Below are 56,818 nucleotides of genomic sequence, written 5' to 3' on the forward strand. Positions count from 1 at the left end.
CACCACCCGCTGGAACAACTCCCACAACTCGTCCGGCACCAGACGCTCCACGATCGTCATGCGAGCAGCCTACAAGCCCAAATGAGATGACTTCTCAGACCGGAAGGGTGGCGCGCAGGCGCTTCCTGTCGGGTTTGCCCACCGGGGTGAGCGGGATCTCGGGCACCACGTGCAGGGCCTCCGGGGCGTAGATCCGGCCCTTGCGGGCGGTGACGAAGGCGCTGACCTCCGCCAGCTCCGGGTGCCGTCCGGCGGCGGGGACGACCGCGGCGTGGACGTGTTCGGCCTGCTGGGCGTCGCGGACGCCGAAGACGGCGCACTGGGCGATGGACGGGTGGGTGACGAGCAGGTCCTCCAGTTCGGAGGGGTAGACGTGCCCGCCGACCACGATGATCTTGTCGGAGAGGCGGTCGGCCAGGTAGAGGTAGCCGTCCTGGTCGAGGTAGCCGATGTCGCCGGTGTTCAGCCAGCCGTCGCGCAGCACCTCGGCGGTGAGGTCCGGCCGCTTCCAGTACCCCGCCATCAGGGTGCGCGAGCGGACGTGGATCCCGCCCTGCTCACCGGTCGGCAGCTCGGCGCCGTCGGCGGAGCGGATCACCACCTCGACGCCCGGCACCGGGCGGCCGACGGAGATCTGACCGCCGTGCCCGACCCGGTCGTGCTCCTGCGGGCCGAGCACCGCGATGTTCTGCGCCTCCGACATCCCGTAGCCGCTCGCCAGGATCGGCCCGAACACCTTGAGCGCCTCCCTGATCCGGCTCGGCGAGGAGGCGCAGCCGCCGTACAGGACGCGCTGCAGGCTGGACAGGTCGGTACCGGCGATCGCCGGGTGGTCCAGCAGCCGGTAGAGCAGCGGCGGCAGGACCCACAAGTCGGTGATGCGCTCGCGCTCGACCGCGGCCAGCACCTCGCCGGGGTCGAAGGAGCGGTGGATGAACACCCTTCCGCCGTGGTGCAGGGTCAGGTCGGAGAGCACGCCGGCGAAGTGGGCGAGGGAGGTGGCCGCGAGGAGGCGGGGCTCGTCGCCGTCCGGGCCGAAGGGGACGTCGAAGGCCCTGCGGTAGGAGCCGTGCAGGCTGAGGATGCCCTTCGGGACGCCGGTGGTGCCTCCGGTGTGGCGGATGCCGAGGTGGTCGTCCGGGCCGATCCGTACGGCCGGCGGCTCGGCGCGGTGGCGGGCGGAGGCGGCGATCACGTCCTCGCCGATCACGGCCGTGGCGGTCGCGGCCCCGGCGGTCGGCTCGGAAGCGGTCGCGGTCGCGGCCCGGGCGGTCGGCGCCGGTCCCGGGCCCAGGGTGAGGACGGTCGGCACGTCGACGAGGGCGAGCAACTCGGGCGCGTCCGCGTACCGTTCGGCGTCCACGAGGAGGACGGTGGTGTCGACGCTGCTGACGATCCGGGCGAGGACCGGCACGCTCATGCCGTCGTACAGGTTGACCGTCCGGGCGCCCGCGATGCCGACCGCGTACCGGGCGCTGAGCGCCTCGGGGGTGTTGCCGGTGAGGAGCGAGACGGTGACGCCCCGGGTGACGCCCCGGGCGACCAGTTCCTGCGCGAGGCGGTAGGTGGCGGCGGCGAACTCGCCGGCGGTGATCGTGACGCCGTCGGCGGTGGTGACGGCCGGCCGGTCGGGGTCGCGGGAGAGGGAGCGGAGGATCAGGGCGGGGGCGCTGATGAACTCCGCGTCGTTCATGGCCACTTCTTCTTTGTAGTTTGCAACCATGTCGACAGGCTAACCCCATCTCCCGAGCGGCGCCGCCATGTTCGGGTCAGAGCGACACGGGTGGCCGGCCGGCACGGGTGGGCCGGCCGGACTGGCCGGGCCGCGCCCGGTGACGCACCGGCCGGGCCCGGCCCGGTCTCAGTGCTCGTTCTTGATGACGAAGAAGGAACCACGGATGGTCCCGGCGAGCTTCGACTTCTGGCGCGCGAACTTGAACCGGGAGGCGAGCTCCTCCGGGACCTCCATCCCGTCCGAGAGCTTGAACCCGACCGCGCGCTTCCCGCCGTCGTCGAGGGTGTACATCACGTTGACCGACAGGCCGCTCTCGTAGAAGACGTAGGCCATCCGGATGCCCGCGACCTCGAACCCGGTGGCCTCCAGGGGCGTGGACGCGATGACGATCTCGCGCTCCTCCCGGAGGATCCGGTGCACCCACTCGACGACGTCCGCGGCCTCGGCCGCGGGCTCCACCGTGAAGACGTGGTCGTACTTGGTCTTGAAGTAGCGGGCCTCGTTCGCCCGCAGACCGGCGAGAGCCTCCGCGACGGGCGACGACTCCAGACCGACGGTCGACACGGTGGTGAAATCCACGGCGTAGGTCATGGCGGATCCCTTCTCTTGGGCGTGGACGGACGACGGGGCCTCCGGCCGTGCGCCGGACACGGAGGCCGGGGTCGCGCCCCCGCCGCGGCGCGCCGCGGCACGACGGCTCAGTGGGCCCGACGGGCTCGGCAAGCACGACGGATCGACGGGCTCGGCGGGCTCGGCGGCTCACCCGGGCGGGGGTGCCGTGCGGTGATCCTATGCGGCATCGGCGGGGTCGGCAGGCCGCCGGACGGGGCGTCGCCCGCCTTTCCTCCCCGCGGCTGCCCGCTCCCCCGGGCTCAGCGCCGGGCCAGCGCCAGCACGCTCAGGCCGAACATCAGGACGCCCAGCGGGAGGTGCACCGACGGGACGTGCGCCACCCCGAGCACGACCTGCACGGAGGCCAGGGCCAGGAACCCGGACGCCTGCCAGACGGGCCGCGGCGAGCCGCCGCCCGGCTTCCAGGCCAGCACCGCCGCGAGCACGTACAGCATCGACGCCCCGTACATCACGCGGGCGCCGACGCCGTGCAACGTCTCCCCGTAGGACGAGGTGAGCAGCAGCCCGGCGGACACCGCCTGGAGGAAGATGGTCAGGGTCTGCAGGGTGACGGCGAAACGCAGGAACGGGAAGCTTCGCTGTTCTGTCGTCTGGACGGCCATGTCACGGTCCCCTCTTCCCGCCCGCGGGCGGGAGGTCGGTAGGGTCTCACCGGTCCGACGAGACGGGCCTGCGAAAGGTCAGGCGGGGAGGCGGTGCGGCATGGGGACGACGGGGACGGGCACCGATCCGGTCGCCGGCGAACGGCGGCAACTGATCAACGTCGCCTACCGGCTGCTCGGCTCGCTCACCGAGGCCGAGGACGCCGTCCAGGACGCCTACGCGCGCTGGTACGCCCTGCCGCGGAGCCGGCGGCAGGAGATCCGCTCCCCCGGTGCCTGGCTGTCGACGGTGACCGGCCGCATCTGCCTGGACGTCCTCGGCTCCGCGCGCGCCCGGCGGGAGCGCTACGTCGGCACCTGGCTGCCCGAGCCGCTGCCCGACCCCCGCGAGTGGGACCACCGGCAGGCCGCCGACCCCGCCGAGCAGCTGGTCCTGGACGAGTCGGTGGCCATGGCCTTCCTCGTCGTCCTGGAGTCGATGACACCCGCCGAACGGGTGGCGTTCGTCCTGCACGACGTCTTCCGCTACCCCTTCGCCGAGATCGCCGCCGTCCTCGACCGAACCCCGGCGGCCTGCAAGCAACTGGCGTCCTCCGCCAGGCGGCGGGCGGGCGCCACCCGCACCACCGGCCCGGCCGGGCCCACCGGGGCCGGGCGGGGCGACGCGGTACCGGGCGACGTCGTACGGGGCGTCAAGGCGGCCTGGGAGAGCAGGGACATCCCCGCCCTCGTCGACCTCCTCGACCCGGCCGCCGTCATGACCGCCGACGGCGGCGGCATGGTGGGCACCGCCCTGCACCCGATCGAGGGCGGTGCGTGCATCGCCCGGTACATGGTCGCCATCGCCGACCGGGCCCCCGGCCTCGAACTCCTCGAACGGACGGTCAACGGCGCGCCGGGCCTGGTCGCCCACCGCGCCGGCGCCGTCCTCACCGTCGCGGCGTTCGACGTCACGCACCACCGGGTGACCCGGATCTGGGTCGTCCGCAACCCGGAGAAGCTCCGCCCCTGGGTGCGCGACGACCAGCCGGCCGTGCCGGGCCCGGACGCCACGCTCCGGTGAATGCCTCGGCGGGGCCGGGGCAGGAGTATGCCGTCGCCGACCGGCCGCCACCGCGTGCGCCGGGGCGCCCCTGCACGAGCGGGGTCGGACGGCGTGGACTCCGGTCCCGTCGTCCTGTCCCGGTCGCAGGAACCCGTGCTTCGAACCGTGAACACTGCGAGGAACCATGACGGCCTTCCCCTTCCCCCTCTACTGCCTGGCGGCCGTACTGCTCCTGCTGCTCTTCGTCCAGCGCTTCCGCGGTGACCAGCGCCGTTTCGGGAACGGCGTCCTGCTGGGCCTGTGCACCCTGGTCCTGCTGGTCGGCGCGGTCCTCGAGCTCGACCGCCTCCCCCGCCCGGTGGCCCGGGCGGTGACGGACGGCATCGTCGTCGGCGCGGTGCTGAGCGCGGTGGTCGTCTCCGGGCTCCTGCTGGCGACCGGCGTCCGGATGGTCCGCGCCGAAGGCAGCCGGCCGGCGAACCTGCTCTCCCTCCTGGCCGGGTCGGCGATCCTGGCGGCCCTCGCACTCCTGGTGGCGTCCGCCCGCGCCGAGGACGGCCCCTTCCGCGCCGTGGCCACCGCGGCCCTGCTGGTGGCCGGCTACCTGTCGTTCCTCCTCGTCTGCTTCGTCGGGTACGCGCTCCTCTACCAGCGGGTGGCGACGCACCGCCCGGTCGACTTCGTGGTCGTGCTCGGGGCCGGGCTGACGGACGGATCCACCGTCCCGCCGCTGCTGGCGGCGCGGCTGGACCGGGCCCTGGCCCTCGTCCGCTCGCAGGCGGCGCGCGGGCGGACGCCCGTCCTCCTGGTCTCCGGCGGCAAGGGCTCGGACGAGCGGCTCTCGGAGGCCGAGGCGATGGCGGCGTACCTGACGGCGCGCGGCGTACCGGGCGAGCGCATCGTGCAGGAGCGCGCGTCGACGAGCACCCGGGAGAACCTGGAGTTCAGCCGGGCCATGATGGAACGGCTCCGGCCCGGCTACCGCTGCGTCGTCGTGACCAACGACTTCCACGCGCTGCGGGCCGCCATCACCGCGCGCCGTGCCGGGGTGCGGGGCGAGGCCGCCAGCGCCCCCACGGCGGCCTACTACTGGCCCAATGCAACGCTCCGGGAGTTCGCCGCCGTCCTGACCGCCTACCCCGTCACGAACCTGGCGGTCTGCGCGGTACTCGCCGTCGCCGGGGCGCGGGCCGCCTGGAGCTGACCGGCGACGGCACCGGACCGCCCGTCCCTGGCCCCTGCCCGGACCGCGTACGGCCGCACCGCGGTACCCGGATGCGCGCGCGGCGGCGGCTCCCTCCACCGCGCGCACCCGCCCGGCTCCCGGCTTCCCGCCTACCCGCGGCGGAGGGAGCCCACCACCGCGGACAGGTCCCGGTCGGCGATCGACGGGTCCGCCAGGAGCACCGCGCGGGCAGCCGACAGGACCGGACCGCCGCCCGCCAGGGCGAGGTCCTTGGCGGCCAGGCGGACCGGGAAGTCCGCGTCCGTGCTGAGCGCCCGGGCCACCACCCCCGCGAGCGGCCCGGCTGCCAGCACCCCCTGCGCCAGCTCCTGCGGCACGCCCAACTCCTCGGCCACCGCCAGGACTTCGCCGACGACCGTGACCGAGGCGACGATCGCGCCGATCACCACCACCTTCAACGCCGCGCCCGACCCCGGCCCGCCGCAGCGCCGCACCCGGCCCAGCAGCTCCAGGACGGGCTGCGCGACGTCGAGGTCGGCGTCCGTGCCGCCCGCGAACACCACCAGGTCGCCCGTCGCCGCCGGGCCCACGCTGCCGACCACCGGAGCGTCCACCAGTCCGACGCCGTCGGGGAGTCCTGCACGCAGCCCGGCGGTGGCGTCCGGGCCGATCGAGGACATGTCGATCCACAACGTGCCCGGCGCCAGCTCCGGCACGAACCGCCCGGCCACGTCGGCGACGGCCTGCGGGTCGGACAGCATGGTGACGACGACGTCCGCGCCCCGCACCGCCGCTGCGGGCGTGGCGGCCTCGACGAGGCCGTCGGCACGGCCGGGGGAACGGTTCCAGACGGTCAACGGGTGTCCGGCGGCGGCGAGTCGGCGGGCCATCGGCAGGCCCATCCGGCCCAGCCCCAGAAAAGCGATCTTCTTCATGGCCACCACGCTAGGCAGTCGCCACCCAGGCGACAAACGAATGTCTCGCATGGTACCCATGTCGGATGGACATGGCTTGGCTGGACGTCTTCCGCACCGTCGCACGCCTCGGCTCCTTCACCGCCGCCGGTGAGCGGCTGGGCTTCACCCAGTCCGCGATCTCCCGCCAGATCGCCACCCTGGAAGCCGAGTTGGGCACGCCGCTGTTCGACCGCCTGCCCCGCGGAGTACGGCTCACCGAACACGGCCACGCCCTGCTGCCGCACGCCGAAGCCCTGTTGGACCGCCTCGACAGCACCCGGCGGGACCTGGCCGCGCTCACCGAACTCACCGCCGGACGACTCCGGGTGGGCGCCTTCGACAGCGCCAACGCGGCCCTCGTCCCCGGCGCCCTGGCCGCGTTCCGCACCGCGCACCCGCAGGTGGCGATCAGCTTCACCGAAGGCCTTTCGGCTCACCTGCTCGACCTGCTCGGCACCGGCACGATCGACCTCGCGGTCGTCGCCTCGTACGCGGAGGACGCCTACGACCGCGAACGGTTCGAGCTGCAACCGCTGCTGGCGGATCCCGTACTGGTCGCACTCCCCCGGGGCCACCGCCTCGCCCGCCGACGGCGCCTGCGCCTGGTCGAACTCGCCGACGAATCCTGGATCGCGGCCAGCCGTCACGCCGAGTCCACCCTCCTCGCGGCGTGCCTGCGCAGCGGCTTCCAGCCCCGGATCGAGTACGCCGTCGCCGCCTGGACCGCCAAACTCGGCCTGGTCGCCGCCGGGCTGGGCCCGACGCTGATCCCCTCCCTCGCCGCCCGGGCCGCCCGCGCCGACCTCGTCCTCGTCCCCCTCCACCCCGACGACACGCCCGTCCGGCACGTCTACACGGCCACCCGGCGCGGGCAAAGCCCACCGCCCGCGGCGGCGGCCTTCGCGGACCTCCTGCGGACGGCGGCGGAGGCACGGCAGTAGCGGAGCTCCCGGCCGGCGGCGTTTCGTGAGGTCGGGCTTGGCCTGCACGCGGCGGGCTGGGACGATCGGCGGAGCCGTGTCGACCGGCACGACGGAGACGGGAAGAAACATGATCAGTCTCGTACTGGTGGGCGCCCTGGTACTCGCCGTCGGCGGGTGCGTGTGCGTGGTGTGGGCGGAGCGCGGCGGGCCGCCGTGGGTCCGGACCGTGGCGACCGTGACCCTCGCCGCCGGCGAGTTGGTGCGCCTGGTCGGCCGGAACCGGCGGCGGAGCATCAAGCGGAACACCAACAGTGGCGGCGACTAGGGCTGTGGCTGAGGGCCGCTGAGGCGGACCGGACCCGCGCGCCCGGGAACGCCGGCGCCGGGGGCCCTTCCGGGGATCCCGCGTGGCGTGTCGGGCGGCGCACCGCGCGGCGCCGACGGGACGGCGAGGTCAGAATGAGGCATGCGAGCAAGCCCCGACCCGGCCGGTCAGCCGCCGGTGGCACCCGGTCAGGCCGCCGAGCGCGGCGAGCACTGGTGGCCGGTGGCGGCAGCCGTCACGGCCGCCGCGCTGCTCCATGTGGCCCTGCCCACGACGTACCGGCTGGACCCCGTCTGGGTGGTCCCGGTGGTCATGTTCACCCTGCTGGTGACACTGATCGTCGGCGACCCGGGGAGGATCGACCGTCAGAAGGTCTGGCTGCGGGTGGTCACCGAGACCATGATCGCCTTCGTCACCGGCTCGAACCTGTACGCCGGGGTCCACCTGGTCTCCGACATCCTGACCAACAACAAGCTGTTCGCCAACAACGCCACCGGCCTGCTGGCCACCGGCGGCGTGACCTGGGCGACCAATGTGATCGCCTTCGCGCTCTGGTACTGGGACCTGGACCGCGGCGGCGCCGCCGCCCGCGCCCACCGGCCCTTCACGGCGCCGGCGTTCGTGTTCCCCGAGATGCAGCACACGAGCCACGCGCCGGCCGGCTGGGTGCCGCGCTTCGTGGACTACCTGTCGCTGTCGTTCTGGACGGCGACCGCGTTCAGCCCGACCGACGTCTCCGCGATCAAGCCGTGGGCCAAACTACTGATGATCGTGGAAGCCGCGACCTCCCTGATCGTGGCCACCCTGGTGATCGCCCGCGCGATCAACATCCTGCAGTGAGCAGGACGCGGCCCCGGCGACGGAGGCCGGGGCCGCGTCCCGCGAGCCGACCCACCGGCCGGACTCCTGCGCCTCAGGGCAGCAGGAGCCCCCAGTAGCCCGCCCACGGGACGAACACCGCGCTGGACAGCAGGAGCAGGCCGAGCCGGGCCCGGCAGCCGGACGACAGGGCGCGGTGCCCGCGCAGGCCACCGACCGCGGCGAGGCCGGACGCGCCGACGGCGAAGACGGCGCACAGCTGGAGGGCCGCCCAGACGACGGGGCGGCCGAAGAGCACCGGCCCGGTGAACTGTGCGGCGGTGACCGCCAGGAACAGCAGGTAGCCGAGCGCGCCCACGGTGGCCGCCGATCCGGCCAGCGCCGCCCCGCGTGCGGCTCGCGGCAGGCCGGTTCGCACCGGTGGGCTGCTCCGCACCGGTGGGCCGCTCCGCACCGGGCGTCGGCGGATCCGCCGGACCGCGCCGCCGAGCAGGTAGCCGAGCTGGCCGGCCAGGATCACGGCGACGGCGGTGGCCTGGAGCGGGACCGACTCGTACCAGGCGAGCGGGGCGAGCGGGCGGCTCCATGCGTCCTGGTGGGGCGGCGGGTCGACGGACACCGTGGGCAGACCGGTGGCCAGCCCGGCGATCCAGGCCGTCTCGTGGACGGCGTAGTCGTCCGGGAGCGCCTCGGGCCGGTCGAAGCCGTCGGCACGGGTGAGCTGCAGGTTGTGCCGGACACCGGGGACGGTCCGGAACGTGTAGTGCGTGTTGCCCCCGCGGTCCAGCGCCTGCCGGATGATCGCCGCGCTCTCCTCCGGCGCCGCCTCGCGGTCGAGGGCGCCCCACTCGGCCAGCACGGGCTGCCGCACCCCCTCCCACGCCGGCACCGGATCGTAGTCGGCCTCCGGGAAGAGCCCCGCACCGACGAGCTGGCGGATCGCCGTGACCTGCATGGTCGGCAGGAGCGATCCCGCGACGCCCGCGTGGCGCAGGTAGCCGCCGTAGGCCCAGGCCTGCTGGCGTGCCGGGGTGAGCCCGACGGCGCCGGCGGTGACCAGGAAGGACACGTCGTCTGAGCGGGCCGCGGCCAGCGACGCCACCCAGGCTCCCTCCGAGAGCCCCCAGAGACCGACCCGGGACGGCTGGACGCCCGGACGGGAGCGCAGCGCCGCGACGGCGGCGAGGGCGTCGTCCGCGAGCTTCCCGTAGTCCCGGCGGGTGGTCGAGTAGCCGGCGGTGCGTTTGTCGTAGACCAGCGTCGTGACGCCGCGCCGCGCGTACGCCGCCGCGGCGTCCTCCAGGTCGGTCACCGTACCGGGGCCGGCTCCGCCGACCATCACGAGGCCCGGCCCACCGGTGCCGGAGGGTGCGGGCGGGGCCAGCACGACCCCGTGCAGCACGGTGCCGTCGGCGCTCGCGAACGAGACCTCCGACCGCGCCGGATCACCCGCCCCGGCTGCCGCGACCGCCGGGGCCGCCGGGGCCACCGGGGCCACCGGGGCCACCGGGGCCACCGGGGCCACCGGGGCCACGGACGGTGCGGCGACGGCTGCGGGTGCCAGGGGCACTAGGAGCGCCGACAGCAACCCGAGCAGCGGGAGCAGCGCCCGCAAGGGGAGCAGCGGGAGTACCGACGGCCCGGTGGCCCTGACTCGCCGGCGTCCCTCCCTCGTCCGAACCGTCCGCGCGTGGAACCTCGTACCTGTCACCCTGTCCTCCAGCACCGTGTCCGGGCCCCCATGGCCGGTGTGTCAGTGCTCCGATCCTTCTCCCGCACGGGGCCGACGGGCATGGCGACGGCACCCGGATCCGGGGTGGGGACAACCCCCGTAGCGTGGTGCCGAAGCCGAGCGGTCAGCGGGCAGTCGCGGTCAACGGGCGGCCGCCGTCAGGGGGCAGTCGCGGTCAGGGGGCCGCGAAGAGGCGGGGGAAGGCGGGGGCCAGCCAGGGGCGGCGGCCCCAGGCGAGGACCTTGCCGCGGGTGAGGGCGGCGGTGGCGGTGTAACGGCCGAGGGCGATCAGGAGGAAGGCGACCGGCTCGGTGAGGATCGTGCAGTCCGGCCGGCGCGGCGGCTCCTGGGTGACCACGGCCGCGCCGTCCGTGAAGGTCACCGCGAATCCGCGCAGGCCGCGGATCCGCAGCCGGTAGCAGGCGTTGTGGCCGGCCGCGGTGCGGGCGTCCGTGACCCGGGGCATGGCGGTGCGCAGGAACGGCAGGGCCAGCTCGACCCGGTGCCGGTCGATCGGGTGCGGCCGCCCGAGGGCGACGGCGATGTCGTAGAGGTGGCCGAGCATGTGGGTCAGCAGGTAGGCGCCGAGGGTGTCCAGGTCCATCGGGCCGAGCGGGGTCCGCACCGGCTCGGTGCCGGCGCGGGAGCCGGCCGCCGCCGTGAACTCCCGTGCCCACCGGGCGATCTGTGCGCCGAGCAGGTCCGGGTCCCGCTCCGGGCGGGCGGCCAGCGAGGCCTCGTTCGCCGCGGCCAGCGAGCCCGGGGTGCCGTCCCCGTAAGGGCGTTCCTCGCCTGCGGCCAGGGCGGCCATCAGCTCGTTGGCCATCGCGAGGTGGGCGGCGGCCTCGGCGACCGTCCACTCGGCACCGGGTATCGGGGTGTCGCCGCGGCAGCCGGCGAGCAGGGCGACGGTCTCGTCGCCGACCGCGGTGAGCGCCTCGAAGAGCGCGGTGCGCGCGTCGCCGGGGCGGCGGCCGGGGCTGTGGGGCGGGAGGGTCATGGTGGTGAAGACTGACCGACTCCGGCGGCCCTGTCCAGAGCCGTGGCGGGGCGGGGCGGCCCTGCGTCGTCGCTGCTCCGCCTACGGGACACCGGCCGGCGGTCCGGCCGATGTCCCGGCCGGTGTCCCGACGCCCGTCAGGCGTCCGTCACGCATCCGTCAGAGCCCGTCAGAGCCCGTCAGACGTCGTCGAAGGACTCGTCCTCGTCGCCGCTCACCACGTACTCGGTCTGGGCCTCCTGGCGGAGCTGTTCGCGCCGGGCGTGGCGGACGTCGTCCTCGTCCTCCTCCATGGCGAAGACGCCGGTGTCCCGGAAGAACTCCTCGTTCAGCGCGTCGTCGCCGCCGGCGCGCACCCAGTCGGCCAGGATCCGCTGCGGGCTCAGCGCGACCGCCGGGTTGCCGCGGCCCGGCAGGAGGGTCAGCTGATAGGCCTCGCTGGTCGTGGTGGGCGAGCGGTAGGTGTACGTGTAGTGGCGGGCCTCGGCGCCGTCCGGGAGGCGGCCGAGGAGTCTCGCGTAGGCCTGCACCAGGCCGGGGTTGGCGAAGTTGCAGACCAGGACGGTCGTGCCGCGCTCGACGAGTTCGCGGACGGCGGCGACGATGCTGGTCTGGAACGCGGCTCCGTCGTTCCCGGTGCCGTAGGTGGCGGCGGACTGGGAGCCGAAGGTCTCGGGGCTGGCCAGGAAGCCGGGCGGGACGGAGTTGCTGAACTTGGGGAACGGACAGTCCAGGAAGACGACGTCCTCACGGCCGGCGAGGTCGCACGTCGTCCGGAAGTCGCGGCAGGCGAAGTCCTCGATGCCGGCGGTGCCGCAGAGTTCGGCGATCGCGGTGAGCGTGGCCGTCTCGCGGGCGCGGATGGCGGCGAGGCGCCGGCCCGCCTCAGGGTTGAACGTCCCCTGCAGGCCGCCGCCTTCGGAGAGCTTGGTCCCGCGGGTGCAGCGGTTGACCAGCCAGATGTAGGCGCTGACGGAGCGCCGGGCGGAGACCGGGTAGGCGTCGGTCTCGGCGATCTCCCGCCGGCCGTTGGCCTCCAGGTGGTCCAGCAGGCGGCGGTAGGTGTCCGCCGGCGCCTCGTCCCACCGGGCCGCGCGCTCGCCGTACTCCCTGACGAAGTCGCCGCCGTGGTCCACCAGCGCCCGGTAGGCGCCGAGCACGTACGGGTTGAGGTCGCCGGCGACGACCGAACGGAACAGCCGCATGCCGTCGTTGAGGCCAGGGCCGAAGGCGGTGGCGTTCAGGAAGACCTGCCCGGAACCGACGAACGGCTCGATCAGCCGCGGGAACCTCCCGCCGTTGTCGGTGAACTTGGCCCGGGCGACGCGGGCGATCACGAGCTGGGTGAAGTGCGCCCGGTTGTGCATGTTGCCGGTGTACGGGGACAGCCAGGCGAAGCGCCCCGGTTCGGGCATCCAGAGGTTGGTCATCCGGCCCACGTAGCAGCTGTTGGCACGGACGAACGCCTCGTACGCCCGGCCGTTCCCGGCGGCGAAGTAGTGGAAGCTCGTCGGGTCGTCCATCTCGCCCGTCCCGAACGGGACGTACGGGACCTGCATGTCGCGCGGGACGGGGACGCCCTGGACGACGGTGAAGCCGCGCGCCGGGACGCCGTTGCGCATCCGGCCGTGGACACAGACCGCGCACGGGACGCCGTCCTGGTTCATCGCCCCGGTGTAGTCGCGCTCGAAGCCGCAGCGGTCGCAGTGGATGTGCATGATCCCCCTCAGGAGTCCGAACCCCGGTCATGCGTGGGAGACGACCCGAGGGTCCGTCTTCGGACCCGCGTCCGCGGGGCGACGGGGGTCCGAGGACCGACCCTAGAAGCCGCGCGCGCGGAGCGGAACGGGTATCGCGGCACCGGCCGGGCGGACGGGGGCCAACGGCTCCCGCGTGCGCGGAAGGGCGCGCGCCGGGGCATACTCCAGCCTGTTGTCACGAGCCGTGGGGGGACTGTGCAGGAACGTTCGACCGGTCCGAGGTCGGGTCAGCCGTGGGACGGCGCGGAGGGCGCCCGGCTGGCGAGCTGACCCCCGCCTCGCCCCCCGTCACCCGCTCCGCACAACCCGCGCACCGTCACCCGCACGCCGTCGTCCCGGCACCGGCCTCCGACGGCCCGACCGCCCTCCCACACCGGGAGGGCGGTCGGGCCGCTCCGGAGCGCTCCACCCTGCCGCTGGACGGATCCGTCCAGTACCGCTTCCGTCCAGTCGGAGGCCCTTCCACCCGCGCTGAGCTGCGACGACAGTAGTCATCGCCACCAGGGCCCACCGCCCGGGCGGCACCGGGCGAGGCGTCAACCGCGCGAACTGCGGGCGCCTCCGCCAACCCCTGTCCCCCCCTCCGTTCCGGGAGCCGTCATGCCCGCACGCCCTCGACGCTCGACCTTCACCGCCGTGTCGTCGGCAGCCCTGGCCCTGTGCACCGCCGTGGTGGTGGCCGGCTGTGCCGCCGCCCAGGCGGACACCCGCGAGGCCGCGGTGTCCGGCGTCGGCGCTCCCGCGGCCACCACGACCGCCGCGGCGGACGGGAGGACGGCGGCGGATCCGGCCACGGCCCCGGAACCGACCACCGCGCCGACGCCTCCGGCCACCACTCCGTCGGCGGCACCGACACCGGCACCGACCGGCCCTGCGGCTACGGCCACGGCACCGTCGGCCGCACGGCCGTCGGCCCCCGCACCGACGACCGCCGCACCGACGCCCCCGGCCGCCGCGGCACCGGTGCCGCAGGGCCCGGCCGGCTCCGCCGCACCACTCACCGCCGCCGTCGCCCCGGCCGGCCTCGCCGAGCTGCCCATCGCCCCGGCCTTCGGCTGGAAGCCCGACGGCCCGTTGGCCAGCCAGGACGTGAAGGGTCGCACGATCACCCTCAACGAGTGCACGAGCGTCTCCGGCGCCGTCACCTGGCAGCAGCAGGGCTACCTCAGCGCCGCCCGCAATCCCGCCGGGCAGCAGCTGTTCACCTTCCCCACGCCCGGGGCCGCGCAGGCCGCCTACCGTCAGCTGCTGGCCGACATGGGCAGCTGCCAGGACGCCTCCCGCCGCCTCCAGGCCGAGCGTGGAGTCGCCCAGGACGCGACCGTCACCCGCACCGCCCAGACCCCCGACGGCACCTCCTGGTCGCGCCGTTGGACGGGAGCCGGCGGGCTGTCCGCCCCGGACCTGCAGACCAACCACGTCTACGCCCTCCAGCAGGGCGCCGACCTCATCCTCTTCCAGTTCGACGAGCTGCAGGAGCGGCCCGGCCCCACCCCCGACACCGGCACCGACGCCTCGGTGATCGCCGCCGTCGCGGCCCTCGGGCCCAAGGGCTGATCCCGTGCGCAGCCGCCCCTCCGTCTCGTCCCACCGCGTCACCAACCGACCCTCCACCCAAGGACTCCCCATGTCTGTGCTCAAGTCGACCTCCCGCCGCACGGTCGGCGTGCTCGCCGCCTCCTGCATCGCCTCCGTGGTGCTGGCCACCGTTCCCGCCCACGCCGACAGCGTCCAGGGCATCTCGTTCAGCTCGACCTCGACGGGCGCGCTGGGCAAGAACGCGGCCCCCGGCGGTCAGGTCACCCGCAGCCAGGTGATATCCCGGGCGCAGGACTGGGTCGACCAGTACGTCCCGTACAGCTCCAACGGCCTGCAGGCGCCGTACAGTTGGTGGTCGGATGCACAGACCGGCGGCCGCTACCGGCAGGACTGCTCCGGACTCGTCTCCATGGCCTGGCAGCTGAAGGACAGTCCCACCACCAACGGGCTGCCGTCGTACGCCAACGCGATCAACAAGTGGGACATGCAGCCGGGTGACGTGCTCAACAGCGACCAGCACGTGGTGATCTTCGCCGGCTGGCGCGACAAGAACGCCGGCACGTTCAACTACTACCAGGAGAGCAGCCGCAGCCGGCCGACGAACTACAACACCGACGGCAACCTCAACGCCTCGATGCTCTCCTCCCACCCGATGAGCGGCTACACCGCGCTGCGGTACAAGAACATCGTCGACGACCCGACGACGCCGCCGCCCGCGCCGTCCGCCAACAACCGGACGGTCGAGGCGATCGTCGGCGGCGCACTGCACGAGATCTACACCGACGCCAACGGCTGGCACGACAGCGCCGTCCCCGGCGTCGGCAACCTGACCACCCTGGGCTTCGCCTACAACCCGGCCGGTCAGCGGGTGATCGAGGCCGTCGAGAACGGCGCCCTGCACGAGATCTACACCGAAGGCGGCACCTGGCACGACAGCGCCGTGCCCGTGTCGGGCACCATCGACACCCTGGGCTTCGCCTACAACCCGAACACCGGACAGCGGGTGATCGAGGCCGTCGAGGGCGGTGTGCTGCACGAGATCTACACCGAAGGCGGCACCTGGCACGACAGCGCCGTCCCCGGTGTCGGCGGCAACATCAGCGCCCTGGGCTTCGCGTACACCACGTCCGGCGACCGCGTCATCGAGGCCGTCGAGAACGGCGCGCTGCACGAGATCTACACCGAAGGCGGCACCTGGCACGACAGCGCCGTCGCCGGTGTCAGCGGCAACATCAGCACCCTCGGCTTCGCCATCAACCACGCCACCGGCCAGCGGGTGATCGAGGCCGTCGTGGACGGCACGCTGCACGAGATCTACAGCGATGGCACGACCTGGCGCGACAACGTCGTCCCCGGCGTCAGCGGCACCATCACCTCGGTCTCCGTCAAGGTCAAGAACAACACCGGCGACCGCGTCATCGAGGCCGTCGTCGACGGCACGCTGCACGAGATCTACACCGACGCCTCCGGCTGGCACGACGGCGTCATCCCCGGCACCCCGGGCGGCGCGACCGGCGTCTCCTTCGACCTCACCATCTGACCCACCCCGCCCCCACCCCGTGTGCCCGGTACGGACCCCCGTACCGGGCACACCGGCACATCCGGACGGCCGCCCCGGGCCCGGGCCGTCGAGGCTAGGCTCGGGGGATGATCGACGGCGATGGCGAGGTGACGGCGCCCCCACCGGGCCTGGTCGAGGCCGGAGAACGCCTCTGCACGGCGCTCGAGCGCCACCTCGCCGACCCCGACGGCCCCGGCGTCGAGGCCGACGTCGAACGCGCCCTGGAGGAGCTGGACCTGGCCGTCTCCCGCCGCCCCCGCCACACCGCACCCGAGGAGTGGCGGGCCCGCTACCTGAGGGTCCGGGACGTGTCCTGCTCGATCCGGCACGAGTACGGCCTGGGGGCGACGCCCGCCGACCTCCGCACGGCCCTCGCCCGACTCGACTCCCCCTGAGGGCAGACCGGTTCGCCACCCTGTGTCCACCGGACCCGGACCTCGCCGGGACACCCGTGCGCGCGGGCCCGGATCCGGGCTGTGGCCACCCGGTCTGCCGCCCGGAGCCGCCGCCTGGCGGCGGCTCCGGGCGGCGGATCCGGGCGGGCGGGGGTCAGCCGACCATCGCCGCCAGGACGCTGCGCCAGTCCTCCCCGGGCTCCGGGGTGAGCGCGGCGGACAGGGCCTCGGCGCAGTAGTGCCAGGGGCGGCGGAGCTCCGGGTCGGCGTCGGGCCGGAGGTCGAGCGGGCTCGCGGAGCCGAGCAGGCGGACCAGTTCGGTGCCGAAGTCCGTCCAGGAGACGTGCCCGCTGACGGCGTTGACGATCCGCCCGGCCGCCGGGTTCGGCTCGCCGACGCAGGCCGCGAGGGCCCGGGCGAGGGCGGCCGCGTGCACCCAGGACGCGCCGTACCAGCCGGGGCGGCCGTCGGGAGCCGGGGTCGGCAGGGTGATCGGGCGGCCGGCCAGGGCGGCCTGGTAGAGGGCGCCCGTGGAGCCCCAGCGGAGCTGGTCGCGAAGGCGCTGGTGCGGGCCCCAGACGATCGGGGCGCGCACCACGGTGGCCGGGCCCCGGTCGGGGGCCGAGGCGGCCTCGAACAGGATCCGCTCGCAGTCCAGCTTGGCCTGCCCGTAGGGGCTGACGGGCTCGCCGGTCGGGCCGCCTTCGGCCACGTCGGTGCCGGCCGGCCGCCCGTAGGCATCGATGCTGCTGACGAAGACGAACGGGCCGCCGCGCCAGCCCTCGACGAGGGCGCGCATCGCGGCGAGGTCGACGACGTGCTCGGTGAAGGTGCAGGCGGCGTGGATGACGGCGTCGACGCCCTCGACCGCGCGGCGCAGGCTGTCCGGGTCGGCGAGGTCGCCCTCGGCGAGTTCGGCGCCGTGCAGGGCCGGCAGGTGTGCGGACTCGGGGCGCACCAGGGCCCGGACGGGGCGGCCCTGGGCCATCAGTTCCTGCAGGACGGCGGCGCCGACGCCACCGGTGGCGCCGGTGAGCAGCACCGTGCCGGCCCGGGAGCGGGCGCTCGCGCCGGGGCGGGCCCCGGTGCGGGCGCGGGCGGCGCGGCGCTCGTCCTCGCGGGTGGCGAGGAGCGCGGCGAGGGCGCGCGGGGTGCGCTGTTCCAGGACGTCCAGGCCGGTGAGCGGCAGTCCGGTGCGGGTGCGCAGGCGCTCGGCGAGCTGGACGGCGACCAGGGAGTGGCCGCCGAGGGCGAAGAAGTCGCCGTCGGCTCCCGGGGTGGTGCCGAGGAGTTCGCCGAAGGCCGTCCGGACGGTGTCGAGCGGGCCGCGGGCGTCGGCGGCGGCCGGGGTGGCGCCGGGCAGCCGGCCGCGGTCGGGGGTGCCGTCGGGCAGCCGGGGCAGCGCGTCCACCAGGGTGACGGCGCGCGGGAGTCGGCCGGGGGCGAGGTGGCGGCGCAGGGCGGCACGCAGCTCGCTGCCGGTGGGGGCGACGGGGCCGCGAACCACGGCGTAGGCGAGCGGCGGTCCGTCGGCGGCCTCGACGACGGCGGCATCGACCACCCGGGGGTCCGCGGTCAGCGCGCTGACCGCGGGGTGCGGGGCGGCGGCCAGCAGTGCGCCGGGGAGCGCCGAGAGCGGCCGGTCGGCGTCCTCGGCGACGGCGCCGAGCAGCCGGGCGAAGGCGTCCAGCAGCCGCCCGGCGGTGGCCTCGTCCAGGGCGTCGCGGTCGTGCTGGACCAGGCAGCGCGGCTGCGGGCCGTCCTCGACCAGCAGGGCGAGGCCGAACTTGGCGAGCCCCAGGTCGAGTTCGACGTTCTCGCTGGTGAGCCCGGGCAGCGTGAGCGGCTCGGCGGGGTGGACGAGGTCGCAGCTGACGGAGAGCAGCGGGGTGCCGTCGGCCCCTCGGGCGGCGCTGCCGAGGCGCTCGACGACCAGGTCGAAGGGCACCTCGTGGTGCTGCTGGGCGTCGAGCAGGGCGGCACGGACCAGGCCGAGGGTGTCGGTGAAGGTCGGGTCGCCGGCGAGGTCGGTGCGCACCGCGAGGGTGTTGACCCCGAGGCCGACGGTGCGCCGCAGTTCGGGCCGCAGCCGCTGGCCGCTGGCGCAGCCGAGGGTGAGGTCGGTGCGGCCCGCGGCGGTGGCGAGGGTGGCGAAGGCGGCAGCCAGGACGACGGCGAACAGGGTGGCGCCGTGCCGGGCGCCGAGCCGGCGCAGCCCCTCGACGGTGGCGGGGGTGAGCGGTGCGGTGTGCAGGGCGGCCCGGCGTTCGCGGGCGCCGGCGGGGACGGGGCGCAGCAGCGGCAGCGGGCGGGCCCCGGCGAGCCGGGCGGCGCGGGCGTCGGCGGCGGCGGTGAGCTCGGCGTCGCGGGCCCGCTCGCCGCGGGCGTACTCGGCGTACGACGGTCCGGGCTGCGGGAGTCGGGGGGCGTGGCCGTCGCGTGCGGCGGCGTAGAGGGCGGCGAGGTCGGCGGCCAGCACCGGCAGCGAGCCGCCGTCCACGGCGATGTGGTGGATGGTCAGCAGCAGGGTGTGGTCCTGCGGCCCGTGCCGCAGGAGCAGGGCGCGCAGCACCGGCCCCGCGGCGAGGTCGAAGGGGCGGGCGGCCTCGGCGGCGAGCAGGGCCGGGGCGTTGTTGCCGGCGCCGTCCTCCCAGGTGGCGTCGACGGTGCGCAGCGGCACGGGGGTGACCGGGTCGGTCTGCTGGTGGGGCTGGTCGCCGTGGCTGCCGTACCGGGTGCGCAGGACGGCGTGGCGCTCGGTGAGGCCGGTGAGGGCGGTGGCGAGCGCGGCGGGGTCGAGCGGTCCGCGCAGGCGGGTGGCGAGCGGGACGTTGTAGAGGGCGCCGCCCTGGCCGAGGTGCTCCATCAGCCACATCCGCTGCTGGGCGTGGGAGAGCGGGGCGGGACCGTCCTCCGGGGCGGCCGGGCGCGGCCCGGCGGCGGGGCGGTTGCGGCGGGCGCGGCGCAGCAGGTCCGCCTGGTCGGCGGCGGCCTGCGGTGCCGGGGACGGCGTGGTGTCCGTGCGCGGCGTGGTCGCCTGACCATCGACCGGCTGGCCATCGACCGGCTGACCATCGACCGGCTGCCCGTCGATCGGGTAGCCATCGATCGGGTAGCCGTCGGCCGGCTGCCCGTCGGCCGGGTGCTCGGTGGCGTTCATCGGGCGGCTCCTTCCGCAGTGTGGTCGTGCGCGGCGCGCAGGGCGCGTTCGAGCAGGTCGGCCTGCCCGGCGACGGTGGGGTGGCCGAGGAAGTCGGCGAGCGAGAGCTCCACGCCGAGGTCCTCACGCAGGTCGTCGACGACCCACATGGCGAGCAGCGAGTGGCCGCCCTCGGCGAGGAAGTCGGCGCCCGGCTCGGTGATCGGGCGCTCCAGGGCGCGGCTCCACGCGTCGGCGACGGCCTGCTGGATCGGGGTGAGCGGGGCAACCGTCCGGCCGCCGGTCGGGGTGTCGCCGTCCGCGGCGGCCAGGGCCCGGCGGTCGATCTTGCCGCTGCCGGTCAGCGGCAGCGCGTCGAGGACGTGCCAGGCGGTGGGCACCAGGTGGGCGGGGAGCCGGTCGGCGAGGCGGGCGCGGAGCGTGTCGGCGGCGGCGCGGCTGCCCTCGGCGAGGACGAGGCAGGCCGTGAGGGCGGCGTCGGGGTGGCCGGCGCGGCGGACCACGACGGCGGCCTCGGCGACCTCGGGCAGGAGCAGCAGGGCGTGTTCGACCTCGCCGGGCTCGATCCGGAACCCGCGGACCTTGACCTGGTCGTCGGTGCGGCCGTGGAACTCCAGGGCGCCGTCGGGGCGTTGGCGGACGAGGTCGCCGCTGCGGTAGGCGCGGCCGGTGCCGGGGAGGTCGCGGAAGCGCTCGGCGGTCAGCTCGGGCCGGTCGAGGTAGCCGCGGGCGAGCCGGTCGCCGGCGATCCACAGTTCGCCGACGGTGCCCGGCGCGACGGGGTCGAGCCGCTCGTCGAGGACGAGGGTGCGGGCGCCACCGAAGGGCCGGCCGATCGGGACGGGCCCGCCGGCGCAGTCGGCCGGGGTGATCCGGTGCAGGGTGGTGAAGGTGGTGGCCTCGGTCGGCCCGTAGACGTTGAGGAGTTCGAGCCAGGGGAAGGCGCGCAGCACCGCTCCGGCGTACTCGGGGGACAGCGCCTCGCCGCCGACGGCCAGGGTGCGCAGCACGCCGAAGATCCGGGACTGCCGGGCGGCCAGGTGGTGGAAGAGCGCGGTGGTGATGAACAGCGTGGTGACGCCGAACCGTTCGACGTCGCGCACGAGGTCCTCGGCGGTGGGCCGGTCGGCCGGGGAGACGGCGACGGCGGCGCCGCGCGCGAGCGGGGCCCACACCTCGAAGGTGGAGGCGTCGAAGCTGACGGTGGAGTGGAACAGCACCCGGTCGCGGGGGCCGAGCGGCACGGCGTCGGCGGCGGTGACCAGGTCGGCGACGGCGCTGTGCGGGACGAGGACGCCCTTGGGCCGGCCGGTGGAGCCGGAGGTGTAGAAGAGCAGGGCGGTGGCGTCCGGGTCGGCGGCGTCGGGCGCACGCACCGGGCGGGCGGCGGTCTCGGCGCCGTGCTCGGTGAGCACCAGGGTGCGCTCCTCGGGCAGCCCGGCCTCGGCGAGGAGGGTCTTGTCCCCGAGGACGAGGTGGGCGCCGGCGTCTCCGGTCATCTCGGCGATGCGCGGCCGCGGGTAGCCGGGGTCGAGCGGGACGGCGTGGGCGCCGGCCCGCCAGATCGCCAGCTGGGCGACGACCAGGCGGGTGGAGCGGGCGCAGAGCAGGCCGACGGCGCTGCCGGGGCCGATCCCCCGCTCGGCCAGGGCGGCGGCCAGCCGGCCGGACGCGTCGAGGAGCTGGCCGTAGGTCAGGGCGGTGTCGCCGTCGGTCACGGCGAGCGCGTCGGGGCGCTGCCGGGCGTGCCGGGCGACGAGTTCCGGGAGGGTGGCGGTGGGCATGGTGGTTCCCTTCCGGGCGCCCCGGCCGGTGGGCCGGCCGGGGCGCCCTGCGCAGGAGCGTGCTTGCGGGCGGACGGTCAGGCGGTGGTGGCGGCCGTCGGCCGTCGTTCCTCCACCAGCCGGGCGACGGCCCGCAGGTCGGGCTGGCGCAGCACCAGGGGCGCCCGCAGCCGGACGCCGTACTCGGCCTCCAGGGCCTCCAGCAGTCGGGCGGCGGCGAGCGAGTTGCCGCCCGCGGCCAGGAAGTTGTCCGCCGGCCCGAGGTCGGCGCGGCCGATCAGTTCGCGGCAGAGCCGCAGCACGGTGCGCTCGGTGGGCGTGTCGCCGTCCTCGGTGTCCGGCGCCGCGGCGGCCCGCTCCTCCTCCAGGGCGAGCAGGGCGGCCCGGTCGACCTTGCCGTTCGCGTCCAGCGGGTAGGCGTCGACGATCCGGACGGCCGAGGGGACGGCCTGCTCCGGCAGCCACGGCCGCACCGCGGCGAGCAGGTCCTCGGCGCCGCCCGCCGGGGATCCCGCGGCGGTCTGGACGTAGGCGAGCAGGCGGGTGACGCCCGCCGAGGTCGCGGCGGCGACCACGGCCCGGTGCACCCGCCCGTCCCGTTCGAAGGCCGCCTCGACCTCCGCGGGCTCGATCCGCACCCCGCTGACCTTGACCTGGTCGTCGAGCCGGCCGTGGAACTCCAGGACGCCGTCGGCCCGCATCACCACCCGGTCGCCGGAGCGGTAGAGCCGGTCGACGCCCTCCACGCCGGCCGGCACGCCGACGAAGCGGCGGGCGGTCAGCTCGGGGTCGAGGTAGCCGGCGGCCAGGCCGCGGCCGCCGATGCGCAGTTCGCCGGCCTCGCCGCGCGGCACCGGCCGGCCGTCCGGGTCGGTGACCAGGACGACCGCGCCCGGGATCGGCAGCCCGATCGGCGGGGCGCCGGTGCCGTGGTCGCCGCCGGGCGCCATGGTGTGGACGGTGGTGGTGACGGTGGCCTCGGCGGGCCCGTAGGCGTTGTGGACGGTCGCGGTGACGTCCGGGCCCGGGCCGCGGCGCAGCCGGTCGCCGCCGACGGTGAGGTGACGCAGCGCCAGCCCCTGCGGCCAGGGCCGGGCCAGCAGGGGCTCGGCGAGCGGGGTGGGCAGGATGGCGGCGGTGATGCCGGCCTCGCGCCACCAGTCGGCGAGCGCGCCGGAGTCCCAGCGGACGGCCTCGGGGGCGACGACGAGCGCGGCGCCGGAGGTGAGGGTGGCCCACAGCTCCATCACGTGCGGGTCGAAGGCGACGCCGATCAGCAGGCTGTGCCGCTCGCCGGGGCCGAGGCCGGCCAGCTCGCGGTACCACTGGAGCAGCGCGCCGAGGGCGGGCTCTCCGACGGCGACGGCCTTGGGCGTGCCGGTGGAGCCGGAGGTGAGCACGGCGTAGTGGGTGCCGGCGGGGACCTGCACCTGCTCGCCGGGGACGAGGGCGACGGCGACGGGGGTGTCGCCGAGGTCGAGGTCCAGCGTCCGGTGCTCGCCCGCGGGCAGCAGCGCCGGGTCGCCGACCAGGCAGGCGGGCCGCAGCTGTTCGGCGACGGCCTGCAGCCGGCGCTCGCCGGGGCGGGGGCCGAGCGGCAGGTGGACGGCGCCGAGCTTGGCGGTGGCCAGGGTGACCGCGGCGAGCGCGGCCGAGTGGCCGAGGCAGACGCCGACGAGGTCGCCCGGGCGGACCCGGTCGCGCAGTTCGTCGGCCACGGCGTCGGCGAGGCGGTCGAGTTCGGCGTAGCTGTGGGTGCGGGCGCCGTCGATCAGGGCGGGGGCGTCCGGGGTGCGGTGCGCCCAGGTGGTGAACAGGTCCAGGACCGCACCGTCCTGGTGCGGACGGCCGTACCCGATGCTCAGGTTTTCCATCATCGTCTCCAGGTCTCGACGGTTCGTCAGTTCAGGCCCATGGCGCGGGCGACGATCACCTTCTGGACCTCGGAGGTCCCCTCGATGATCGTGGTCATCCGCACGTAGCGGTACAGGAACTCCAGCGGGTGGCCGCGCACCCAGCCGGTGGCGCCGTGCACCTGGAGCGAGCGGTCGACCGCGCGGACGGCGGTCTCGGAGGCGGTGAGCTTGGCGAGCGCCGCGTTCTCGGGCGCCTCGGTGCCCTCGTCGACGAGCCGGGCGCAGGCGAGGGTGAGCAGCTTGGAGCACTCCACCTCGGCCCGGGTGGCGACCAGGTGCTCCTGGACGTGCTGGTACTCGCCGATCACGCGGCCGAAGGCGCGCCGCTCGCGGGCGTACTCGAGGCCGACGCGCAGCGCGTACTCGGCGATGCCGTTGCACATCGCGGCGACGACCAGGCGGCCCCGGGAGAGGCTGTCCATGGCGAGGGCGGTGGCCGCGCCAACGCCCTCCTCGCCGCCGATCACGGCCTCGGTGGTGACGGTGACGCCGTCGAGCAGCAGCTCGAACAGCGGCTCGCCGGACATGCCCTCGTAGCGCTGGCCGAGGCGCAGGCCCGGCTGGTCCATGGGGAGCACGAAGGCGGTGGCGCCGGCGGTGGGCCCGGCGCCGTCGCCGAGGTCGGTGGCGGCGACGACCAGGGCGATGCCGGCGTGGCCGGCGTTGCTGACGAAGGTCTTGCGCCCGTTGAGCACCCAGCCGTCGGCGGTGCGCACGGCGGTGGTGGTGAGGCGGAACGCGTCGGAGCCGGCGTGCGGCTCGGTGAGGGCGAGGCAGCGGGTCTGCTCGCCGCGCACCAGCGGGACGAGGTGGCGCTCGATCTGTTCGGGCGTGCCGTGCCGCAGCAGCGGGCTGGGGCCGTCGGAGCCGGCCAGGGCGTACGGCGCGAGCGGGCAGCCGCTGCGTCCGGCGGCGTGGTGCAGCAGCACGACGGCGGTGAACGGCATGTCGGCGCCGCCGAGCTCCTCGGGGTAGTCGCCGGCGTAGAAGCCGAGGGCGGCGGAGCGCTTGCGGACGTAGGTCCGCAGGTCGGACGGGATCTCGTCGGCGGTCTCGGGGAGTTCGGCGGCCAGCGGGACGAGTTCGCGGCGGACGAAGCTCTCGAAGGCCTCGACGAGTTCGCGGTGGCCGTCTTCCAGGACGGCGGAGGGGGCGGTCACGGGGACGCTGCCTTTCAGTTCTGGCCGGTGAGGGCGCGGGCCTGGTCGGCCAGGACGGCGTGGCGGAACAGGGTGCGCAGCGGCGGGCGGCTGCCCAGGTGCGGCTCCAGCCAGGCGGCGAGCTGGGCGGCGAGCAGCGAGTGGCCGCCGACCTCGAAGAAGTGCGAGTCGGCGGTGAATCGGTCGTGGCCGAGCACCTCGCGCCAGGCCGCGGCGACCAGCTGCTGGCCGGGGTCGGTGAAGGCGCTGGTCGCGGCGGACTCGGGCTCGGGCTCGGCCGCGGCCTCGTCGGCGAGGCGGGCGAGGGCGGCGCGGTCGGGCTTGCCGCCGGGCAGGGTGGGCATCGCCTCGACGGCGGTCCAGGTGGCGGGGACGAGCCCGCCGGGCAGCCGCTGGGCGAGGGCCGCGTGCAGGGCGGCCTGGTCGGGGCGGTCGGCGCCCTCCAGGAAGCCCACCAGGCGGGGGCCGGACTGCGGGTCGGTGTGCAGGACCACCGCGCAGGAGCGGCCGCCGAGTTCGGCGGAGGCGGCGGCCTCGATCTCCTCCAGCTCGATCCGGTGGCCGCGCAGCTTGACCTGGTTGTCGGCGCGGCCGAGGAAGGAGAGCCGGCCGCGCAGGTCGCGGTAGCCGCGGTCGCCGGTGCGGTAGACGCGCTCGCCGCCGAGGGCGGGCACGGTGACGAAGCGGGCGGCGGTGGGCTCGGGCAGGCCGAGGTAGCCGTCGGCCAGCAGGGCGCCGCCGACGGCGAGTTCGCCGACGCAGCCGGCCGCCAGCGGGCGCAGCGTCTCGTCCAGGACGTGCAGGCGCACGCCGTCGAGCTCGGCGCCGAGCGGGATCTCGCCGTCCTCGGTGAGGTCGGCGGCGCCGACCTGGTGGACGGTGGAGGTGACGGTGGCCTCGGTGACACCGTAGGCGTTCAGCACGGTGGTGGCCTCGGTCAGCCCGGCCAGCGCGCGGGCGGGCAGCCGCTCGCCGCCGAGGACGAGCAGCCGGGGGTTCCAGCGGCCGTCGCGCAGCGCCTCGCGCAGGTCCTCGCGGACGGCGAGCAGGTAGCTGGTCGGCAGGTTGGCGACGGTGACGCCGCGGGCGGCCAGCACGGCGACCAGCTCGGGGCCGGTGGGGACCTCGCGCTGGGGCACCACCAGGGCGGCGCCGGCGCAGAGCGCGGGCAGCACCTCCTCGAGGGCCACGTCGAAGGAGGGCCGGGCGAACAGCAGCACCCGGTCGGCCGCGGTGAGCTCGTAGCGGTCGGTGATCGCGGCGACGTACCCGGCGAGCGCCTCGCGTCCGACCAGGACGGGCTTGGGCACGCCGGTGGAGCCGGAGGTGTGGATCAGGTAGGCGGCGCCGTCCAGGACGGCGGCCGGTTCGGCCTTGGGGAAGGCCGGGCCGTCCAGCAGGGCGGGGGTGACGCCCTCGACGGGCAGGGCGAGCGCGCTCTGCCGGGTGGCGAGCACCAGCGCCGGGGCGAGCCGCTCCAGGAGCAGGCCGAGCCGGGCGGCCGGGTCCTCGGAGGACAGCGGCGCGTACACGGCGCCGTGGCGCAGGCAGGCCAGCAGGGCGACGACGCTGTCGGTGCCGCGCGGCAGGACGGTCGCCACCGGCTGGCCGGGCTGCACCCCGGCGGCGCACAGCCGTTCGACCAACTGGTTGACGCGGCGGTCGAGTTCGCCGTAGCTGATGCGCTCGGTGCCGGCCAGCAGGGCGAGCGCGCCGGGGTCGTGGGCGGCGGCCGGGTCGAGACCGGCGGGCGTCACGGCGGTGGCGGGCGCGGCGGCCGGGGCGGGGTCGAGCGCGGCGAGCGGCGCGTCCGGCGCGTCGAGGTAGCGGCGCAGCAGTTCGAGCAGGCGCTCGGAGAGCAGGGTGGCCTCGGCCTCGCCGAAGAGGTCGGCGTCGTAGTCCCAGACCAGGGTCATGCCGGCGGCGCCGTGCTTCTCGCCGACCACCCGGCGGTCGTCGGGCAGCAGCACCAGGTCGAGGTCGAAGCGGGTGGTGCCGGTGTTGAAGCCCTCGTACAGCGAGACGTCGAGGTCGGGGGCCTGGACGTCCGGCAGGGCGGCGTCGTGCGCGCTGAACATGACGTTGAACAGCGGGTTGTCGGCGCCGCCGGTGTGCAGGCCGAGCCGGCGGGTCAGCTCCTGGACCGGCAGGTCCTGGTACGGGAGGGCGCGCAGCAGGACGTCGGTGACCTCGTCCACGGCCTCGGTGCCGGGGGCGGCCGGGTCCAGCCGCAGGCGCAGCGGGACGGTGTTGACGAACATGCCGACGGTGCCCTCGAAGCCGGCCGGGCGGTTGCCGACGGCGGTGCCGACGACGAGTTCGCGGTGGCCGCTGTGGCGGCGCAGCAGTTCGGCGAAGAGCGCGAGCAGGGTGCTGAACGGGGTGTGGCCGTCCTCCTTGCTGCGGGTGCGCAGCCGCTCGGCGAGGTCGGCGCCGATCGACTGGCGCAGCTGGCCGCCGCGGTGGCGGCGCACCGCGCCGGGCCGGGCCAGTCCGGGCAGGGTGACCTCGCGCGGGGCGTCGGCGAGTTCGCGCAGCCAGAAGGCGAGGGCGCGCTCGCGGGCGTCCGGGTCGACGGCGGTGCGCGCGTGCTCCTCGTACGAGGGCGCGGCGGGCAGCTCGTAGGTCTCGCCGAGGACGTGGGCTCGGTAGACGGTGAAGAGGTCGCGCAGCAGGATCGCGAAGGAGTGGCCGTCGTGGACGAGGTGGTGCTCGACGTGGATCAGCCGGTGGTGGTCGTCGCCGAGGCGGACGAGGTGCCAGCGCAGCACCGGCGCCCGGTAGGTGTCCAGCGGCTCCTCGGCCTCGGCGGCCAGCAGGGTGCGGAACGCGCCCTCCGGGTCGGCCTCGGCGGTGAAGTCGCTGCGGCGCAGCAGGGGTTCGCCGGGTGCGGCGACCCGCTGGCCGGGCAGCCCTTCGGCGCGGGCGACCAGCTCCAGGCGCAGGCCGGGGTGGTGGGCGAGCACGGCGGTCAGGCCGGCGTGCAGCGCGTGCTCGTCGAGGGTTCCCCAGAGGTCGAGGACGGCGGTGAAGTTGTACGCGCGACTGCCGGGCAGCATCTGCTCGTGCAGCCAGACGATCTCCTGCGAGGAGGAGAGCGGGAACATCGGGGACTCCCTTGTGTGGTGGGCGTGGTGGTACTGCGGTGGCGGGGCGGTGTGGGGTGGTCCGCCCCGGCCGGGGCCGGGCGTGCCGGGGTGGTGGCGCGGTCCGGCGGTCGGTGGCGTGAGGGTCCGGGACGGTCGGGGGTCCGTCGGGTCGGGTCCGGCGGGTCGGCGTTCAGGACGGTCGGGTCGGGGTCCGGGACGGTCGGGGTCCGTCGGTCGGTGTGCGGCGGCTCTCCGGTCGGGGTCGGGTCAGGCCGCGTGCAGGTGGCGGCGCAGCGTCGCCAGCAGGTCCTCGAAGGCGGCCCGGGCGGTGGCCTCCGGGAACCGTTCGCGGTCCCAGGCGAGCCTCACCAGCAGGTCGTCGCCGTGCGAGGCGGCGACGGCGAGCGGTGCGGCGAGCGGCCGCCCGGCGAGGTGGGTCTCCCGGCCGGGCACCCCGCCGAGCACCAGCGGCGGCCGGCGGTGCAGGTCCTCCAGGGTGAGCATGCCGTCCAGCGCGCCGGTCCAGGGCGCGCCGGCCGTGCGGGCGGCCCGGACCAGTTCGTCGAACGGGGTGTCGGCGTGGTCGAGGTCGTCCCACCAGGCGTCGGCGAGGTCGTCGAGGGCGGCGGCCCCGGGGTCGGCCGGGTGGACGAGGGTGTTGAGGAAGCAGCCCAGCACGGGCGGTGCGCCCGGCGGGCGGCCGCCCCACGGGTAGCCGAGGGCGAGCGGCCCGACCGGGCCGTGCAGCCGGTGCGCGGCGGCCGCGGTGGCGTCCAGCAGCGCGGGGAAGACGGCGCTGCGGGCGGCCCCCTCGGCGGCGGGCAGCCGGTGGCTGAGCATGCCGGTGGTGGGGGCGGCGCCACCGCCGGCACCGCTCAGGCCGCCGAGCCGGCGGCCCCAGTGGGCCTGCGCGGCCGCCCCGGCGGCGGCGTCCTCGGCCGCCAGCTGGCGTTCGACGGCTTCGCGGTAGCCGTCGAGGGCGGCCCGGTCCGGCGCGGTCGCGGGTGCCTCGTCGCGGGTGTAGGCCTCGGTGAGGTCGGCCGTCAGGATGCCGAGCGACTGCTCGTCGCAGGCCGCGTGGTCGACGGCGACGGCGAGCAGTTCCTCCTCGCCGTCCGGCTCCCGGGCCACCAGCAGGCGCAGGGCGGGCCCGTCGGCGGGCCAGTCCAGCAGGGCCTCGCGCAGGGCCGAGCGGGCGGTGCCGCCGGGGGCGACGGGGACCGCCCCGGCCGCGGCGGAGGGGCCGCCGACCCGGAGCACGGGCGTGCCGCGGACGGTGGCGAAGCCCCCGCACAGGGCGGGGTGCCGGGCCGCCGTGGCGGCGGCCGCGCGGCCCAGCCGGTCAAGGTCGAGGGTGCCGCGCGGGTAGGCGAAGAACAGCGGGACGACGTCGGGGCGGCCAGCGGCGGCCAGGCGGCGGGTGATCAGGAAGCGCCGTTGGGCGCCGGTGAGCGGGAGGAGGTCCGTCGTGGCGTCGGCGGCGGCGGAGCGGTACCGGGCGAGGTAGGCGGCAGTGATGCTGGCGGGCACGGAACGGTCTCCGGTTTCCGGTGTCGGTTCGGGTCGGGGTCAGGGGGCCGGGCGCGCGGCGGGCTCCTGCTCGGCCGCCCCGGCGGCGGTGGCGGACCCCGTGGTGGTGGCGGCCGGGTCGGCCGCGGTGGTCGCAGCGGCCCCGGTGGCGGGCGCGGCCGCGGTGGCGGCGTCGGCTCCGGTGTTCGGGTCGGCTCCGGTGGCAGCCCCGGTGGTCGCGGCGGCCCCGGTGGTCGGCAGGTCCCGCATGCCGCGCAGCGGTGACAGCAGCAGGGGCACCGGGACGATCAGGAAGCCGGCCGCGCAGAGCCAGAGCGCGGCGCGCGGCCCGGCCGCGTCGGCGACGGCGCCGCCGACCAGGGCACCGAGCGGCAGCGTGCCCCAGACCAGGAAGCGCATGGTGGCGTTCATCCGCCCGAGCAGCTCCGGCGGGCACAGGCTCTGCCGGAAGCTGACCTGGGCGACGTTGTAGGCGACCGCGCCGAACAGCACCACCGCCGAGGCGATGCCGAACAGCAGCACGCCCGCGCCCCGGCCGGACAACGGCCACAGCACCGCGAACGGCGCCGTCACCACGGTGGCCAGCCAGATCAGCCGGGCCTGGCCGACCAGGGCGGCCAGCCGACCCGCGCACAGCGCCCCGGCCAGTCCGCCGACGGCGGAGGCCGACAGCAGCGCGCCGATGGCACCCGGCGCCAGGTCGAGCACCCGCACCCAGAACACCGTCTGCACGGCGGCCAGGACGGCGCCGAACAGGTTGGACACCGCCGTGGCCGTGGCGATCGCCCGCAGCAGCGGGTGCCCGAGCACGAAGCGGACGCCCTCGGCGACCTCGGCACGCAGCGAGGCGCCCGGATCGGGCTCCGGGCGCGGCTCCTCGACCCGGATCCGGGCGAGCAGCAGCGCGGAGGCCAGGTAGCCGACGGCGTCGGCGACGATGGCGATCGACGCGCCGAGCAGTTGGACCAGCCCGCCGCCGAGCCCGGGCCCGACGACCTGGGCCGAGGAGCGGACCGTCTCGATCGCGCCGTTGCCCCCGACCAGCTGCTCGCGCGGCAGCACCGACGGCAGGAAGGACTGGTGGGCGACGTCGAAGAAGACCGTGGCCACCCCGGTGACCAGCGCCACCAGGTAGAGCTGGGCCATGGTCAGCACGCCGAGCGCCGCGGCCGGCGGGATCGAGCCGACGGCCAGGCAGCGCACCACGTCGGCGCGGATCAACACCGGCAGCTTGCGCATCCGGTCCAGCCAGGCCCCGGCCGGGAGGCCGACCAGCAGGAACGCTGCGGTCTCGGCGGCGGTCAGCAGGCCGACCTCGAAGGGGGTGGCGTCGAGCACCACCACCGCGACCAGCGGCAGCGCCACCAGGGTGACCTGACTGCCCGTCTGGGCCGCGGCGGCTCCCGTGAGCAGGAGCCGGAAGTCGCGGTGTCCGAACAGGCGGGTCGGGCTGGGGCTTGGCGTCTCGTTCATCAGTGCGACTCTCGGCCACCCCTTCACCACCGGGCAACCGCCGGGTCCGTTTCCGGACGAACCGGGGATCGGCCGGATCACGCCAGCCCCCCGAGCTCCGCCCACGACCCCGTGGCGGCCCCCGACGAACCCGCCGGACGCCCCGGGCAGCCCGTCTGCCAGCAGGAATCCGCCCGGCCGCGGCGAGCCTCGGCCGGGCGGCGGCACGTCCAGACGGGAGTCCGCTATCCGGGCATCGGTATTCCGGCCATCGGACGCCCCCGCTCAACTTGGCCGGATTACGTGAAGCGCCGACCCTCCGTCATCTGATCGTGATACCGGCCGCGCCGCCGCCGGCCGTCAAGGACTACAACCCACCGATTCCGCGGACGGCACGGTGACCTGCCCGAACACCCCGGCCGGGCGCCGCCGGCGGCACGCCCCGCCCGGCCCCGCCCGGTCCGTCCGGCACCGCCCGGTCCACCCGGCGCCGCCCGGTCCACCCGGCGCCGCTCAGTCCACCCGGCACCGCCCGGTCCACCCGGCGCCGCTCAGTCCACCCGGCGCCGGGTCACCGCCAGCACCGCCATGTCGTCGTCCCGCGGACCACCCACCCACCGCTCGACATCCGCCACCAGCGCGTCGACGACGCCCCGCGGACCGTCGAACGGACCGAGCGGCCCCAGCCCGTGCAGCGGCTCGTAGAACTCCCCCGCCGCGTCCCGGGCCTCGGTCACCCCGTCCGTCACCAGCAGCAGCGTCCGGCCCCGCGGGAACGGCCACGCCTCCGGATCCGGGCGCGCCACGCCCAGCGACCCCATGCCCAGCGGCAGCCCCGGGTCCGCGGCGTCCAGTCGGCGCATCGGCTCCCCGCCGCCCAGCAGATAGGGGCCGGGATGCCCGCAGTCCAGGGTGCGCACGACGTCCCCGCCCGGCGGGAACTCCACCAGCAGCGCGGTGATGAACCCCTCCAGCCGCACCTCCTCCGCCAGCAGGCCGCTCTCCCGCACCAGCGCGCGCTCCAGGCCGTCGGCCAGCGCCGCGAGGTCCGGCGCGCGGTGCGCGTCCTCCCGGAAGGCGCCCAGCAGCACCGACACCGCCCCGACCGCCTGCAGCCCCTTGCCCCGCACGTCCGCGATCAGCACCCGCACGCCGAACGCCGTCTCCTGGAGCGCGTAGGCGTCGCCGCCGATCAGCGCCTCGGTCTGGGCGGCGCGGTAGCAGGCCGCGACGGACAGCCGCCCCACCCGTGCCGGGGGCTCCGGCAGAACCGCCCGCTGCGCGGCCTCGGCCACCGAGCGCACCCGCTCCAGGCGTCGCCCGTACCGGTCCACCACGCGGTTCACCCAGACGCCGAGCAGGGCGGCGAACACCGTGTTCGCCAGCTCCAGGTACCCCGCCCGGGTGCCGATCGTCCCGTCCTGCACGCCCAGCACGAGGATGCCGGCCACGTTGGCGGCGCCCACCGCGAGGACGTCCCGCAGCGTCAGCAGCGCGCCGGCCAGTACGGCGGCGGCCGCGAGCATCGGATCGCCCCAGTAGTCGGCCGGGTCGAGCGCGTTCCAGACCAGCCCGGCGAGGATCAGGCACCACGGCGCGAACCGCACGTACGGCGGCCACTGCGCAGACCTCGGGCCCGGGGCCATCGGCGACCTGGCTTCCGTCTCGGCGACCATGCGGACATTCGGAAGATCTCCTTCCGATCGTAGGGCCTGTCCGAGGATTCCCGCCGGGCGTGCCGCACCGGGGCCCGGCCCGTGCGCCGGGCCGGCCGCCGTCCGGGTGACGCCGGGCGGGGCGGGTGGGCGGGCGCGGCCGGCGGGGGCGGACGCGACGGGCGGGCCGGGCCCCGGCGCCCGCCGACCCGGGTCAGCCGACCCGGGTGAGCCGGGTGCCCCGGACCGGCGCCGGGTCCGGGGAGGGCACGGGGGCCGCGGGGGCGTCGACGGCCGCGGGGCGTTCCTGGTCGGCGCGGTCGGGGCCGGCAAGCAGGATGGAGCGCTGCAGCCGCCGCAGTCCGGCGGAGGGCTCCATGCCCAGTTCCCGGACGAGGGTGTTGCGCAGGCGCTGGTAGGCCTCCAGCGCCTCGCCGCGCCGGCCGGAGCGGTGCAGGGCGATCATGTACTGCCCGTGCAGGCTCTCATGGGTGCGGTAACGGTCCACCAGCACGGTCAGTTCGGCGAGCAGCACCCGGTGCCGGCCCAGCCGCAGGTCCGCCTCGATCCGCTGGTCCAGCGCACAGAGCCGGGTCTCCTCCAACCGCTTCGCCTCCACCCCCAGCTGACCGCCGAGCGGGACGTCGGCGAAGGCCGGGCCGCGCCAGTGGCCCAGCGCCTCCGCCAGCTGCCGGGCGGCGAGCGGGAAGTCCCCGCCGTCCATGGCGCGGTAGCCCGCGCCGGCCAGCCGGTCGAACTCCTGGAGGTCGACCCGCCCGCCGTCGCTGTTCAGCCGGTATCCGCCCGGCAGGGTGGTCAGGACGTCCTTGGCGCCCAGCCCCGCCGGGGTGTCGCAACTCCGTTCCAGCGCACGGTCGATGAGGTCGCGCAGCTGGAGCACGTAGGTCTGCACCGTGGTGCGCGCACTGCGCGGCAGCCGGCCGGACCACAGCTCGTCGGCGAGGGCGCGCGCCGGCACGACCTGGTCGGCCCGCAGGGCCAGCAGGGCGAGCACCTGGCGCGGTTTCGGCGCCGACGGCACCACCGACTGCCCACAGACCCGGACCTCCAAGGCCCCCAGCACCCGGATCTCCATGATGACCACCCCTATCCAGACGGATCGGCGACCCCGACGGCCACCGGCCGGCCGGTACTCCGCCGCCGTGCGACCGGCCGGCCGCGGGGGTGGAGCACCCGCCGCACATCCAAAAACAGGACGGGCGGTTTGTCAATACAAAACCGAACGCGCTGTTTGGTTTTGAACGGAGGATCGGCCCCCACAGCACCCGAAGCGGGCGGGGAAGACTGGGGCGCAGAGAGCAGCGGGGTCGCCGGGGCGGCGAGCGGGAGGCGCCGGGGCGGCGGCCGGCCTCAGCCCTCGACGCCCGCACGAGACGAGGCCAGTTCGGCCGCCACCCGCCCGCCGCGGTCCGCCGCCAGGTCGAGGGTGGCCAGCACCCCGGGCACCGCGATGCTCGGCATCAGGTGCTGGTAGAGCGCCGCCACCCGGCGCTCCAGGTCCGCCCGGCCGGACATCTTCTGGGACTGGATCTGCACGCCCGTCCAGGCTCCGGTGACCAGCCAGGCCGTCTCGTCCGGCTGCACGTGCGGCAGCAGCTCGCCCCGCTCGCCCGCCGCCGCCAGCACGGCCTCCGCCCGACTGATCCACCCGGGGGCGGCCCCGCCGCCGAGGTCGCCGAAGTCGTCCTGGCCGAGCGAGAGCCGGGCCCCCGCACTGAGCAGCGGGTCGCGCGGCATCAGGTGCGCCACGACCATGCCGAGGTCGACGAACTCCTGCAGCTTGCAGTGCCGTTCGGGGATCTCGTCACTGCCGAACTGCTCCTCGACGACACCCTGGGCCAGCTCCCGCTTCGACGCGAAGTGGAAGTACACCGCGCCGCGGGTCACGCCCGCGCGGGCGACCACCTCGCCGATGGTCGCCCCCTCGTACCCGTACTCGTCGAAGACCGAGGCCGCCGCCTCCAGGATCAGCCGACGCGTCCGGACCGCCCGTTCCTGCCGCACCACCGCCACCACCCCGCCCGCAACGCTCGGCAAACAAAACCAAACACCCCGTATCTTACCCGCCGGTCAGTCGCCGATCCCTCGAGGCGGAGTCGCGTCCACCACCCCGGGGTGGGGGAAAACCGCGTGGACGGTATGGGACTCCCAAGCGACCGGCGCCACTCCGCGGGACGGCAGAGACGGAGGACGCCCCCTCACTTGCGGTCGCCCTTCACCCGGAACACCCTTTCGTGATAATGAACCTGTCACGCGATCCACACCCACTCCCCCGCAGGTCAGGACAGGTGAACCGACCCCCCGGCCGAGGCCTGCGACCACCGGCCGCCACTCCGAGCCACCGCGCGGGCACGCTCGGCCGCCAACGAACCTTCGTTCGGGCGCCTTGAAAACCAAACCGGAAGGTACGTATCTTACGAGCCCTGAGCAGCCCACCCCGCCCGTCACGGCCTTCCGGAGCGCTCCCATGACTCTGCTTGCCTACCGCGCCCCCGCCGACGCCCGCGCCACCGGCGCGACCCCCGGCAGCACGCCCGGCCTCACCGCCGACCCGGCCGCCCCGGCCGGCGAGACCGCCCCGGCACCGCGCCTGACCACGACCGTTGCCAAGGAGTACGTCCACCGGGCCTGCCACGCCGAGGTCTTCCTCACCGGCAGCGAGCAGTTGAACGAGACCACCTTCACGGTCAGCGCCCAGTGGCCGCGCGCCCACACCTTCTTCAGCACCCCGGACGGCACCCACCACGACCCGCTCCAGGCCGCCGAAACGATCCGCCAGGCCGGCATCTACCTCGCCCACACCCGGTTCGGCGTGCCCCTCGACCACAAGTTCATGATGTGGAACCTCGACTACACCACCCGCCCGCGCCACCTGTTCATCGGCTCGACGCCCACCGACCTCACCATCGAGGTCAGACTGGTCCCGCGGGCCCGCCGGACCGGCAGCACCGTCGACTTCACCCTCAACACCATCCTGCGGCGCGGCCCCCAGCCGGCCGCCGCCGGCCACGCCCGGTTCACCACCGTGCCCGACTCCACCTACCGGCGGCTGCGCGGCGCCCGCCGCGAGGCCGACCGGGCACCGGCACCCGCCGTCACCACCGAGCCGCTGCCCCCCGGGCGGGTCGGCCGGCTCCGCCCCTGCGACGTCGTGCTGACCCCGGCCGACACCCCCGCGACGTGGCACCTCACCCCCGACCTGCGCCACCCGATCCTCTTCGACCACGCCAACGACCACATCCCCGGCATGGTCCTGCTGGAGGCGGCCCGCCAGGCGGCCAACGCGCTCGTCTCACCGACCACCGTCACCCCGGCCTCCGCCGCCACCACCTACCACCGGTACGCCGAGCACGACGCCCCCACCACGATCACCGCCCGCCACACCCCCGGGCCCGACCAGGACGCCATCACCACGACGGTGAGCGGCTACCAGCACGGCGAGCCGATCTTCACCACGGTCCTGACCGGCCACGCCGACGGGCACTGACCACCCCGGCCGGGAGGGGCGCACCGCCCGCCGCGACCGCTCCGTACCCGCCCGACCTCCCCGGCGCCGCCGACGGCCCGCCCGGCCGTCCGTCCCCTCCGGCGCCCCCGACGGCCCGTCCGACCTCCCCGGTCGGACGGGCCGTCGGCGCATCGGGGACGAACCCCCGCCACGGACTGGCACCGGGCGAACGCCTGCGCGAGGATGTCAGCCCTTGGATCCACTGTTACCGGGAGTAGACAGTGCGTGAAGTCGCTTCGCAGCAGAACGAGTTGATCAGACTGGCCAACCGGCCGGGCACCGACGACGCCCCCGGCAGGGAGGGGCGCACCGGCGGCCGGAGCGTACGGGTCCGGGTACTGGGGCGGCACGCCCCCGGCTCGCTGCTCGGCCACGACTGGCTGGACTGCGAGATCACCGTGACCGCCGACGCCGCCCGCGGGCACTTCGTCACACTGGTGACGCGACGTCAACTCCTGCACTGGGAAGCATCGCTGGAACGCCTCGCCCGGGGCGAGGCAGTGCGCTGGCTGGACGAGGAACACGGACCGGAGCTGCGCATCGAGCCCGGCCGGCCCGGCGGCGTCTGGGTGACGGTCTCCGACGCCGAGGAGTCCGGTGTCACCCTCCGGGTCGTCCTGTCGCCCGCCCCCGGCTGGCTGGACGAGCAGCACGCCCTGCTGGAGAGCGTCCGGGAGGCCTACCCCTCGGAGGTGGTCGAGGTCGCCCCCGGCGTGCGGGCCTGGCGCGGGCGGCGGGCCGACACACACTGACCGACAAGCACTGATCGACACGTACTGACCGACCGTCAACCACCGGTGGCGGGGACGGGCGGGTGACGGCCTCGCCCGCCCCCGATAATGGCGTCATGATCGACAAGCAGCTCCGCGTCGTGCTCGCCGAGGACTCCGTGATCCTCCGGGACGGAATGGTCGAACTCCTCACCGCACGCGGCTGTGCCGTGGTCGCCACCGCCGGGACGGCGCCCGACCTCCTCGCCGCCGTCACCGGGCACCGGCCCGACGTCGCCGTGGTCGACATCCGGATGCCCCCCACCCACACCGACGAGGGCATCCGCGCCGCCGTCGAGATCCGCACGGCCGCGCCCGAGGTCGGGATCCTGGTCTTCTCCCAGCACGTCGAGACCGCGTGGGCGGCCCGGCTGCTCGCCGGTGGAGCCTCCGGCATCGGCTACCTGCTCAAGGAACGCGTCGCCCGCACCTCGGAGTTCGTCTCCGCCCTGCAGCGGGTCGCCGCCGGCGGCACGGCGCTCGACCCGGAGATCGTCAACGGGCTGCTGCACGGCGGGCGGCGCAGCCGGGTGGACGCGCTCACGCCGCGCGAGCGCCAGGTGCTGGAACTGATGGCGCAGGGCCACTCCAACCGCTCGATCGCCGGCCTGCTGGTGGTCTCGGAGCGGGCGGTGGAGAAGCACGTGGCCGCCGTGTTCACCAAGTTCGACCTGCCGGCCACCGACGCCGACAACCGCCGGGTCAAGGCCGTCCTGACCTACCTCGCCGAGAGCGGCGGCTGAGGGCGTCCGGCGCGGGGCGTGGTCCGGCACGCACCACGGGTGCGGGTCCGTCGCGGATGCGCGTTCACCACGGGTGCGGGTCCGTCACCGACACGGGTTCGTCACAGACGGACGGGCAGTTCGGCGGTGACGGTCGTCGGGCCGCCCGGCGGGCTGTCCACGCGCAGCACGCCGTCCACCGCCGAGAGCCGCTCCGCGAGGCCGGCCAGCCCCGAGCCGGCCGTCGGCGCGGCGCCCCCGCGGCCGTCGTCGTGCACCGACAGCCGGACCCGCCCGCCGGTCGAGCCCGCCGTCAGCTCCGCCGCCGTCGCGCCGCTGTGCTTGGCCACGTTCGTCAGCAGCTCGGCGGCGCAGAAGTAGACGGCCTGTTCGATCGCCTCGTCGGGCCGCTCCCGCAGGTCCAGCCGTACGGTGACCGGCACCGGCGACGTGGCGGTCAGACCGGGCAGGGCCTCCGCGAGGCCGCCGTCCAGCGCTACCGGGTGGATGCCCCGGGTGAGCCGGCGCAGACCGCCGATGGTGTCGTCGGTCTGGCGGCGGGCCCGGTCGACCAGCGTTCGCAACCGGGCGGCGTCCGGCACCCCGGCCCCGGCGGTCCCGGTGATCCCGTCCGGGACGCCGGTGAGGCCGTCACCCGCCGCGCCGGTGCCCGGGGCCGCCGCGCCCAGGGCGTCGTCGGCGAGCGAGAGGGTGATGGCGAGCGCGACCAGCTGGGCCTGGGTGCCGTCGTGCAGGTCACGCTCGAGGCGGCGCAAGCGGTCCGCGTTCTCCGCCAGCAGGGTGGCCCGGGCGGCCCTCAGCTCGCCCACCCGTTGCTGCGAGCGCACCGGGCCGAGCAGCAGCCGGGCCAGACCACGATCGGCGGCGCTCACGCCGCGCAGTGCGGCCGGCGCCGCGGCCAGCACCGCGAGCCCGACCGGCACCGCCGCCACGTCCAGGAGGTCCACCGCCCTCGGCCCCGGTTCCAGCAGCCGCACCCAGAGCGGGAACCCCGTCAGCCAGAGGGCCGCGAGCGGCAGACCGACCACCACCAGGAAGCCGAGCACCCCGAGCGGCAGCCGCAGCAGCAGGTAGAGCAGGGCCCGCCAGGCCACCGGATCGGCCAGCACCGCCCCGCCCCTGGCGAACACCCCGGATCGCCGGGGCCGTGCCCCCGGGGCGGGCACCCGCTCGGCGAGCAGGCGCCCGACCAGCCGCCGGTGCAGCCCGCCCAGCCCGCGCGCGCCGAGCAGCGCCACGACCACGAACGGCAGCCCGACCACGGTGAGCGAGAGCAGCGCGCCCGCGTAGAGGACGGCGACGGCGTACACCCCGCCCAGCACCCCGATCGGCAGCCCGAGCAGCGCGAACGCCACGTCCCCGCCCCGCGCCGACAGGTACCGCCGTCGTTCGGCCACCAGCCACCTCACCGCGCCTCACCACTCCTCACCGCTTCCTCGGCCCACCATCGGCGAGCCGACCCGCCGCGCCGCCCGCCCTCACTCACTCCCGCTCACCGCCGACCGCCTCCGGCACCCGGCCGCCGACGGCGCGCAGGCCGGTGCCCAGGATCCCCGGGACGGTCAGCGCCGCCGCGCCCGCGAGGACCCAGGCGCAGGCCGCGACCGGCACCGCCGGCACCACCGAGCCGGTCACCGAGCGGGCGAAGGCGCCCGCGGCGGTGGCCGCCACCGCCGAGCCGAGCAGCACACCCACCACGGTGGTCAGGACCGCCTCGACGGCCAGCATCCGCAGCAGCTGGCGCCTGGTCGCCCCGACCAGCCGCAGCAGAGCGAACTCGCGGCGCCGGTCGGCCGTCAGCGCGACCAGCGTGTTGACGGTCGACACCGCGGCGAAGCAGACCAGCATGCCCAGTTCCGCCCCGCGCAGCCAGACGTCCGTGGCCCGGGTGACGCCGGTGGCGATCCCGGCCGCCCCGGCCGCCCGCTCCGCGGTGCTCGTCATGATCAGCATGGTGCCCGACAGCCCGACCAGGAGCGCGACCGGCACCACCGCGGAGGACGACCGGGCCGCGTAGCCGCGCAGGTTGGCGTCGGCCAGCCAGCCCACCCGCGGGGCGAGCACCCGCACCGGCGCCCCGAGCGCGGTGGCCAGGACCCGGGCGGCGAGCGGCCCGAGCAGGGCCAGCCCGACGAGCAGCACCAGCGCGCCGAGCATCGTCGCCTGCCCCGCCTTGTCCACCTCCCCGGGGGCCCTGGTGGCCGCGAGCCTCAGCAGCAGTGCCCCGCCCCCGAGCACGGCCACCCCGGCGAGCAGCCGCAGCACGCCCGTGCGCCGCTGCCCGGCCGTGTCGGCGGTCAGCGCCGCGGCCGGGGTGGGGCGGGTGATCCGCCGGGCCCCGAGCGCGGTGGCGGCCAGGCCGACCAGCAGCGCGATGCCCAGCGCGACCGCCATCGCGACCGGCGCGCCGGGGATCCGCAGGCCGGGTGCGGCCATCCCGCGCCGCTGGAGTGCGCTGAGGAAGCCCCGCGCGGCGAGGGCGCCGACCGCCCACCCGGGTGCCGCGACCAGCAGGACCGTCGCCGTGACCTGCGCCCGCAGCAGCCGGCGCACCTGCCGCGGAGTGGCCGCGACGGTGCGCAGCAGGGCGAGGTCGCGGAACTGCTGACGGACGGTGAAGCCCAGCGCGTTGACCACGACGAACAGGGCGACCAGCACGGCGATCTCGCCGAACGCCCCGGCGATCAGCATCACGCCCGGGCCGTCGACGGGTGCCCGGGAGACCGCGGGCGGGGCGGCGGCCTGTGCGGCGACCAGCGAGCCGAACAGCGTCAGGGTGGCCACCGCCAGCAGCAGCGCCACCGCCAGCCCGACGAACGAGGCCGGCCGGCGCCGGATCTGACCGACGGCCAGGGGCAGGACGGTACCCATCGCGCTCACCCGCCCAGCCGGGCGAGCCGCTCGGCGACCCGTCCGGGACTCGGCCGGTCGAGTTCGTCGACGAGCAGTCCGTCGGCCAGCAGCAGCACCCGGTCCGCGTAGCCGGCGGCCACCGGGTCGTGGGTGACCATCACGCAGGTGCGCCCGTCCTCGTCCACGCCGGCGCGCAGCAGGTCGAGGACGTCGTGGCCGGTCGCCCGGTCGAGCGCGCCGGTGGGCTCGTCGGCGAACAGCACGGCGGGCCCGGTGACCAGGGCCCGGGCGATCGCGACCCGCTGCTGCTGCCCGCCGGAAAGCTGCCCGGGCCGGTGCCGTTCGCGCCCGGCCAGCCCGACCCGGGCGAGCGCCTCCAGCACCCGGGCCCGCTCCGGCGGGGCCCCGGCGAGCCGCCCGGGCAGTGCCACGTTCTGCGCGACGGTCATCGCGGGCATCAGGTTGAAGGCCTGGAACACGAAGCCGACCCGGGTGCGGCGCAGCGCGGCGAGCCGCCGCTCGGGGAGCCCCGACACCTCCGCCGCACCCCACCGGACGGAGCCCCGGGTGGGGCGGTCCATGCCGGCGAGGCAGTGCAGCAGGGTCGTCTTGCCGGAGCCGGAGGGGCCCATCACGGCCGTGAACGTGCCCGGCGCGAAGGCCACCGTGACCCCGCGCAGCGCCCTCACCGCGGCCGCGCCGCGGCCGTACTCCCGGTGCAGCCCCTCACCGGTCAGTGCCGCGTCCGCGGCCCCGTCCCGTGCCGCCCCGACGGCGGCTGTCGTCATTCCGTTCATGCCCTTCATCCTGGGCATTCGGGGCGGGGGGATCGATGGGGCCGACCCCCGGATCCGGGGTTCGGGAAACCGAACCCCGGGTGGCCCGGCGGCTCCGGGCGGTGCCGCGCGCGGTGCCTCGGCCGCCTCGGGCCGCGCCTCAGGCCGCGATGAGCTCGCGCAGGTCGATGCCGCGGTGCAGGGCGCGCAGGTCGGCGTGGAGCGTGGACGGCGGCACGGCGAGCACGCTGCAGCGCGCCCGGCTCAGGCAGTGGCGGGTGACCGATCCGCGCAGCAGCCGGCGCAGCGTGCCCCGAGCGGCGCCCTGCCGGCCGGTGCTGATCACCAGCAGGTCGTCCGGGCGGTCGGCGAGCGCGGTCAGGGTCGGGCCGGCCTCGCCGCGCAGCACCAGCGGCTCCACCCGGACGCCGACCGGCAGGCCGCCGAAGGCCTGGTCGAGCGCGCGGTCCAGGCGGGTGCGGGCCGCCTCCTCCCAGGCGCGCAGCAGCGGCGGGCACGGCTGGGCGCGGTAGTTGCGCTCGCCGCCGACCGGGGTCCAGGCGAACACCGGGACGAGGACGGCCTGCCGGGCCCTGGCCTCCTCCGCCGCGCGGTGCAGGGCGGTGAGGCTGTGCAGCGAGCCGCTGACTCCGACGATGACGCGTGCGCCGTCCGACATGATCCTTCGCTTTCAGGTGTCCAACTCAGCCAATGTCTGCGAATAGATTGGCACACTTCACGCGCAGCCTGCAAATCCAAGGCTGAGGACGTTTTCGACCTTGCATCGCCCGAAGTGCCGACCCACCCCTCCCCCGGATCCCCGGAACCGGGCCCGGGAGCCGGACCCCGCACCCCGGGACCCCGACTCAGAAGCCGCGAACGGCCGCACCCCCGCGCAACAGGGCGAACGCCTCGACCGTCTCCGCGACGGCCACCCGGCCGACCTCTTCGACGCCCTCCCCCGCCGCGAGCCGGGACCAGGCCGCGTGAGCCAGCACCTGGCGGACCGCCGAGTACTGGGCGGCGACCAGCCGGGCGGCCGTGCTCCCGTCCGGGTCCAGCGCCTCGGCGAGCGCGCGGGTGTCGGCGGCGACGTAGTCGAGCAGCGCCGCGGAGAGGCTCGGCGTCTCGTAGACCAGGCGGAGGAAGGCGAGCACCTCGGGGTGGTCGGTCAGCCCGGTGTTGGGGTCGCGGGCCGCGAGGCCGTCCAGGTGGTGGCGCTCCAGCGCCTCCAGCGGGCTGAGGCCGGCCGCGCGGTCCCGCACGACCCGGCCGGCCTCGCCGAGGTGGTCGGCGAAGCGGTGCAGGACCAGCTCCTCCTTGCTCCCGAAGTAGCGGAAGAGGGTGGGCTTGGACACCTCGGCGGCGGCGGCGATCTCGGCCACCGAGACCTGGTCGAAGCCCCGCTCCAGGAACAGGGCGATGGCGACCTCGGCGATGGCGCGCCGGGTGCGCTGCTTCTTGAGGGCCCGCAGGCCCGTCTCGGACTCGCTCGTACTCATGCGCCGATCATAACCGGGAAACGTTTGTTACTCGGTTGCTTTTGTTACTCGGTTGCTGTTCCATGGAGTCCATCGACGGAGCACAGCGACGACCGGAGGACGAACAGACATGACCACCGTGCTGATCGTGGGAGCGGGGCCGACCGGACTGACGCTGGCGTGCGGGCTGGCGCGCCAGGGAGTCGCGGTCCGGGTGATCGAGAAGGCCGACGCGTTCCACACCGGCTCGCGCGGCAAGACGCTCAACCCCCGCAGCATCGAGGTCCTCGCCGACCTCGGCCTGGGCCGGCGGCTGGCCGCCGCGGGCCGCACCCACCTGCCGTTCCGCAAGTACTACGCCGGCGAGTTCGTCAACGAGACCGAGCCCTTCGCCGACGCGGGGCCCACCGCCGCCGTCCCCCACCCGGCGAGCATCTGGCTGCCGCAGACCCGGGTCGAGCGCCTGCTGCGCGAGCTGCTGGCCGAACTCGGCGGGGCGGTCGAGCTCGGCACCGAGCTCGTCGACCTTAGCCAGGACGACGGCGGCGTGCGGGCGCGCCTCGCGGACGGCCGGACGATCGCCGCCGAGTACCTGGTCGCCTGCGACGGGGGCCGCTCCACCGTGCGCAAGCTGCTCGGCACGGCCTTCATCGGCGTCGGCGACCCGGAGCCGATGATGGTCTGCGGCGACGTCGAGGTCGACGGCCTGGAGGGGGGCGCCTGGCACCAGTGGTTCGGGCCGCAGGGCGTGTTCATGCTCTGCCCCTTCGAGGGCACCCGGCGCTGGCAGCTGCAGTCCAGCCCCGAGACGGACGCCGAGGGCCGGGCGATCGCCCCGTCCCTGGAGAGCTTCCAGCGGCTGGCCGCCCTGCACACCGGCCGCGCGGACCTCAAGCTCTCCGACGCCACCTGGCTCTCCACCTGGCGGGTCAACGTCCGCAGGGCCGAGAGCTACCGCACCGGCCGGGTCTTCCTCGCCGGCGACTGCGCCCACGTCCACCCCACCGCGGGCGGGCTCGGCATGAACACCGGCATCCAGGACGCCTGGAACCTCGCCTGGAAGCTCGGGTACGTGCTGCGCGGCCTGGCCGCTCCGGCCCTGCTGGACACCTACCAGGAGGAACGGCTGCCGATAGCCGCCTGGACGCTGGAGGTCAGCACCGCCGGCATGGACGCCGTCTCCGAGGGGATCAACACCCCCGGCGTCGGCGTCGAGGCGGGCCGGGTGGGCGACTTCACCGGCCTCTCCCTCGGCTACCCGTGGAGCCGGCTCGCCGTCGACCGCCTCGCGGGCCCGGTGCGCGCCGGCGACCGGGCGCCCGACGCGGTCTGCACCGGCCTCGACGGCCGGCCGGGCCGCCTCTTCGACCACTTCGCCGGCGACCACTTCACCCTGCTCGGCGTCGGCGCGGCCGCCGCCTCCGCCCTCACCGGCCTGCCCGACCACGTGCGACCGGTCCTGCTCGACGACCCGGACGGCACCACCCGCCGGGACTACGGGATCACCGGCGACGCCCTCGTCCTCGTCCGGCCCGACAACCACATCGCTCTCACGGCCCCGGCCGACGCCCGCGAGGAGGTCCTCGACTACCTCGCTGCCCTGCGGTAGGCCCCGGCGGCCCGCGGGACACCGCAGCGCAGGGGAAGGGACGTCACGGAGCGGGACATCGGCCGGGCCGACCTCCTGCTCCGGCGCCGCGGACCCGGAGGAAGGCCCCGGACCGGCCCGGGGGATCATGGTCCGGTGAGCCCGTCCCTCCGGCCGGCCGCGGCCGGCCGGCGATCCGACCCCACGCCCCAGGAGATCGACATGACGACCACCCCCACGACCCCGCCGCTGCGCACCGCCGTCCTCGGACCGGGCGGTGTCGGCGGCCTGCTGGCCGGCCTGCTCGCACGGGACGGCCACCGGGTCGTCTGCCTCGCCGGCGAGGCGACCGCCACCGTGCTGCAGCGGGACGGACTGCACGTCCGCAGCGGGCGGTTCGGCACGTTCACCGCCCGGGTCGAGGCCGCCACCGAGCTGCGCGAGCCCGTCGACGCCCTGTTCGTGACCGTCAAGGAGACCGCGCTGGAGGCCGCGCTCGACCGGGTGCCGGCGCAGGTGCTCGGCGACGCCCTCGTGGTGCCCCTGCTCAACGGGCTGGAACACGTCGAGGTGCTGCGCCGGCACTACCCGGACGGGCGGGTCGTGGCCGGCACGATCCGGATCGAGGCCACCCGGACCGCCCCCGGCCGGATCGAGCACAGCAGCCCCTTCGCCGCCGTCGAACTGGCCGCGCCCGACACCGGGTTGGCCGAGCCGCTGCGGCACACCGGCCTCGACGTCACGCTCCGCGAGGACGAGACGGCGATGCTCTGGAGCAAGCTCTCCTTCCTCGCCCCGTTCGCCCTGCTCACCACCCGACACGCCGCCGAGATCGGCGTGGTCCGCACCGAGCACCGGGGCGAACTCGCCGCCGCCGTCACGGAGATCGCCGCCGTCTCCGCCGCGGCCGGCGCACCGGTCGACGCCGACGCCCTGCTCTCCGCCTTCGACCGGGTGCCCGGGCCGATGAAGTCCTCGATGCAGCGGGACGCGGAGGCCGGCCGGCCGATCGAGCTGGACGCCGTCGGCGGCGCCGTCCTGCGGGCCGCCGCCGCGCACGGGGTCGCGACCCCGACCCTCACCCGACTGGTCCGCGAACTCTCCTGACCCCGCCCTCCCGTGAACCACCGCCCCGTGAACCACCCTCCTGACCAGCAGGGATGACGATCCATCAGTTCGTCGACCGTGCCGACGGTCAAGGTTCACCCATGATTCACCCGCCGGGGCGGAACCGCCGGTCGCCGATCCGGCGTTGATCCCGACGGGAGGGATACAGACATGACAAGGAAACCGTACCGAATGGCCGCCGCCGCGCTCGCGCTGCTGGCCGCCGCCCCGCTGCTCAGCGCCTGCAAGGACGTCGACCAGGCGCTCGACTGCGGATCACGGGCCGTCAGCCTGGCCGGAGACGTCCAGGACCTCGCGTCCTCGGCCGTCAACGTCGGGCAGCTCAGCGACCAGGAGCGCCGCAAGCACACCGCCGACGCGCTGAAGAAGGTCGGCGACGACATCAGGAGCCTGCGCGACCACAACAGCGGGGACAAGATCGACAAGGCCGCCGACAAGCTGACCAAGGCCGTCGACAACGCCCAGAACGCCGTCTCCAACGGCAAGGTGCCCGACCTCGGGGCGATCACCGACGCCGCCGGCGACGTGACCAAGGCCTGCGCCGGCTCCTGACCGACCCACCGGGGCGGGCGGACGACCACCTCCGCCCGCCCCGGCCTGTCGCCACGGCGGGCACCCCACCGCACGGTAGGAATGGGCACCGGACCCGCACCGCACCCCGGAGGCACCGGTGAACGACCCGATCCGCGACCGGATCAGTGACCTGCGCGCCGAGCTGGCCCCCGGCGACGCGACCCCCGCACTCGTCACGGCACTCGCCGACGGCACCGCCCCGCTCGGCGCCCTGGCCGAACTCGCCGCCCAGCAGCAGCGGATCATCACCTCGGACCGGCGCAGCCTGCTGCTCCTCGCCACCCGGTGCGCCGACCGGCCGCTCGGCGCCTGGTTCGCCACCCTCGCCGAGGGCGAGAGCGCCGCCCTGCGCACCCTGCCCGACCTCGCCGCCGCCTGCGGCCTCGCGCCCGCGGAACTCCCGGCCCGCCCCCCACTGGCCGGCTGCCAGGCCTACCCGGCCTACCTCGCCTGGCTCGCCCTGAACGGCGATCCCGCCGCCACGGCCACCGCACTGGTCGCCAACTTCGCCGCCTGGGGCGGCTACTGCGCCACCGTCGCCCGGGCACTGCGGCGCCACTACGGCTTCTCCGACCAGGCCTGCGCCTTCTTCGACTTCTTCGCCCAGCCCGCCACCGCACTGGAGCAGCAGGCCGCCGAAGCCCTCGGCCCGGACACATTGGACCGGCCGGCCCTCGCCGCGGCCCGCGAGCACGCCCTGCTCCTGCAGGCCTACGAGCACCTGTTCTGGGACACCCTCGACCGGCCCCGACCGTAGGGCACTCCGCCGCGGCCGACGACCGGTCCGGACCCCGCCACCGAGCCCGGCGCCCACGCACCCCGACCGGGCGTCCGGGCCCGCCGGCAGCCGGACGCACCCCACTGACCACGCCGGAGGAACCCCCGTGCCCCACCTCCCCGTTCACCCCGCCCGCACCCAGCGCCGTTCCGGCGGCTGCCTGTGCGGAGCGATCCGGTTCACCGTGACCGGCGAGCCCGAAGACCCGCACATCTGCGGCTGCGCCCACTGTTCCCACCGCGCCGGGAGCCCGTTCCAGTGGTGGACCGGCTTCCCGCTGGCCGGCCTGTCCTGGACGGGCGGCCACGGCGAGCCCACCTGGTACGACACCCACGCCGGAAGGACCAGGCGCGGCTTCTGCCCCGTCTGCGGCAGCCACATCGCCGCTCTCGACCACGGCGACACCGCCCTCGTCGGCATCCTCGTCACCGCACTCGACGGCTACCGGGACGACCCCGCCCACGTACCGCTCAACCCGAACCGCCTGCCCGAAGCCGCCCCCTGGCTCGCGCCCGCCCCACACCGCACCGGCGACCCGTCGACGTCCGTCTGATCCTGCGCCGGGGGCGTTCGCCCAGGCTCTGGACGGCGATGAGCTGGACGCCTCGGCGCTGCTGACGCCGATGGCCGAGTTCGTCCCGCCCGACGGGCGAGCAGCTCGGCGGCTTCCCCCGGGTGTTCACCCACCTCGCGCCGATCAGCGCCGCCCTCGACCTCGACCGTGCGCCGGGCAGACCCGGCATCACCGTACTCGGTGGGACCACCGCCGCCTGCGTCCGGGTCGGCGCCGACGGCCGGCTGGGTCGTGATCCGGCGTGTGAGCGGTGGGACCGCGCCGGATGCGGGAGCCGGGCGCCTCCGTGGGAGAGCATGCCCGCATGGACATCGAATTGCTTGTACGCACCCGCCGTGCCCTGCACGCGGTCGCGGAGCTGGTCCTCGCCGGACCGCAGTTCCGGACGAGTGGCACGATCAGGCTGCGCGCCTCCCTCGGAGGTTTCGCCACCCGGGCCGAGCCGAAGGTCCAGGTCGTCGGCGCGGATCTGGTGGCGCCCGGGCAGCGCCTGTTCCTCGAGCGGACCACCTGCGCCGCGCTGGCGGCTGCGATCGGGGTCACGGCCGGTGCACCCGCGGGGCTCTACCAGGACGGATCCGGTGTCGGCCCCGAGGACGTGATCCAGGCCGATCCGCAGTCGGCGCACCGGATCGCGCAGGGTTTCGCGGTCGGCGACGCCGCGCTGCGCCGGATGTTTCCCGGGGCGGATCCGGTGATCTGGCCCGAGCACTTCGACATCGGCGTGACGGTGGACGCGGTCAACTACGGGGTCTCCCCCGGCGATGGCTTCCAGGCGGAGCCGTACGCCTACGTCGGCCCGCACACCCGGCAGCAGGGTGAGTACTGGAACGCGCCGTTCGGTGCGGTGGCCACGATCCGCGAGCTCGGCGGCGTGGACGACGTGTTGGCCTTCTTCGAGCAGGGCCGCCGGTCGGTCGTCTGATCGCCGCTACCGGCCGTGGGCCCGGGGCGGGCGGAGGGTGGTGGGGGCCGGGCGAGGACCCGGCCCCCGGCAGGCTCAGGCCTGCCAGTGCGGCTTGCCGCTCACCATCCGGCAGTAGATCATCCGGCCGTTGGCGTCATGGGTGCTCCGACCGAGGTCGGCCTCACGGCAGAACTGCCCCGCCGCGTAGCAGTTCCCGGCGTTCGAGCGGATCTCGCACCCGGTGGCGCCGGCCGCGGAGGTCTGCTGCGGCTCCGGGTCCGTCGGCGGCTGCGCCGTGGTGACCTTCGGCTGCGGTGCCTTGGGCGCGGGCGCCGAGGCGTGGACGCTGGGCACGGCCGACGGCGGGGCGGCGGTCCTGGTCGGGGCCGGGTCCGGCGCGGTCGGGGCGGCACTGGTCGGGGGCGCGACGGGCGGCACCGCCGCGGGGCTCGTCGGCGCGGCGGGCGGCGTGGTCGGGACGGCGGGCGGCGTGGTCGCCGTGGTCACGGCGGCCTTCGGCGAGGGCGGCGCGGTGGTGCCGTCGGTGGCCGACGGGTCGCAACCCGTCAGCGCCAGGCCGACGGTGAGGACGAGTCCGGCGAATCCGGCCAGGCCGGCGCGCCGGCGCCCGGATATGCGTGAGGGCATGGGTGGAGCACGCTCCGTTCCGTTGGGATGAGGTGCGTGATTCAAGCAGAGCCCGCACACCTCCTGCGCACGGATCCTCCACTCGTTGGCAGATCGAGATGTTCCCGCTACCCGGTGTCACCGCCCAGGGGCCATCGTCACCCTGCGCCTCCGCGGCGACCGCGCCCACCAGCGCCCACCGTCCGGCCCGCCGTCACCCCGCCCGATCCGCCGTCACCATCCCCGGGGCGGCCCGGTCGGTCCCTACGCCCGGTCGGCCCCTATGGCGGGCCGGTCCCTACGGCAGATCCACCCCTCCCCCTACGGCAGGCCGGACGTGCGGCGTTCGAACACCTCGGGGCGGGCCGTGTCCAGGGCGGTCGCGACGGCACCCAGGAGCACCGCCTCCTCCCCGAGCAGGCTGGGCGCGAGCATCGGACGCATCGGGGTGATCCGGTGCAGGGCGCGTTCCAGCGGCTCCAGGAGGAGGTCGGCGCTGCTGCCGATGCCCCCGCCGAGGACGACCAGGTCGGGGTCCAGCACGGCGGACAGCACGGCCACGGCGTAGGCGAGTTGCCCGGCCTCGTGGTCGACCGCCCGCAGCGCCGCCGGGTCGCCGGCCCGGGCCAGCTCGAACACCTGCTTGGCGGTGCGCGCGCCGTCCAGCCCGAGCTCCGCGGCGGTGCGCACCACGGCGTCGGCGGCGGCCTGCTGCTCGATCGTCGCGGCGGGTTCGCCGGACCGCTCGGGCAGCGGCACCAGGCCGATCTCGCCCAGGGCGCCGTGCGCGCCGAGCAGCGGCTCGCCGTCCTTGACGACACCCACGCCGAGGCCGGTGCCGACCAGCAGGTAGGCGAACATCCGGCTGCCCCGGCCGGCGCCCAGGGTGTACTCGCCGAGCGCGGCGAGGTTGGCGTCGTTGGCGACGGTGACGGCCGCGCCGAGGCCCTCCCCGATCCGGTCGAACAGCCCCGGTCGGCCCCACCCGGGCAGGCTGGTGGCGTAGCGGACGCCGCGCCGCTGCTCGTCCCACACGCCGGGGGTGCCGATCACCGCGTGCACGATGTCGGCGGGGTCCAGCCCCGCCTCGGCGGTGGCCTCGTGGGCGGCGGCGACCACGGCGTCGGCGACGGCGTTCGCCGAGCGGCCGCGGTTGGCGACGTCCCGGCGGGCGACGACCGTCCCGGCGAGGTCGGCGACGGCGACCCTGAGCCGAGCCCGGCCGATGTCGACGCCGAGCACGTGCCCGGCGGTCGGGTCAACCTCGTACAGCACCGCGGTGCGGCCGCGCTCGGGGGCCAGGCGGCCGGCCTCGCGGACCAGTCCGGCCAGTTCCAGGGTGGCCAGGGCGGCGGACACGGTGGGTTTGGACAGCCCGGTGTCCCGGGCGAGTTGGGCGCGGGAGGAGCCTCCTCCGGTGCGCAGCAGTTCGAGCAGCAGCCACTCGTTGTTGCTGCGCAGCCGCTGCCGGTTCCACGGCACCGCCGGGGCCCCGGCCGCCGGGCGGTGGGTCGGCAGGTGGCGGCTCATCGGTTCCTCCGGGGTGAACGGACCGGCGGGTGGGCCGGACTGCGGGTGGGGCGGGCGGGGCCGCGCCCGGCACCGCCCCCGGCGCCCGGTGTCGGGAGCCGCCGCCCAAGTATGACCGGTGATCATTCCGTTCTCGCCCCGGATACCGGACGTCGCCCGCCGCGGGCCCGGCGGCCGGACGGGCGCGACGACGCGCGACCCGGTCCGACCGCGCCCGGCCGGGCCGGCCCCGCACCCGCCACGGAAGCGCCTGCCGCCGGGCCGGGCCCCGCCCGCCACGGCCCGGCTCCACCGTCCCGACCGGCCGTCAGGCCACCCAGCCGCCCGTCATCGTCTGCACCGCCGAGCCGTCCAGGTCGGCGAGCTTGGCACCTACGAAGGCGCGGGCCCGCTCGGAGGTCTGCACCCGCGCCGGGGGCCGCTCGGCAGTCAGCGCGGCGACGATCGGCTCGGCCGCCTCCTCCGGGGTCTGGGCCTGGCCGAAGGCCTTCATGGTCCGGTCGACGTACGCCTGCAGGGCCGGGGCGTACGGACCGGCCGCGGCGAGCAGTGCGGGCAGGTCGATGGCCTGGTTGCCGATGAACTCGCTGGCCACCGCGCCCGGTTCGACGACGGTGACGTGCACGCCGACGGTCGCGGCGACGGGGGCGAACGCCTCCATGAAGCCCTCGACGGCGAACTTGGCCGCGCAGTACGCCTCGTTGAAGGGCTGCCCGACCACGCCGCCGACGCTGGTCACCGTGATCACCCGGCCGCCGGTGGCCCGCAGGTGCGGCAGGGCGGCCCGGGTGACCTCGACGACGCCGAAGAAGTTCACCTCCATGGTGGACCGCACGGGCGCCATGCCGTCCTGCTCGATGGTGCCGACGTATCCGGCGCCCGCGTTGTTGACCACCGCGTCCAGCCGGCCGTGCCGGGCGAGGACGGTCTCCAGGCAGGTGGCGACGGACGCCGGGTCGGTGACGTCCAGCCGCTCGATCTCGATCCGCTCGCCGACGCCGGCCTCGACGGCGGCGTGGCGCAGCGCCTCGGCCCGCGCGGTGTCGCGCATGGTGGCGACGACGCCGTAGCCGGCCCGGGCGGCGGCCACGGCGGCGGCGAGGCCGATCCCGGAGGAGGTGCCGGTGATGAGGACGATCGGGGTGGCGGCGGCGGTGTCCATGCGGGTCTCTCCTCGGGCAGCCCGGGGTGCGTCGCCCCCGGCAGGGATGTGTGCGTGTGCACGCACTCTACATTTGTGTGCGCGCACACGCAAACACCTGTGTCGCCCTTTACCGCGACGGCCCCGGGCGGTCAAGGTTTCACCCTCTTGTGGGCGTGGCGCGCCCCGGCGCGTGATCATGGGCGTATGCAGTCCCGGCACGGCGACCGAGCAGAAGGCGCCCAGTCCGCGACACCGGACACCCGGTCACTCACGGCAGCGGCGGCGCTCGCGGCGAGCCACGGCGCGATGACCGACAGCGACAGCCCGGACCTCCTCCGCGACCTCCTCGCCACCGCCCCGATCGGCGTCGCCCTGCTCGACGACGAGCTGCGCTGGCAGTACCTCAACGCCGCCTTCACCGCCGTCACCGGCCTGCGCCGCGCCGACCTGCTGGGCCGCCCCGCCGGCGCCACCCCCTTCGGCCCGGCCGCCGCGGCCCTGCACGGCGTCCTCACCGACGGACGGGACCGCGAACACGCCACCGGCGGCCCCGACGGACCCGGCTCCCCCGTACCGCCCGGCCTGCGGGTGCGCTACCGGGCGCTCGAACGCGCCGGGCGGACCACCGGCGTCGTGGTCGTCGTCCTCGACGACCCGGACCCGGCCCGCGAGCAGCTGCGCGAGCTCGAACGGGCCCGCGCCCGGCTCGCCCTGCTCGACGCGGCCGCCGAACGCATCGGCGCCACCCTCGACGTCGGCGCCACCTGCGCCGAACTCGCCGCGTTCGCGGTGCCCGCCTTCGCCGACCTCGCCACCGTCGACGTCCTGCCGCCCGACGCGGAACCCGCCCGCCCCGGCCACGGCGTCCCGCGGCGCCTCCACCGGGCGGCCGTCCAGTCCGTCCCGGCGCTGGGCCCCGCCCTCGCCGACCTCGCCGGGCCCGGCGAGTCGGTCCGCCAGCCGGAGGGCTCGGCGGCCGCCCGCAGCCTCGCCGGCGGCATCGCCGTCCTCACCGAGGCCGGGCCCGCCGATCCCGCCCCGGCCGGGATCGGCTCGCTGCTCGTCCTCCCGCTGTCCGCCCGCGGCCGCCTCATCGGCCTGCTCACCCTCGGCCGCACCGCGGCCGGGCCGGCCTACACCCCGGACGAGGCCGCGCTGCTCGGCGACCTCGCCGCCCGCGCCGCCACCGGGATCGACAACGCCCGCCGCTACACCCGCTCCCAGGGCATCGCCCTGGAACTCCAGCGGGCCCTGCTCAGCGAGCCCGGCAACCCCCACCAGAACCTGGGCCTCGCCTCCCGCTACCTGCCCTCCGGCAGCAGCTCGGTGGTCGGCGGCGACTGGTACGAGACGGTCCGGCTGCCGTTCGGCCGCACCCTGCTCGCGATGGGCGACGTCATGGGGCACGGCGTCGAGGCCGCCGTCGACATGAGCCACTACCGCTCCACGCTGCGCGACGTCGCCGGGATGGACCTCCCCCCGCACCGGATCCTGCGCCAGCTCGACACCGTCATCTCCGCCATCGAGAGCGCCCGGCCGGCCACCTGCCTGCTGGTCCTCGCCGACCCGGGCCGCGGCCGCTGGACGCTCTCCAGCGCCGGCCACCTCCCGCCCGCCCTGATCACGCCCGACCGCCCCACCGAACTGCTGGAGGTCCCGACCGGCCCGCCGCTCGGCACCGGCCTGGGCGGCTACGAGCAGACCACCCACCCGCTCACCGCCGACCAGACCCTGCTCCTCTACACGGACGGCCTGGTGGAACGCCGCGACGAGGACATCGACACGTCGCTCGAACGCCTCGCCGCCCTCCGCCTCCCCGCCGCCGGCGACCTCGACGACCTCCTCGACGCCGTCCTGCAGGCCCTCGCGCCCCCCGCCACCGGCGCCCCGGGCGGCAACGCCGAGGACGACATCGCCCTCCTCGCCGCCCGGCCCAGGCCCCGCTGACTCCGCCCGGGGGCGGCGCCGGGACGCGGACCGCCCCGGCGCCGCCAGAGCGGCACCGGGGCGGTGGGGGTGTCAGCGCGTCGGCCTGTCGAACCGTCGACGCATCAGCGCATCGACGACTCAGCGCGTCGACGTCTCGACGCGGGAGCGCGCCGTCGCGCCGTGAGGTCTGCGCACCGGTCGGCGCACCAGTCGACGCACCTGCACGTCACTTGCGACGGCCGAAGATCCGCTTGGCGGCGTAGACGATGCCGACGATCAGCAGGACGAGGAAGAGGATGATCAGGATCACCACGACGATCAGGAACTTGCCGAGCTTGGCGAAGAAGCCGGACTTCTTCTTGTCCTTGGCGGCGAGGTGCGCCACCGGCGCGGCCTGAACGCTGCGGGCACCGGCGGCCACGGCCTGGACGGCGGGGGCCGCGGGCGCGGCGGGGGCCGCCCGGCCCGCCGCCGGTGCGACGGGCGCCTGGCCGGGGGCGGTGGCCACGACGGCCCGGGGTGCGGCCACCGCCGTCGCGCTCGACGCCGCGGCGGTGAGGCCGGCGGCGGCCAGCAGTGCCACCAGGGCGCCGACTATCGAACGTGCGATCCGGTGAGTCATCGTGCTCCTCGTACGTGTTCCGAGCAGCGCGGAGGAGCCCGGCCGACCGAATCCGTTGGTCTGACCAGGTGGTTTTCTCATCTGCGCCTAGTATGCTCCACTGAAGTTCTACAGCGGTGTAAAAGTTTAGCGACGGGCCTGCCCGGATCGGCTCCGGCCCCGGCCACGAACGCCCGCCGCTCCGACGGGGGTCTCGTGGCAACTGTGGAGGATGACGACGTGGCTGGTCGCAGGGGTTCCCGCGAAGCCGAAAAATCGCCGCGCCGGGCCACCGACAGCCCACCGCGCCGCTCCGGCGACGGCCCGCCGCCACCCCGCCGGTCCACCGAGGGCCCCCCGGCGGCCCGCCCCGCGAGCCGGGCGAAGCCGAAGCCCGGGCGCAGCACCAAGCAGAAGGTGCTCTGGGTGACCGCCGGCTGCACCACCCTCCTCGTCCTCGGCGGCTGTGCCGTCTACTACCGGCTGAACGGCAACATCACCACCTTCGACGGCGACGCCGTCAGCAAGGACCGCCCGGCCGCCGCTGCCCCGGACGCCCAGGGCCGCACCCCGGTCAACATCCTGCTGATCGGGTCCGACAGTCGGGGGAACGGCAACAGCGACCTCGGCGGCGGCGGGGACGGCGGCGCCCGGTCGGACACCGCGATCCTGCTGCACGTCTACGCCGACCACCGGCACGCGACCGGCGTGTCGATCCCCCGCGACTCCCTGGTCACGATCCCGCCGTGCAAGCTCCCGAACGGCAAGTGGACCAAGGAGCAGACCAATGTGATGTTCAACAGCGCCTTCTCTGTCGGCGACACCGAACAGGGCAACCCCGCCTGCACCCAGAACGCCGTCGAGAAGCTGACCAACCTGCGCGTCGACCACACCATCGTGGTGGACTTCAACGGCTTCGCCTCGATGACCAAGGCGGTCGGCGGCGTCGAGGTCTGCCTGCCGAACGACGTCCACGAGGGCGACCTCAACCCGAACCTCGGCCGCAAGGGCAAACTGCTGTACCCCAAGGGCAGGCAGAAGGTCGAGGGGCAGGCCGCGCTCGACTACGTGCGGATCCGGCACGGCATCGGCGACGGTTCGGACATCGGCCGCACCAAGCGCCAGCAGGCCTTCCTCTCCTCGCTCATCAAGCAGGTCAAGGCGGGCGGCATGGACCCGACCACGCTGCTCCCGCTGGCCGACGCCGCCACCAAGTCGCTGACCGTCGACCCGGACCTCGGTTCGGCCGCGAAGCTGCTCTCCTTCGCCATGTCCGTCAAGGACGTGGACCTGCACGACGTCAAGTTCGTGACCACACCGTGGCGTTACGAGGGCCCCCGGGTCGCCCTGGTCCACCCCGACGTGGACCAGCTCTGGGCCGCGCTCAAGGCCGACCGCACCCTGGACGGGCAGGACGCCAGCGCCGCCGCCCCGGCCGCCGGCGAATCGGCCGCGCCCACCGCCCCGGGCAGCGCGACCCCCGACGCCTCGCCGGACGCCGCCGCCGGGAGCGGCGAGGTCAAGCCCGCCGAGGTGAAGGTCGCGGTGCTGAACGGCACCGGCGCGGCCGGGCTCGGCGGCAAGGCCGCGGAGACCGTCAAGGGCGCCGGCTACACCGTCACCACCGTCGGCAACGCGCCCGGCCGGCCGCGGGCGGCCACGGTCGTCGAGTACGGCACCGGCGAGCGCGCCGCGGCCGACGCCGTCGCCAAGCTGTTCCCGGGCGCGACCGTGCAGCCCGGCGGCAAGGGGCTCAGCCTGGTGCTCGGCCACGACTTCGCGGCCGCCAACCCGGCCGGCACCGCCACCGCGCCGACCACCGGGGCCGCGTCGGCCCCCGCCCCGGTACCCAGCAGCGTGGCCGGGGCCGCCCGCTCGGCGGACGACGACCCGTGCGCGAACGTCTCGTACGGGTGACGGACGGCTGACCCGGCGAGTCACCGTCGACCGACCGTCGACCGACCGGAAGCCGGGGCGCCCCCGACGGGACGCCCCGGCTCAGAAACAGCTCCGCTTCGGACCTGCTCAGCGCCTGGCGCCGCAGGTCGGACAGAAGGCGGCGCCGTCCGGGACGTTCTGGTGGCACTGCCCGCACTGCACCGGCTGGGCCAGCCGGAAGCCGCAGCCCGGGCAGAACGGCGTGCCGTGCGTCTCGGTCGAGCACTGCGGGCAGACCAGCTGGCGCGGCGTCCGCACGTCGAACTCCGCACCCGACTGCTGGCCCTGCTGGTAGGCGCGGTCGGACACCATGTCGTTGAGGCCGCGCCGCTGCGCCACCACCGCCTCGGCCGCGGTGTCCGGGGCGCAGGTGTGGCACAGCCCCTGGCCCGGGTCGAAGCAGCGGCCGCAGACGTAGTGGGTGCAGCGGGCGCAGCGGTTGAAGTGGCTCTGGGCGTTGCCGATGGCGTGCTGGAACGCGGCGTCGCGCGCGTTGCCCCAGGTGTGTCCGGCCAGGCCGTCGGCGGCACTGCTGATGGTGCTGGCGTTGCCGCCGATGAGGTTCCAGGCGGCGCTGACGCCCTTGCCGATCCAGCCGGCCACCTGACCGGTGGTGAACGCCTCGAAGGGCGAACGCCAGGTGTCGGAGCAGCGGGAGCAGTAGAACTCGAACTGGAACCCCGCACCGGTGCCGTGCTGCTGGCACAGGTCGCGGTAGTTGCTGCTGAAGTAGATCTCGGAACTCACGTCGTCCCCGGTGGCTGAAGTGGCGCGTCGGCGGTCCCCGGGCCCCCCGGGTCCCGACAAGGACGGCGGGTCACGAGGCGCTGCACAGAATCGCACACGCCTTCATCCGTTGTGAATCTCGTACGGGTAAAGCCGTCCGCGGCAGCGTCTCGCGATCGCCGCTCCAGGGGACGCACGCGCCCGCCGGCCCGGTTCCGGCCCCGCGGGGGCTCCCCGGCGGACCGGTCACCGCCCGCCCGGACCCCAGTCGGCCCTGCCCCGATCGGCCCGGCCCGGCGCACGGGGCCCGGGCCTGCCCCGGTCCGCACGGTGGTTCAGAGCCCGGCCACCGGCAGCAGCAGGACCCGCGCCGGGTCGAAGCGCTCCCAGCAGGCCGGCCGGCCGCTGCGGCTGACCCTCAGCCGGCACCACCGCTCCCCGGCGTCGTCCCGCCACCAGCCGCTGATCCGCCCGGACGCCCAGGTGCCGCCGCCGAGGTCCACCTCGACCGGCTGGTACACCCACTGGACGTCCGGCTCCGCCGACTCCCCGGCGGGCGCAGGACTGCGCCGACTCTCCGTCACGGTTCCGCCTCCCGACCCACCCCCGGCCGCGGCCTCCCCGGTCGGGCGGCCACGCGACCGCGCGTGCAGCTCACCCCGGGAC

Annotated in this window: 47 protein-coding genes; 19 read left to right on the forward strand and 28 right to left on the reverse strand. The window is 75.8% G+C overall.

Annotated features, from left to right (window positions below; genetic code table 11):
• Window positions 1–94: 94 nt before the first annotated feature.
• From ACIRS1_RS24740 to ACIRS1_RS24750, 3 genes are all read right to left on the reverse strand, one after another.
• Entirely contained in the window at window positions 95–1,723 is a 1,629-nt protein-coding gene (locus ACIRS1_RS24740) for an AMP-binding protein (protein ID WP_402843444.1), read from the reverse strand.
• Between the two features lie 138 nt (window positions 1,724–1,861).
• Entirely contained in the window at window positions 1,862–2,326 is a 465-nt protein-coding gene (locus ACIRS1_RS24745; RefSeq protein WP_360215778.1) for a phage tail protein, read from the reverse strand.
• Window positions 2,327–2,607: 281 nt separating this feature from the next.
• A complete protein-coding gene (locus ACIRS1_RS24750; RefSeq protein ID WP_402843447.1) occupies window positions 2,608–2,970 on the reverse strand; it encodes a hypothetical protein in 363 nt (120 codons plus the stop codon).
• Between the two features lie 100 nt (window positions 2,971–3,070).
• Here ACIRS1_RS24750 and sigJ point away from each other — a divergent pair, with 100 nt between their 5' ends.
• Window positions 3,071–4,033, forward strand: a complete 963-nt coding sequence (gene sigJ / locus ACIRS1_RS24755) for an RNA polymerase sigma factor SigJ (RefSeq protein WP_402843449.1) — start codon at window positions 3,071–3,073, stop codon at window positions 4,031–4,033.
• A 166-nt stretch (window positions 4,034–4,199) separates the two neighbouring features.
• A complete protein-coding gene (locus tag ACIRS1_RS24760; protein WP_402843452.1) occupies window positions 4,200–5,219 on the forward strand; it encodes a YdcF family protein in 1,020 nt (339 codons plus the stop codon).
• 131 nt (window positions 5,220–5,350) lie between these two features.
• Here the strand turns inward: ACIRS1_RS24760 and ACIRS1_RS24765 are convergent, their stop codons facing one another.
• Window positions 5,351–6,136, reverse strand: a complete 786-nt coding sequence (locus ACIRS1_RS24765; RefSeq protein WP_402843454.1) for an NAD(P)-dependent oxidoreductase — start codon at window positions 6,134–6,136, stop codon at window positions 5,351–5,353.
• Between the two features lie 65 nt (window positions 6,137–6,201).
• On the opposite strand from ACIRS1_RS24765, the gene ACIRS1_RS24770 reads away from it, so the two are divergent.
• The 3 genes from ACIRS1_RS24770 (at window position 6,202) to ACIRS1_RS24780 (ending at window position 8,245) form a co-directional block, all read left to right on the forward strand.
• A complete protein-coding gene (locus tag ACIRS1_RS24770) occupies window positions 6,202–7,098 on the forward strand; it encodes a LysR family transcriptional regulator (protein WP_402843456.1) in 897 nt (298 codons plus the stop codon).
• A gap of 109 nt (window positions 7,099–7,207) precedes the next feature.
• Window positions 7,208–7,405, forward strand: a complete 198-nt coding sequence (locus tag ACIRS1_RS24775) for a hypothetical protein (protein WP_402843458.1) — start codon at window positions 7,208–7,210, stop codon at window positions 7,403–7,405.
• A 141-nt stretch (window positions 7,406–7,546) separates the two neighbouring features.
• Complete coding sequence (locus ACIRS1_RS24780; protein WP_402843460.1) at window positions 7,547–8,245, forward strand: hypothetical protein; 699 nt, start codon at window positions 7,547–7,549, stop codon at window positions 8,243–8,245.
• A gap of 73 nt (window positions 8,246–8,318) precedes the next feature.
• Here the strand turns inward: ACIRS1_RS24780 and ACIRS1_RS24785 are convergent, their stop codons facing one another.
• The 3 genes from ACIRS1_RS24785 to ACIRS1_RS24795 form a co-directional block, all read right to left on the reverse strand.
• Window positions 8,319–9,839 carry an alpha/beta hydrolase family protein gene (locus tag ACIRS1_RS24785; protein ID WP_402843463.1) on the reverse strand — a complete coding sequence of 507 codons (1,521 nt, stop codon included), beginning with the start codon at window positions 9,837–9,839 and terminating at the stop codon, window positions 8,319–8,321.
• 292 nt (window positions 9,840–10,131) lie between these two features.
• Complete coding sequence (locus ACIRS1_RS24790) at window positions 10,132–10,956, reverse strand: maleylpyruvate isomerase family mycothiol-dependent enzyme (RefSeq protein ID WP_402843466.1); 825 nt, start codon at window positions 10,954–10,956, stop codon at window positions 10,132–10,134.
• A gap of 179 nt (window positions 10,957–11,135) precedes the next feature.
• Window positions 11,136–12,674 (reverse strand): DNA adenine methylase, encoded by a 1,539-nt coding sequence (locus tag ACIRS1_RS24795; protein ID WP_402843469.1) that lies wholly within the window; start codon window positions 12,672–12,674, stop codon window positions 11,136–11,138.
• A gap of 678 nt (window positions 12,675–13,352) precedes the next feature.
• Here ACIRS1_RS24795 and ACIRS1_RS24800 point away from each other — a divergent pair.
• From ACIRS1_RS24800 to ACIRS1_RS24810, 3 genes are all read left to right on the forward strand, one after another.
• On the forward strand, window positions 13,353–14,273 hold the full coding sequence (locus tag ACIRS1_RS24800; RefSeq protein WP_402843472.1) for a hypothetical protein: 921 nt from the start codon (window positions 13,353–13,355) through the stop codon (window positions 14,271–14,273).
• A 70-nt stretch (window positions 14,274–14,343) separates the two neighbouring features.
• A complete protein-coding gene (locus ACIRS1_RS24805) occupies window positions 14,344–15,795 on the forward strand; it encodes a hypothetical protein (RefSeq protein WP_402843475.1) in 1,452 nt (483 codons plus the stop codon).
• A 107-nt stretch (window positions 15,796–15,902) separates the two neighbouring features.
• Window positions 15,903–16,211 carry a hypothetical protein gene (locus tag ACIRS1_RS24810; protein WP_402843478.1) on the forward strand — a complete coding sequence of 103 codons (309 nt, stop codon included), beginning with the start codon at window positions 15,903–15,905 and terminating at the stop codon, window positions 16,209–16,211.
• Window positions 16,212–16,365: 154 nt separating this feature from the next.
• On the opposite strand, the gene ACIRS1_RS24815 is transcribed toward ACIRS1_RS24810, so the two are convergent.
• The 10 genes from ACIRS1_RS24815 to ACIRS1_RS24860 form a co-directional block, all read right to left on the reverse strand.
• Window positions 16,366–19,371 (reverse strand): condensation domain-containing protein, encoded by a 3,006-nt coding sequence (locus ACIRS1_RS24815; RefSeq protein ID WP_402843481.1) that lies wholly within the window; start codon window positions 19,369–19,371, stop codon window positions 16,366–16,368.
• Window positions 19,368–21,155: an amino acid adenylation domain-containing protein gene (locus tag ACIRS1_RS24820; protein ID WP_402843484.1), complete on the reverse strand. Its 1,788-nt coding sequence runs from the start codon at window positions 21,153–21,155 to the stop codon at window positions 19,368–19,370. Before ACIRS1_RS24820 ends, ACIRS1_RS24815 begins: the two co-directional genes overlap by 4 nt.
• Window positions 21,156–21,232: 77 nt before the next feature.
• On the reverse strand, window positions 21,233–23,029 hold the full coding sequence (locus tag ACIRS1_RS24825) for an AMP-binding protein (RefSeq protein ID WP_402843487.1): 1,797 nt from the start codon (window positions 23,027–23,029) through the stop codon (window positions 21,233–21,235).
• A 26-nt stretch (window positions 23,030–23,055) separates the two neighbouring features.
• Window positions 23,056–24,231: an acyl-CoA dehydrogenase family protein gene (locus ACIRS1_RS24830; RefSeq protein WP_402843489.1), complete on the reverse strand. Its 1,176-nt coding sequence runs from the start codon at window positions 24,229–24,231 to the stop codon at window positions 23,056–23,058.
• 14 nt (window positions 24,232–24,245) lie between these two features.
• Window positions 24,246–27,338: an amino acid adenylation domain-containing protein gene (locus ACIRS1_RS24835; protein ID WP_402843492.1), complete on the reverse strand. Its 3,093-nt coding sequence runs from the start codon at window positions 27,336–27,338 to the stop codon at window positions 24,246–24,248.
• Window positions 27,339–27,587: 249 nt separating this feature from the next.
• Window positions 27,588–28,850 (reverse strand): non-ribosomal peptide synthetase, encoded by a 1,263-nt coding sequence (locus tag ACIRS1_RS24840; protein WP_402843495.1) that lies wholly within the window; start codon window positions 28,848–28,850, stop codon window positions 27,588–27,590.
• A 39-nt stretch (window positions 28,851–28,889) separates the two neighbouring features.
• Window positions 28,890–30,323, reverse strand: a complete 1,434-nt coding sequence (locus ACIRS1_RS24845) for an MFS transporter (RefSeq protein ID WP_402843498.1) — start codon at window positions 30,321–30,323, stop codon at window positions 28,890–28,892.
• Window positions 30,324–30,853: 530 nt separating this feature from the next.
• A complete protein-coding gene (locus ACIRS1_RS24850; protein ID WP_402843501.1) occupies window positions 30,854–31,978 on the reverse strand; it encodes a PP2C family protein-serine/threonine phosphatase in 1,125 nt (374 codons plus the stop codon).
• Between the two features lie 193 nt (window positions 31,979–32,171).
• The gene (locus ACIRS1_RS24855) at window positions 32,172–33,053 is read right to left on the reverse strand and encodes a BTAD domain-containing putative transcriptional regulator (RefSeq protein ID WP_402843503.1); all 882 of its coding nucleotides are present in this window, start codon (window positions 33,051–33,053) and stop codon (window positions 32,172–32,174) included.
• A 275-nt stretch (window positions 33,054–33,328) separates the two neighbouring features.
• The gene (locus ACIRS1_RS24860) at window positions 33,329–34,015 is read right to left on the reverse strand and encodes a ScbR family autoregulator-binding transcription factor (RefSeq protein WP_360205993.1); all 687 of its coding nucleotides are present in this window, start codon (window positions 34,013–34,015) and stop codon (window positions 33,329–33,331) included.
• Between the two features lie 430 nt (window positions 34,016–34,445).
• Between ACIRS1_RS24860 and ACIRS1_RS24865 the strand changes: the two genes are divergently transcribed.
• The 3 genes from ACIRS1_RS24865 to ACIRS1_RS24875 all read left to right on the forward strand — a co-directional run bounded on the left by ACIRS1_RS24865 (window position 34,446) and on the right by ACIRS1_RS24875 (window position 36,999).
• Window positions 34,446–35,465, forward strand: coding sequence for a ScbA/BarX family gamma-butyrolactone biosynthesis protein (locus ACIRS1_RS24865; protein WP_402843506.1), 1,020 nt, complete (start codon window positions 34,446–34,448; stop codon window positions 35,463–35,465).
• Between the two features lie 242 nt (window positions 35,466–35,707).
• On the forward strand, window positions 35,708–36,238 hold the full coding sequence (locus tag ACIRS1_RS24870) for a DUF5959 family protein (protein WP_402843509.1): 531 nt from the start codon (window positions 35,708–35,710) through the stop codon (window positions 36,236–36,238).
• 95 nt (window positions 36,239–36,333) lie between these two features.
• Window positions 36,334–36,999, forward strand: coding sequence for a response regulator (locus ACIRS1_RS24875; RefSeq protein ID WP_402843512.1), 666 nt, complete (start codon window positions 36,334–36,336; stop codon window positions 36,997–36,999).
• A 101-nt stretch (window positions 37,000–37,100) separates the two neighbouring features.
• On the opposite strand, the gene ACIRS1_RS24880 is transcribed toward ACIRS1_RS24875, so the two are convergent.
• The 5 genes from ACIRS1_RS24880 to ACIRS1_RS24900 form a co-directional block, all read right to left on the reverse strand.
• Entirely contained in the window at window positions 37,101–38,408 is a 1,308-nt protein-coding gene (locus tag ACIRS1_RS24880; RefSeq protein WP_402843514.1) for a sensor histidine kinase, read from the reverse strand.
• Window positions 38,409–38,481: 73 nt separating this feature from the next.
• Complete coding sequence (locus ACIRS1_RS24885) at window positions 38,482–39,870, reverse strand: FtsX-like permease family protein (protein ID WP_402843517.1); 1,389 nt, start codon at window positions 39,868–39,870, stop codon at window positions 38,482–38,484.
• A 5-nt stretch (window positions 39,871–39,875) separates the two neighbouring features.
• Window positions 39,876–40,640 carry an ABC transporter ATP-binding protein gene (locus tag ACIRS1_RS24890; protein ID WP_402843769.1) on the reverse strand — a complete coding sequence of 255 codons (765 nt, stop codon included), beginning with the start codon at window positions 40,638–40,640 and terminating at the stop codon, window positions 39,876–39,878.
• A 148-nt stretch (window positions 40,641–40,788) separates the two neighbouring features.
• Window positions 40,789–41,307: a universal stress protein gene (locus ACIRS1_RS24895; protein ID WP_360206011.1), complete on the reverse strand. Its 519-nt coding sequence runs from the start codon at window positions 41,305–41,307 to the stop codon at window positions 40,789–40,791.
• Between the two features lie 187 nt (window positions 41,308–41,494).
• Complete coding sequence (locus ACIRS1_RS24900) at window positions 41,495–42,130, reverse strand: TetR family transcriptional regulator (protein WP_360206013.1); 636 nt, start codon at window positions 42,128–42,130, stop codon at window positions 41,495–41,497.
• A 109-nt stretch (window positions 42,131–42,239) separates the two neighbouring features.
• On the opposite strand from ACIRS1_RS24900, the gene ACIRS1_RS24905 reads away from it, so the two are divergent.
• The 6 genes from ACIRS1_RS24905 to ACIRS1_RS24930 all read left to right on the forward strand — a co-directional run bounded on the left by ACIRS1_RS24905 (window position 42,240) and on the right by ACIRS1_RS24930 (window position 47,675).
• Window positions 42,240–43,718, forward strand: coding sequence for an FAD-dependent monooxygenase (locus ACIRS1_RS24905; protein ID WP_402843520.1), 1,479 nt, complete (start codon window positions 42,240–42,242; stop codon window positions 43,716–43,718).
• 201 nt (window positions 43,719–43,919) lie between these two features.
• Window positions 43,920–44,804 (forward strand): ketopantoate reductase family protein, encoded by an 885-nt coding sequence (locus ACIRS1_RS24910; RefSeq protein WP_402843522.1) that lies wholly within the window; start codon window positions 43,920–43,922, stop codon window positions 44,802–44,804.
• A 171-nt stretch (window positions 44,805–44,975) separates the two neighbouring features.
• Complete coding sequence (locus tag ACIRS1_RS24915; protein WP_402843525.1) at window positions 44,976–45,377, forward strand: hypothetical protein; 402 nt, start codon at window positions 44,976–44,978, stop codon at window positions 45,375–45,377.
• Between the two features lie 118 nt (window positions 45,378–45,495).
• The gene (locus ACIRS1_RS24920; RefSeq protein ID WP_402843528.1) at window positions 45,496–46,155 is read left to right on the forward strand and encodes a transcriptional regulator; all 660 of its coding nucleotides are present in this window, start codon (window positions 45,496–45,498) and stop codon (window positions 46,153–46,155) included.
• Window positions 46,156–46,282: 127 nt separating this feature from the next.
• Window positions 46,283–46,729, forward strand: coding sequence for a GFA family protein (locus ACIRS1_RS24925; RefSeq protein WP_402843531.1), 447 nt, complete (start codon window positions 46,283–46,285; stop codon window positions 46,727–46,729).
• Between the two features lie 325 nt (window positions 46,730–47,054).
• Window positions 47,055–47,675, forward strand: coding sequence for a hypothetical protein (locus ACIRS1_RS24930; RefSeq protein WP_402843534.1), 621 nt, complete (start codon window positions 47,055–47,057; stop codon window positions 47,673–47,675).
• A gap of 75 nt (window positions 47,676–47,750) precedes the next feature.
• On the opposite strand, the gene ACIRS1_RS24935 is transcribed toward ACIRS1_RS24930, so the two are convergent.
• From ACIRS1_RS24935 to ACIRS1_RS24945, 3 genes are all read right to left on the reverse strand, one after another.
• A complete protein-coding gene (locus ACIRS1_RS24935) occupies window positions 47,751–48,305 on the reverse strand; it encodes a hypothetical protein (protein ID WP_402843536.1) in 555 nt (184 codons plus the stop codon).
• A 300-nt stretch (window positions 48,306–48,605) separates the two neighbouring features.
• Complete coding sequence (locus ACIRS1_RS24940; RefSeq protein WP_402843539.1) at window positions 48,606–49,814, reverse strand: ROK family protein; 1,209 nt, start codon at window positions 49,812–49,814, stop codon at window positions 48,606–48,608.
• A gap of 307 nt (window positions 49,815–50,121) precedes the next feature.
• The gene (locus ACIRS1_RS24945) at window positions 50,122–50,976 is read right to left on the reverse strand and encodes an SDR family oxidoreductase (RefSeq protein ID WP_402843541.1); all 855 of its coding nucleotides are present in this window, start codon (window positions 50,974–50,976) and stop codon (window positions 50,122–50,124) included.
• Window positions 50,977–51,264: 288 nt separating this feature from the next.
• On the opposite strand from ACIRS1_RS24945, the gene ACIRS1_RS24950 reads away from it, so the two are divergent.
• Window positions 51,265–52,905 carry a SpoIIE family protein phosphatase gene (locus tag ACIRS1_RS24950; protein ID WP_402843544.1) on the forward strand — a complete coding sequence of 547 codons (1,641 nt, stop codon included), beginning with the start codon at window positions 51,265–51,267 and terminating at the stop codon, window positions 52,903–52,905.
• 208 nt (window positions 52,906–53,113) lie between these two features.
• On the opposite strand, the gene ACIRS1_RS24955 is transcribed toward ACIRS1_RS24950, so the two are convergent.
• Window positions 53,114–53,509, reverse strand: a complete 396-nt coding sequence (locus tag ACIRS1_RS24955; RefSeq protein WP_402843546.1) for a hypothetical protein — start codon at window positions 53,507–53,509, stop codon at window positions 53,114–53,116.
• Between the two features lie 405 nt (window positions 53,510–53,914).
• Here ACIRS1_RS24955 and ACIRS1_RS24960 point away from each other — a divergent pair, with 405 nt between their 5' ends.
• A complete protein-coding gene (locus ACIRS1_RS24960; RefSeq protein WP_402843548.1) occupies window positions 53,915–55,405 on the forward strand; it encodes an LCP family protein in 1,491 nt (496 codons plus the stop codon).
• Window positions 55,406–55,513: 108 nt separating this feature from the next.
• Here the strand turns inward: ACIRS1_RS24960 and ACIRS1_RS24965 are convergent, their stop codons facing one another.
• Both ACIRS1_RS24965 and ACIRS1_RS24970 read right to left on the reverse strand, forming a co-directional pair.
• Window positions 55,514–56,173, reverse strand: a complete 660-nt coding sequence (locus ACIRS1_RS24965) for a zinc ribbon domain-containing protein (RefSeq protein WP_360206046.1) — start codon at window positions 56,171–56,173, stop codon at window positions 55,514–55,516.
• Window positions 56,174–56,487: 314 nt separating this feature from the next.
• Window positions 56,488–56,736 carry a hypothetical protein gene (locus tag ACIRS1_RS24970; protein ID WP_402843552.1) on the reverse strand — a complete coding sequence of 83 codons (249 nt, stop codon included), beginning with the start codon at window positions 56,734–56,736 and terminating at the stop codon, window positions 56,488–56,490.
• Window positions 56,737–56,818 lie beyond the last annotated feature (82 nt).

Origin of the sequence: Kitasatospora sp. NPDC101176 (genome assembly GCF_044768035.1) — a bacterium.
GTDB lineage: Bacteria > Actinomycetota > Actinomycetes > Streptomycetales > Streptomycetaceae > Kitasatospora.

What these genes read in the sequence shown, in the direction of transcription:
- ACIRS1_RS24740 (WP_402843444.1), bottom strand. Translation starts at nt 1,723, where the DNA reads ATGGTTGCAAACTACAAAGAAGAAGTGGCCATGAACGACGCGGAGTTC.
- ACIRS1_RS24745 (WP_360215778.1), bottom strand. Translation starts at nt 2,326, where the DNA reads ATGACCTACGCCGTGGATTTCACCACCGTGTCGACCGTCGGTCTGGAG.
- ACIRS1_RS24750 (WP_402843447.1), bottom strand. Translation starts at nt 2,970, where the DNA reads ATGGCCGTCCAGACGACAGAACAGCGAAGCTTCCCGTTCCTGCGTTTC.
- sigJ (WP_402843449.1), top strand. Translation starts at nt 3,071, where the DNA reads ATGGGGACGACGGGGACGGGCACCGATCCGGTCGCCGGCGAACGGCGG.
- ACIRS1_RS24760 (WP_402843452.1), top strand. Translation starts at nt 4,200, where the DNA reads ATGACGGCCTTCCCCTTCCCCCTCTACTGCCTGGCGGCCGTACTGCTC.
- ACIRS1_RS24765 (WP_402843454.1), bottom strand. Translation starts at nt 6,136, where the DNA reads ATGAAGAAGATCGCTTTTCTGGGGCTGGGCCGGATGGGCCTGCCGATG.
- ACIRS1_RS24770 (WP_402843456.1), top strand. Translation starts at nt 6,202, where the DNA reads ATGGACATGGCTTGGCTGGACGTCTTCCGCACCGTCGCACGCCTCGGC.
- ACIRS1_RS24775 (WP_402843458.1), top strand. Translation starts at nt 7,208, where the DNA reads ATGATCAGTCTCGTACTGGTGGGCGCCCTGGTACTCGCCGTCGGCGGG.
- ACIRS1_RS24780 (WP_402843460.1), top strand. Translation starts at nt 7,547, where the DNA reads ATGCGAGCAAGCCCCGACCCGGCCGGTCAGCCGCCGGTGGCACCCGGT.
- ACIRS1_RS24790 (WP_402843466.1), bottom strand. Translation starts at nt 10,956, where the DNA reads ATGACCCTCCCGCCCCACAGCCCCGGCCGCCGCCCCGGCGACGCGCGC.
- ACIRS1_RS24795 (WP_402843469.1), bottom strand. Translation starts at nt 12,674, where the DNA reads ATGCACATCCACTGCGACCGCTGCGGCTTCGAGCGCGACTACACCGGG.
- ACIRS1_RS24805 (WP_402843475.1), top strand. Translation starts at nt 14,344, where the DNA reads ATGTCTGTGCTCAAGTCGACCTCCCGCCGCACGGTCGGCGTGCTCGCC.
- ACIRS1_RS24810 (WP_402843478.1), top strand. Translation starts at nt 15,903, where the DNA reads ATGATCGACGGCGATGGCGAGGTGACGGCGCCCCCACCGGGCCTGGTC.
- ACIRS1_RS24815 (WP_402843481.1), bottom strand. Translation starts at nt 19,371, where the DNA reads ATGAACGCCACCGAGCACCCGGCCGACGGGCAGCCGGCCGACGGCTAC.
- ACIRS1_RS24820 (WP_402843484.1), bottom strand. Translation starts at nt 21,155, where the DNA reads ATGCCCACCGCCACCCTCCCGGAACTCGTCGCCCGGCACGCCCGGCAG.
- ACIRS1_RS24825 (WP_402843487.1), bottom strand. Translation starts at nt 23,029, where the DNA reads ATGGAAAACCTGAGCATCGGGTACGGCCGTCCGCACCAGGACGGTGCG.
- ACIRS1_RS24835 (WP_402843492.1), bottom strand. Translation starts at nt 27,338, where the DNA reads ATGTTCCCGCTCTCCTCCTCGCAGGAGATCGTCTGGCTGCACGAGCAG.
- ACIRS1_RS24845 (WP_402843498.1), bottom strand. Translation starts at nt 30,323, where the DNA reads ATGAACGAGACGCCAAGCCCCAGCCCGACCCGCCTGTTCGGACACCGC.
- ACIRS1_RS24850 (WP_402843501.1), bottom strand. Translation starts at nt 31,978, where the DNA reads ATGGTCGCCGAGACGGAAGCCAGGTCGCCGATGGCCCCGGGCCCGAGG.
- ACIRS1_RS24855 (WP_402843503.1), bottom strand. Translation starts at nt 33,053, where the DNA reads ATGGAGATCCGGGTGCTGGGGGCCTTGGAGGTCCGGGTCTGTGGGCAG.
- ACIRS1_RS24865 (WP_402843506.1), top strand. Translation starts at nt 34,446, where the DNA reads ATGACTCTGCTTGCCTACCGCGCCCCCGCCGACGCCCGCGCCACCGGC.
- ACIRS1_RS24875 (WP_402843512.1), top strand. Translation starts at nt 36,334, where the DNA reads ATGATCGACAAGCAGCTCCGCGTCGTGCTCGCCGAGGACTCCGTGATC.
- ACIRS1_RS24885 (WP_402843517.1), bottom strand. Translation starts at nt 39,870, where the DNA reads ATGGGTACCGTCCTGCCCCTGGCCGTCGGTCAGATCCGGCGCCGGCCG.
- ACIRS1_RS24890 (WP_402843769.1), bottom strand. Translation starts at nt 40,640, where the DNA reads ATGACGACAGCCGCCGTCGGGGCGGCACGGGACGGGGCCGCGGACGCG.
- ACIRS1_RS24895 (WP_360206011.1), bottom strand. Translation starts at nt 41,307, where the DNA reads ATGTCGGACGGCGCACGCGTCATCGTCGGAGTCAGCGGCTCGCTGCAC.
- ACIRS1_RS24900 (WP_360206013.1), bottom strand. Translation starts at nt 42,130, where the DNA reads ATGAGTACGAGCGAGTCCGAGACGGGCCTGCGGGCCCTCAAGAAGCAG.
- ACIRS1_RS24905 (WP_402843520.1), top strand. Translation starts at nt 42,240, where the DNA reads ATGACCACCGTGCTGATCGTGGGAGCGGGGCCGACCGGACTGACGCTG.
- ACIRS1_RS24910 (WP_402843522.1), top strand. Translation starts at nt 43,920, where the DNA reads ATGACGACCACCCCCACGACCCCGCCGCTGCGCACCGCCGTCCTCGGA.
- ACIRS1_RS24915 (WP_402843525.1), top strand. Translation starts at nt 44,976, where the DNA reads ATGACAAGGAAACCGTACCGAATGGCCGCCGCCGCGCTCGCGCTGCTG.
- ACIRS1_RS24930 (WP_402843534.1), top strand. Translation starts at nt 47,055, where the DNA reads ATGGACATCGAATTGCTTGTACGCACCCGCCGTGCCCTGCACGCGGTC.
- ACIRS1_RS24935 (WP_402843536.1), bottom strand. Translation starts at nt 48,305, where the DNA reads ATGCCCTCACGCATATCCGGGCGCCGGCGCGCCGGCCTGGCCGGATTC.
- ACIRS1_RS24940 (WP_402843539.1), bottom strand. Translation starts at nt 49,814, where the DNA reads ATGAGCCGCCACCTGCCGACCCACCGCCCGGCGGCCGGGGCCCCGGCG.
- ACIRS1_RS24945 (WP_402843541.1), bottom strand. Translation starts at nt 50,976, where the DNA reads ATGGACACCGCCGCCGCCACCCCGATCGTCCTCATCACCGGCACCTCC.
- ACIRS1_RS24950 (WP_402843544.1), top strand. Translation starts at nt 51,265, where the DNA reads ATGACCGACAGCGACAGCCCGGACCTCCTCCGCGACCTCCTCGCCACC.
- ACIRS1_RS24955 (WP_402843546.1), bottom strand. Translation starts at nt 53,509, where the DNA reads ATGACTCACCGGATCGCACGTTCGATAGTCGGCGCCCTGGTGGCACTG.